The sequence below is a fragment of the Kordia periserrulae genome (genome assembly GCF_003054265.1).
Classification (GTDB): domain Bacteria; phylum Bacteroidota; class Bacteroidia; order Flavobacteriales; family Flavobacteriaceae; genus Kordia; species Kordia periserrulae.
On sequence record NZ_QBKT01000012.1, the window covers coordinates 1 to 57,671 of the forward strand.

A 57,671-nucleotide genomic window follows, 5' to 3' on the forward strand; every position below is an offset into this window, starting at 1 on the left:
GGGTGTTGGGTGTTGGGTGTTGGGTGTTGGGTGTTGGGTGTTGGGTGTTGGGTGTTGGGTGTTGGGTGTTGGTCGATTTGCTCATTGCTATTCGCTGTTCGCTCTTGGCTCAGTGAAATAGGTTTATGAGAAAAAATTCCATACTAATCCGAAGCGGATGATGAAGTCTCGGTAGGGTTGATTTGGCGCTGAGAAGAAATCATAACCAGTGAACGATGAGTTTACGTGTTCTAATTTGAAGTAAATGCGCGTTCTTCTTACTTTAGCGTTGATGAATACATCGAAGCGTGGAAAACCTCCGATTTTTTGCTGATTTTGACTGTAGAACTCGCCTAGCAATGGACTATATGCATTTCCAAAATACTCCGTGAAGTAGTTGAATGTAACACCTGTTTGGATGAATAATGCCTTCTTGAACCATTTATCTGTGTAATAGAGCGTGTTTCTAGTAACTAGCTCTGGCACATTGAACACATCACCTGTTTGCCCTACTTTTTGATACATGATGGTATTGTTGAGTGCAAATTTTCCGTAACGGAATTCGCGTCCTACTTTTACTTTTAAGTAGGTGATAGCATCTTCACTTTGTTGCGGCGCAACTTGCGCATCTGGCGTAAGACCAGAAAAGTATGTGAAATTGTCTAACGAAGTAAAACTTACATCAGCGTTGAGCCATTTTTTAGATTTTAGACTAAAGTTGAGACTTTGCGTACGCTCGTTTTTGAGATTGTTTCTCCAGTTGTAATCCATGTAATCACTTTGATTGACAATGAAGTTGAAGTTTGGCGCTTTGGAATTGATTACAATTGACGCTTCTACTTTTGCATCGTCGTTTAATTGATAGCGGGCGCGCCCTGTAAAGTAATTTCCGCCAAGTTCGCCAGAGATGTTTGCGAGTAAATCTGCTTTTAATTGAATTCCCGCAATGGTATGTCGCCATTCGCCACCGACTGCCAACACATCACCTTCTAGTCTATTGGGTACTACGCTATCATCTGCCAAGTAGAGAATTTTATCAAAAAAGTAATCCAATTTGGTATGATTGGCTTTGAATTTTACATCGCCGAAGGTTTTTGTGGTGTAGCTAAGGCTTGCTTCATTGAATAGTTTTCGCAGTTGCGAACGATCTCGAAGGTTTGTTGCCACAAAACTTTCTCCAAAAAGACTGTTTTCTCTATCTTGATTGTAGATGTAGTATTTTGTTTCGTAATTGAACGTGTGACCAATTCGCAAGTTGTTATCGCGAAGTGAATCTTTTTGCTTTACAATTTTATAGTCGTGTTCTAAATAGTAACGTTTTCCTACCAAAATACTTTCTGCATCTTGAAATTGTACTGCCAATCGCGAGCGATCTAAGAATTCTTCTACGCCATTGACGAAATCCGACACAGCTTCTGTGGTAAGACCACCATTTTCGTTATTCAATACATCTTGCGAATAAAAATGCGCTCGCAATCCGTAACGGTCATTTTTGGTGCGGTAGTTTGCCGTCAATTTAAAGTTCCCTGTACTGCTGAGTATGTTTTGATATTTTCCCAACGAACGCATTCCCTTGTATGCAATAGAGAAATTCATACGTTTAGAGGTATTCATTGTAATGAACGCTTCCAATAATTGTCCTTGCTCCATCGCTGTTTTAAAGAATAATTCTGTCGTTGGCGTTGGCACGTTGAAGTATTTTACATCTTCAATTTCGTCATAATTGAAGTGTTTTGCGCGCATTCCCATATTAGGAAGAGCTTGTGTTCTATCAAACGAATAGCCTAAATTGTTATAGGTTTGCCCTAAGTTGGAAAAAGGAATAAGTTCAAAATCGTCTCTTCGTAGGTAGTTGTATTTGTAATCTTTCTCAATGGTAAGTGTGGTATCAACAATCGTCGTATCACGGTCGTGAGAAATGATTTTATAGAGATTGATATCGTATTCTTTTCGTTTGCCAGTTTTGTCTTTTTCAGAGCTACGGTTTTCTCTATTTAACGGCTCTTCTCCTCGTTGGCTCATTTTCTGCTTTTTTTCTGGAACAGGCTTAAATTCTTGCGCTTGCACCGTAAAAACAGTCATACATATACATAAAACGAAAAAAATGTGCTTCACTTTCATACTTTTTTGAGCGTATTCTTCATCATACTATGAAATAATACGCTATCGACGCAACAAAAGTATACTTTTTGATTGAAATAAAAAGCCAAGTTTTGTTATTGAAATCATAAATTGTGGATTTTACTCGATAATCGAGATTTTAAAAGCTTTAATGCTTGTGCCAAAATGTTTTAATAGTGCCAACCGAAAACTTCGTAGACTCATCTTTATATAGTTGACAACGTATGGTTTTGTTTTTCTATTTTGATTTGACTGTGATAACTGATAGATTTGTCCGTAAAGATTTTACAGATGTTAGCATTGCAATTATTTGATGGACTCGAAGCTGGAACGGACGAAGCTGGACGCGGATGTTTGGCTGGACCTGTGACTGCTGCTGCGGTGATTTTACCCAAAAATTTTTCAAATGCTATCTTAAACGATTCCAAACAATTAAGCGAGCGAAAGCGCGAAATCTTACGTCCCGTTATTGAATTGGAAGCGATGACTTTTGGCGTGGCACATATTTTCCCGAAAGAAATTGATAGCATCAACATTTTAAATGCTTCTATTTTGGGAATGCACAAAGCGATTGACCAACTTTCAATAATACCTGAACATATTATTGTAGACGGAAATAAGTTTAAACCGTATAAAGAAATTCCGCACCAAACGATTATAAAAGGTGATGGAAAATATTTGAATATTGCCGCAGCTTCTGTATTGGCAAAAACCTATCGTGATGCGTATATGGAGAAGATTCATGAGGAATTCCCCATGTATAATTGGAAGAAAAATAAAGGCTATCCAACCGTAGAACATCGTGAAGCCATTAAAAAATATGGCACTACCAAATACCATCGCATGTCATTTCGGTTGCTTCCAGAGCAATATACGTTGGATTTGTAATCGCCTCATTTTAATACTTTTTAACCATGTGGAAAGAACGACTTGAAATTTTTGATGCTATTGTGGCAAAATGTCCGCGCTTTGAGCGAAAAGGAAAAAGCATGATTTATACGTCGGCAAACGGACACATGTTTGGTTTGTTGAACAAAGCGGGCGAAATTGGCTTTCGATATGACAAAGAAACGCAGGAAAAGTATATCCAAGAATTCAATTCTGAGTATTACAAATCGTATGGCGCTACTATGAAAGGCTATGTGTTGATTCCTGAAAACATGTTGGATGATTTAGACCGATTGGCAGAATTGCTCAACGAAAGTTATGACTATGTGATGTCGCTCGACCCAAAATGATGCGTTCTTGTTAATAACAACTGTAATTCTATTGTTGTCATACTATTTTCTGAATTTATAAGTTTTATATTTTTGTACACACATCATAAAAAGGGCAACAACATCACACGATGTTACAAAAAATCATTTCATGAAAAGAATCTGCATACTGCTGGGCATTCTTCTATTTTTTAGCTGCGAAACAGAAACGACTCCAAAAGAATATTCACTATTGGAATTTGCGCCGCAGGATGCTGCTGCTGTGATTCAGATTCAAGATTTGGAAAGTTTTCGTAGTGAATTGAAGAATAATCAGTTGTTAAAATCGTTTCGTCAGCCTGCTTTTAAGAAGGATTTTAATGCCTTTGTGGACTATTTACAATATGTACAACCCAATTCGAAATCACTCGTTAGCTTTCATGAATTAGGGAAAGATAGTTTTGAGTATCTGTTTGTGACTAAGTTTCACCCAAAACTAATTGTACTTGATTCCACCGTAAAACCAATCACAGAAAAAATCACCTATCAAAATAACACCATCACCAAAACAACGATTGGAAATCGTGCAAATTATACGTTTATCGCAGATAGTGTTTTTGTAAATTCTTCTTCAGAATTGTTGATTGAAAACTGCATTCGTTCCTACCAAAAAGCAACGATTCCAGAAACGCTCAAAAAAGTGTATGCCACGATTGACGAAACGAAATCGGCAACGATGTTCATCAATCCGAAATATGTTTCGCCTTTGTTGAAAAAGTTGTTTCCAAATGCAACTACCAACATCGTTTCTACAATTGGTCAGCAAGCTGCGCTGGATATAAGTATTTTGCCTGATGAAATTTCCTTTACGGGAATTGTCACCGCGAATGATTCTTTAGGTCACGCGTTGAGTTCGTTGAAAAATACGTCGCCAAGAGCATCGAAAATCGCAAAAGTGATCCCGCCGTTTTTTGACTATTTTACCTCTGTAACTTTTGATGCGTACGAGAAGTTTCACCCAAAAACGAAAAATTCACAGCTAGATGCCTTAGAAGAAGTGGCTACATTTCGTTTCAACAATACTACTTTTACAGGCTTGCGATTTATTTCTTCCAGTAATGAAGCCATTACCGAACTCGAAACCAAACCTGTTTTTAGCACCATTCGCAATACAAATATTTACGAGAATACCGACGAAACCCTTTTTAAAAATCATTTTACGCCGTTCATTAATTCGTTCGACAATAAAATTTTTACCATTTTGGACGAGTATATTATTTTTTCGGATGCAAAAGGCTTGCGCAGTTTGGCTATGCTGATTGGCATGTACAAAGATGAGCAAACGTTATCGCATCAGAAGAATTATCAAGAAACAATGAACGATTTGAGCGATGAATCGTCACTCTTGCTATTGGTAAATACGGAACAGTTCAAGAAAACATTCGCGGAAAGCACTTCAAAAAAATATCACAAAGAGATTCTCAGTATCAACTTTGAAGACTATCCATTTGCCGCATTGCAGTTTACTAACGAGCGTGGAAACGATTACGCACACGTACACGGAATGTTGAAGCGAAACACCGCCAAACCTTCTGAAAATACCATTTCGCAATTGTTGAATGTTGTGTTGGATCATCCTGCAGCAACGGCGCCTCAATTTGTGAAAAATCACATTACGAAACAAAAGGAAATTGTGGTGCAAGACAGCCAAAACATGTTGTACTTGATTGCAACTACAGGAAAAGTATTGTGGAAAAAGCAATTGGACGGCACGATTTTAGGCACGATTTCGCAAGTAGATTTGTATCGAAATGGACGTTTGCAGTTGGCTTTTACAACGCCGCAATCTTTTTATGTGTTGGATAGAAACGGAAACGATGTAAAGCCATATCCTACAAAAGCAAGCTCAACATATACGCAACCTGTCGCGATTTTTGATTATGACAATTCAAAAAATTATCGTTTTGTGTTTATCGAAGGAAATAATGTGATGATGCGCGATAAGAAAGGAAAGCAAGTCACAGGTTTTACATTTGCTGGCTCGGAAAACGATTTTATTCATCCGCCGCAGCATTTTAGAGTATTGACGAAAGATTATATTACGTTTCAAGAAAGCAACGGCAAATTGCATATTTTATCACGAACAGGAAAACCACGAATTACACCAAAGAAAAATGTACAGTTTTCAGACAATACGATGTACATTCACGACAATCTTTTTACAACTTCTGACAGGAACGGCAACTTGATTCAAATTGATCAAAAAGGAAATGTGCAAGCAACCAAACTGCCTGTAGAAAGCAATCATGCTGTGGTAATGACCAATAAAACTTTGGTGACTTTTTCTGAGAATAAACTACGTATTAAAGATAAAACGGTGGAACTCGATTTTGGCTCGTACAGCAAACCAAACATCTTCCTCATTCGCAATAAAATCTACGTAAGTATTACAGACAAAGACGCGCAAAAAGTGTATTTGTTTGATAGCAATGCGGAAACGATTCCTGGATTTCCTGCGTTTGGAACTTCCGCTGCCGATTTGGAGAATTTCGATAAAGACAACAAGTTAGAATTGGTTACCAAAGGAGAAAATAATACAATTTTGGTGTATAAGTTGAATTGAGGTGTTGGGTGTTGGGTTTTAGGTGTTGCATCTCAACTGCGCTCGATGTGACAGGTTTTGGGTTTTAAGTCTTGACTCTTAATTCTTGGTTCTTTGTTCGACTGCGCATGATGTGACAGATGTTAGTCTTGTTCTTTTCCGATGGTGTCAATTTCACCAATAACATCATCTTCTGTGCGTAATCGGCGAATGCGTTTTCTTAGAATAGAAGCTTCTAAAAAGCCTAAAAAGGCTGGAATTGCAAACAGAAAAAGAAAGAGAAAGTCTTTTGTATTGTATCCGTATTCAATAAATCGTATCATACTATATATTGCTGAACCTGTGATATATAAGAGAAATGCCGAAAAGCAAATGGTGCCAACCCAAAAGATTTTGCGTACGTTTTTGTGAATGTTTCGTTTTTCCTTGCTTCTGTAAAAACGAAAACTTTTAATGTGAAATAAAAATGCCAGAAAAGCAGATACAAATGCCAAACTCAAATAAATATAAAGTTCGGTTAGTGCAGGATTGTATTGTACTTTCGGAAGTTCAACAAAAACTACATACAATACAGCTCCCATCAGTATTAATGTCGCAACAATTAAAAGTATTTTTATTAAACGCATGCAATCAGTTTAGTTGAATTCGCCAATATCATCAATTTCCATTTTTATATCGCGCGTTTCTCTCAGTTTTTTAATGCGTTTTTGCAATTGTACTGTTTCTGTAAATTCTACAATACTAACAACGAATAATATAACAACCAGCACAAGTTCATCTGCACTGTACAAACCACTGGCAAAACGCGCGGAATTCCCATAAACAGAAAACGACAATAGTACAAATAGAAATATTGGAAAAGCAAAGCCAATAACCCAAAAAAGTTTGTGTAGCTTTTTGTCTAATCGCTGGTTTTCTTTGCGCCTATAAAAACGAAAACTTTTGATATGATATAAAATATTTAGCGCTGAAATTGAAATCAGCACTACAATAATTGTGTACATTATTGTATTAAAATTTCCTGGCACATTCATCATTGAGATTTGATGCATTGCTGATAAAAATACAATAATAATAAGCAATGAAACGATGATAAAAATTATTTTTAAAACGCGCATAAAAGAAAAAATTGGGGAGTACTCTTATAAAAAAGGGTTATATCTACACCTCAAATATAAGATTTTATGTCAATTATCGAATTCATATGACAGAATTATCACGATTCTTTGGTCGTTCCTTTGATATTTTCTATTTCTTCACGACGCTCCAAACGCTCTTTATGCGACACGATAAATTTATTTAAAACGTACATATCAAGCAACGTCCAAATTCCGAGAAGCATAACCACAATAGAAGGAATTATTTTGGAAAGTTCTTGCGTGCTTTGCAACCAAAAAACAGTGCTGTATATTCCTAATAGCAACAGTATCAATCCAAAAGAAATGTGCAATGCCCAGTATTTTTTAGAAAGTTCTTCCAAAGGCGCATTGAATTTTTTAAAAGGATAGAATTCTCTAGTTTTAAAGTGAAAATATACGCTAAACGCGCCTGTACAGCCCAAAAAGAAGATAGCTGGCGAGCGCATACCGTCAGCATTAAGAACTCGAAAATAAGTAATAACTCCCACAAATAATAAAACCATCGTAATGATAGCTGTAAAAATCAAAAGAAGGAGTTTTTGTGCTCTCATTTTACGGTTTCATAAGCGAGTTCAGCTTCAAATAAGGTTTCAAAATGACGCAATAATTTTTCTTTGACTTCTGCTTCGTCTATGTGCATTTTGCCCAACTCTACATTTAATGATGTCACTGCTTTTCCACGAATTCCACACGGAATGATATTGTCAAAATAGCCCAAATCGGCATTGACGTTCAGTGCAAAACCGTGCATGGTTACCCAACGACTCGCGCGAACGCCCATGGCACAAATTTTACGTGCAAATGGTGTTCCAACATCTAGCCAAACGCCTGTTTCTCCTTCGCTTCTGGTCGCTTTTAAACCGTATTCTGCCAACGTGAGAATAATCATTTCTTCCAGCAAACGTAGATATTTGTGGATATCTGTAAAGAAATTTTCCAAATCTAAAATCGGATAGCCTACAATTTGCCCAGGTCCGTGATAGGTAATATCGCCACCACGATTGATTTTATAAAACGTCGCACCTTTCGCTTTCAATTGCGTTTCATCCAACAACAAATTGGAAATATCGCCACTTTTTCCCAACGTATACACATGTGGATGTTCTACAAACAAAAAGTGATTTTTGGTTGCCAAACCTGCATTTTCACGTCGATTTTTAATCTTCGTATCTACGATTTCCTTAAATAACACTTCTTGAAAATCCCAGGTTTCTTTATAATCTTTCGTACCTAAATCTTGTACGTGTATTGTTTTGTTCAATGTTTCCATAATTTCGATACAAAAATACGATATTATCTAGGAAGAAACTCCTTTTTTAATCTTCTATTGAGTTAAGTCACTCCTAAATATACCAAAAGAGGAATTACAAACGTTTGTAATTCCTCTTTATAGTATATAATGTTTAAAATTTTACTTTTCCAGCTCTACTTCTACATTTAAAATTTCAGGATCATTCACAAAATCCAGCGCATTTACAGTGACCGTCACGCTTTTACCATCTTTTCCAATGACAGCATCTTCTAAGGAAACTGATTTTACCTTTTTTGGAAACTTGTAGTTCAACTTATACGTGGAAGAAGCTAATATCATTTGCATTTGTCCTAAATTAGTTCGCAACGAATCCATTAATTTAGTATCAACGATACGTATAAAACGGCGAAACTTGTTCTTTTTAAGGGAATATTCTGCAGTCAAAATATCGTCTGAATTTACATCTGACAACGAACTTATACTACCTTGCGTCATTCTATTTTGAGCTAATTTTCCAATAGAACTTAGTCCATCAAATGCATTTTGTACATCATTGATACTTGAAAAATTCATATACATATCTGTATTGAGCTTATCTTTATCTGAATCCAAGACCACATGAAAGTTCAATTTTGCAAGACCTTGAATCAATTCTTGATCTCTTTTTGGCAATTGATTGATGTACTTTTGTTGCCCTGCGAATACTTCTTTAAAAGAAATCAGTGAGTCCAAAGATTTCATTTCTGCTGGAATTTGACTTTTCATCATCGGCATCAACTCCGATGCGTCTAAATACATTGACATTTTTCCTGAACCATCTTCGTTGATATAAATAGTTTCCGAAAATTCACAACTGGTAAGCGTTGCTACTGCGACTAAAAGTCCTAAAAAGATTTTTTTCATTATGTTTATTCTTGTAAAATTAATTATTTATCTGTCGGGATTGTTAACAATAACTAACGCAGCAATGGTTCCCGGAACCCAACCGCAAAGCCACAAAATAAAGACAATTATTACAGAACCGCAACCTTTATCTAACACAGATAACGGCGGAAAAATAATTGCCAATAATACTCTCCATATACTCATGCTATTTTTTTGTTTGTTGATTGATGATACTTGTAAGACCTTAAAAAACAGCAAATGTTACAAGAACACTACTGTAGTAACGCAGTTTGTCTTCAAATATTTCCAAATCAATACATTGGCATACTAACGAAATTGTAAGTATCTTTGCAAACTTAAATTTACACATAATATTATGCAATTATCAGAGCAAGAAATCGTTCGTAGAGAAAAACTTTCAAAGTTACGCGAACTCGGCATTAACCCGTATCCAGCAAATTTGTATCCTGTAAATCATACTTCGAAACAGGTAAAGGAAACATTTGCAGAAGGTAAACAGGTGATAATTGCAGGAAGATTGATGTCGCGTCGCATTCAAGGTTCTGCCTCTTTTGCGGAATTGCAAGATTCAGAAGGAAGAATTCAAGTGTATTTTAACAGAGACGAAATTTGTCCTGGAGACGACAAATCACATTATAATGATGTCTACAAAAAGTTATTAGACATTGGCGATTTTATTGGAATTGAAGGCGAATTGTTCACAACGAAAGTTGGTGAAAAAACAGTCATGGTGAAAAACTTTACCGTTTTAAGTAAAGCCTTAAAACCCCTACCAATTGCAAAAACAGACGCAGAAGGAAAAGTATACGACAAATTTGACGATCCAGAACAACGTTATCGCCAGCGGTATGCGGATTTAGTGGTAAATCCGGAAGTAAAAGAAGTATTTGTAAAGCGTACAAAGTTATTTAACGCCATGCGTAACTTCTTTAACGAAGCTGGCTATTTTGAGGTAGAAACGCCAATTTTACAACCGATTCCAGGTGGTGCGGCGGCACGTCCGTTTGTGACGCATCACAACTCGTTGAATATTCCGTTGTATATGCGAATTGCCAATGAATTGTATTTAAAGCGATTGATTGTTGGCGGATTTGACGGCGTGTACGAATTCTCCAAAAACTTCCGAAACGAAGGAATGGACCGTACGCACAATCCAGAATTTACCGCGATGGAAATTTATGTAGCTTACAAAGACTACAATTGGATGATGGAATTCACCGAAAAGTTGTTAGAACACTGTGCAATTGCCGTAAATGGAACCACAAAAGCTACGTTTGGCGAACATCATATTGATTTTAAAGCACCATACAAGCGCGTAACCATGACGCAATCGATTATCGATTTTACAGGATTTGATATTACTGGAAAGTCGGAAGAAGAATTGCGCGAAGCTGCCAAAAATATGGGTATTGAGGTAGATGAAACAATGGGTAAAGGAAAACTGATTGATGAAATTTTCGGCGAAAAATGTGAAGGAAATTATATTGAACCAACATTTATTACCGATTATCCAAAAGAGATGAGTCCGTTGTGTAAAGAACACCGTGACAATCCAGAGTTGACAGAACGCTTTGAATTAATGGTATGTGGAAAAGAAATTGCCAATGCCTATTCGGAGTTGAACGATCCTATTGACCAACGCGAACGCTTTGAAGCACAGTTGAAACTTTCTGAAAAAGGTGACGACGAAGCCATGTTTATTGACAATGATTTTATCCGCGCGTTGGAATACGGAATGCCACCAACCTCTGGTTTGGGCATCGGAATGGATCGTTTGATTATGTTTTTAACAAACAATGCGTCTATTCAAGAAGTATTGTTCTTTCCACAGATGAAACCTGAGCGTAAGCAAGTCGCACTCACAGACGAAGCCAAAGCTGTGTTGGATTTGTTGAAAAAAGCTGAACGTATGTCATTGAACGATTTAAAAGCGCAAGCTGGATTGTCTAACAAAAAATGGGACAAGTCTATCAAAGAATTGACCAAAAATAACCTCGCGAAAGTAGAGAAAAACGACGATGGTCTTTTTGTGGAAATCGTTTAAAACGCTTCAATTCTACATAGTATTATTTCAAAAATATTTTCAAAAAGGTTGTTTGGTATTATTTTCCAAATAACCTTTTTTATACCAATTAAACTATAAAATGCGACTTTAGATACGAAGTTGCTTTGGTATCATAGAACGCAGTGGATATTTTGCATAGCCTTAGCTACGGAAAAAATTCACAAGGAACTAGGATGCCAAATGAACGAGTTTATATGTTGCATTTTATAGTTTAATTGGTATTAGTTCTTCTTTACAACCCAATCTTCAATATCCATCGGCACTTTTTTGTTGCGGTATAGTTTTAGAAACGCTAGCATGTTTTTCGCGATAAATTTGGGTTGCATCTGTGGTTGTATCAAAATAACTTGACCAACAAAACCTTCTTTTCCGGGTGAAAAATCCAATGCATATTTATATGAGTTGTCTGCGTAAAATAGTACCCAATGCGGACTTCTGCTCGCAGGCAGTAATCTTTTATCATCTACATTCGCGTTTATAGTAAGCTTTTCCATACCAGCAGTTTCATATTCTTTATTCATATTTTCCATACGCCCATGTAACGAACGCCAATTAAAAAACGGCCCGTTTCCATCATACAACTCCAACATAGCAAACATTTCATCTGGAACATTTCTTCCAGCTTCTAAGACAAACTGACATTCATACTCCACACGTTTTGAAAAGGATGCTTTTTTAAATCGATAGCCAAAACTGAATTCCTTAGTAACATCCATCAATGCTTTTTTCAACGCTGCGGTATCGATTGTTGATGATTCTGTTACCGTTTTCGTATTTTCCAGCATCATTTTCCGCTTTGCATCTCTGTCTTTAAAATTATAAACGCTACTATTTGCAAACCTGTCTTGACTGTAAAAACTATACATTGGCACAGAATATTTATATTCAGTACTGTATGATTGGTTTGGAGTGTGTACTATTTTTAATGTGCCATTTTCAAACAACGCTATATAATAGTCGAAATCTTTGTTTGGATAGGTTTCTATAATTTTATTTTTAAAATCATTAATCAACATACATGCTAAAGCATCTTTTGTGTTCTTCTTTTCTTGTATATCAATCAAAAGCAAAAGTCTGTTTGTAGATTGCTTTATTTTGGAAAACAAGGCAACGTTAGAAGCGTCTACATTATAGTTGGAGAATGGAAAATCTTGTTTCAACATGTATGAAATGGAGTCTGTTTCCATATTTGGTGTAATCGCCAAACTTTTTTTATCAGTTAGATACGCGTCTTTGTATGTCGCTAACTCAGCTTCTTTTCGTTCCTCTTCTTTTTCGTATGCTGCATCTTCTTTGGCATTTTCAAAATACATATAACCGTAAAAAAACACTAACGACAAAACTTTGTATGCAATGAACGCAGGAACAATAAAATGCCAAAAAGGTCGCCTAACAGGCTGTTCTTTCAATGCTCTTTTAATGTCTTCAGGAAAGTTTTTCTTACCATTATACGCCTGACCGCAATGCGTGCATTCTGCATAGAGTCGTTTAGCAAGCGGAATTACAGGAATCCAAAACAAGTGGAAATAACTGGCTTCTCCAGAAACTACAAAAGAACTTTTTCGTTGACAGTTGGAACAAGAGGTATTTGCGTTGAGACGTTTTTCTTTGAGTTTAGAATCGCGTACTCCTAAGATTAAAAAGTATGTCATAAATATGCAATGAGTAGATACCAAATCTACCTTTTTTTATTCTGAAATACAATCCACAGGCTTTGATACAGAAATTTTCAGCGAAACTATTTTCAATCTTACACTTTATATCTAAGATGATTTTTTTTTGTTAAATACTCAATTTTTACAGCCTGTTTCTATAAATTTTACTAGCATTGTAGCACAACTTTGATAAATAAATAGACTTCTATCTAAACTTTTTATGTAATTAATTTCAAAATGTATGAGTTTATTTAGCTTGCTATTTTTAAGCATTATCATTATTTGTTTTTCATATCTTGTTGACTATCTTGTTTCAATAAAAAAAGAAAAATAAAACGAACAAAATTTAATAAAAGGAACTGCATAGTTCCTTTTTTTGTACTTTTAAAATTGAGAAAAATCAGATAGCTTTTGAAACGCTCCCGACGCTCAGAATACGACAAAAAACGAAATCGCTCCAAGAAACACTCGGAGCGAAAGTTTCACTTTTCCACAAAAACGGACAAAACTGCATCGCGTTCAAAAGCAAAATCGACTTCAAGTTCAAGTTCAGGTTCAAACGCTATTGACCGACTTAAAGGTTTCGAAATCAACGAAAATCACGAAAAAAAATACAAAAACAGAACTGTCAAACCGAAAAAGAAAACAGACTTTTCAGGCTTGAAAGCGTTTGTCATTTTTGGAATTCTCGCATTTTCAATCATACGTCTTGTGGTTAATTTGACCAGTTCACAAACTCAGAGTACACCATCAATCACGCAAGATAAAGCACTAGAAAGAATTCTTCAAGAAACAAAAAAATTTCGCGAAAACATAAGTGTCAGAACCACCGATTTTATTGTTGGCAAGAACAAAAATATCCGAGAAGTTACGCAACTATACAGAGATTCTACACTTCCCGTTCTTGAACACGTTACTATACGATTGTTCGAAAAATTTCATATGTATGACACTTCGCCTTTTCCAAATACAGAAGTTTTAGCCAAGTTCAGCAAATATTACTTTTTTTATGATCGTGTTGAAAAATCGCCCAACATGTCTATGAGCAAGCAATGGGAACAACTACGAAATACCATCGCAAATAACGTTACCACATGTGTTGTCGTACTAGAAAAAGGGAAAAATCGCACCTACAAAAACATGGAGATTGAAGAAATTGATTTTAAAATTTTATACAATGGCGCCGAACTTCACGGCGTCGCAACGTTGATTGCGTTTGAAAACACACGCCACTTTTTCCAGTTCTTTTCCAGAGAAAAACAAGCAGCACATTTTAGACGAAATTATCTTAGAAAATACTTAGATTACTATTTGAAGATTCGTTGAGTTTTTCTTAGTAAAATGTATAGGTATATCGTATGGTCAATATACGCCTATCTTTAAAGAACATGTCTGTTTTATACGCTAAACCATTTGATTTATAAAATTTCTTAAATGTATAATGACCCTCCAAACTTAAACAAGGATCGGAATAATATTGATATTTTTCTTTAACTCTACCTTTTGCGTCATACATTATTTTTGTTGACAAGTATTCTATCGGTTGAAAATTAGCATACTCATCATTAAAAAAACGGATTCGGCTTTCGTCAAATTCTTTTTCTGCTACCAATCGCAATTGCGCATCGTATTCATAACAAATTAAGTTTGCCATTTCACCTTTTTCATAATGTGTTTCTTCTATTAAATTGTCATACACATCATACTCGAAGGTTTTATAAAAATTGGTCAAACTATCTTCATCAAGCATTACAGATTTTACAAGACGATTTTTTTCATCATAAAAGTTCCGAAATGCATCAGGATGGTTGTACGAGACATTACCGTGTTCATCATACTCTTTCTTTATCACATACACGTCTGTAGAATCTGATTTACTGGTTCGGATTGTAGCGATGCACCTATTTTTTTCATCATATTCATATTCAAAATAAGAGTCAATTCGCTCAAAATCCCATTTGATACAATTTCCTTTGTTGTCGTACGTTGTATGCGTAGTGGAGCAACTTTCCTTTTTATTGTTGTAATACATTTTTTCCGTAACAGACTTTACCTTGTTTTTTACCAAAACTTCAGTATACTCTGAAACTTGAGCGCTTAAAGAATACATAAAGAGAATTGTGACAGTAAGAAGAAAACGAATTTTCATGTGTTTTTGATTGCGTTAATTTTCCAACATTCGCAACACCGCTTTTTCATAAATTGCTTTTACACGACTGTATTCTTGCGGATTGCTGTTTAAAAAATGCTCAATCATCACGCCAGAGTTGATTTCTAGCACTAAAAATTCGCCAGAAGCAGTTTCAACAACATCTACAGAACAAAAGCGAATGTTGATGGCGTTTGCAGCTTTTACAGCCAATTGATTTATAGTTTTATTTTGAATAATTTCCGCCTGTGCGCCTTCTCCTAAATTGCTTTTCCAGTTCACGTTGATGATTTTCCCTTTCGGGAGAATATCACTCAGTTTGTGAGTTTTCGTATTGGAAAACGTAGCCAATACACTGTCTAAAACTTCGGCTGAAAAGGCTTCTTGTAACAATTCGAGAATGGTTTTTGAACCATCAGCTGTAACAAAAGGAATGTTTTTTTGGTATAACAATTCCACTTCACCATCTAAAATAACAGCGCGGTATTCTTTTTTTATATCATAAAACGGTGACAAACAAATACTACGATATTTTGAAAACAACTCGTGAATCGACTGTTCAAGTTGTGTGACGGTTTTTACTAAAAAAACATCATTTCCACCTGTTCCATCGACAGGTTTACAAACAATATGTTGGCTATTTTCAGTAAAGAAACTTCGTATTTTTTCCCAATTTCCAATGCTTCCCACATACTTTTCCATGGTAGGATTCAAAAATAAGGTATGGACAACTGTGGGAATATTGGCAGATTGCAATAAATCTGTAGTCGCCGTTTTATCGCCTGCAATCATCTTGGAAGTTGCAGAATTCAATTCAAAATTATAGCCAAACACATGTTTCTGAACATGGTTTTTGGTCAATTTTAAAATCCAATCGTATGAAAATGATTCAATAGCAATTCCGTGTTCGTTGGCAATATCATATACAATACGAACTAAATTTCGTTGGCTGTTGGTAATGGCTGTCATCTATCAATTTAATAAAGAATAAAAGTAACGCAAAGATTGCGAAGCACCATGAAATCAACCATAAAAATCAGTTGCATCAACGACCAAAGTGGTCAATTCAACGTCATGTCCGTCCAAATCTTTTGTATAAATGGAATGAAAATAATGATGATCTTGAAAAGAATAGTCAATTCCCAAACTTTCATAATGCTTGCGAGCTTTGGCAAACGCTTCATTACTCACATGAAATGCAAAATGGTCAATCTTAACATTCATAGATGACGAATCTAGTTTCGGGTCATTCGTATTCGCAGGAAATAAGGCAATTCCTGTTTTTCCCGACAGCATAAAAATTGGGAAATCGCCCCATTTGGGCAATTGATACCGTTGCAAACCCAATACTTTTTCGTACCAAGCTACAGAAGCATCGATGTCTTTCACACGAATTGCCACATGATCTAAAAAGTCTAACTTAAAATCTACCATTATTTCATCATATTAACGTTTAAAAATACATAAAACTAATGTAGTTTCGTTAGATAAAATCACAACACATCCAAATTCAACTGATTGGTTTGTTTTCCTTTAGACAAAGCTATATAACTCTGCACGCTTCCCAAATATGGAAGTAAGGTCAATTGGGTAATGATAAACTTTTCATACGCTTCTACATCTTCCACCACAAGTTTTAACAAATAGTCAAAATTGCCTGTTACGCGGTGACATTCCACTACTTCTGGGAATTCGTTAATCTGCTTTACAAACTTTTCCAAATAGCTACGCGTATGTCCTTGCAGCGTAATGCCAATAAAAACGGTTTGTTTCAATCCTAACTTTTTCGCGTTTAGTAGTGCCACATAGTTGTCAATATAGCCTTCTTTTTCAAGCTTTTTAATACGTTCAAAAACTGGCGTGGTTGACATTTGTAATTCCTCTGCCAAACTCTTGGTCGTACGATTGCTATTCTGTTGCAAGAGCTTTAAAATCTTCAAATCAATTTGGTCTAATTTCATAGGTTTTCAGATAAAAAATATAAAAAAGCCGCACCAAACAGCTTCTAAAAGAAAAAAATAAAATTAAAAGTCAAAAATAAAGAAAAAAATACTAGTTAAACTACTTCTAATAGTGTATTTGCATTGAATTACTTTAAATTCAGTATTTTTGTTCGCCTTTCTAGAAAAGAAATATTGAAAAACAAACGCTCATGCCTATTGTACCGTTGAAAATGCCCAAAATGGGTGAAAGTATCTCTGAAGCGACTGTCATCAGTTGGCTAAAAAATGTAGGAGATACCGTCGAAATAGAAGAAACTATCTTAGAAGTTGCTACTGATAAAGTAGATTCGGAAGTACCGTCGCCTTGTACAGGAACGATTACTGAAATTCGTTTTCAACCCAACGACATAGTGCCTGTTGGAGAAGTGATTGCATTGATTGATGCTTCCGAAGTTTCAGATGCCGAAGAAGATATCTCAAACAATACTACTAAAGAAGAAACTTCTGTAAAAACTCCTGCTAAAGAAGCGACTATTTCACAGCCAAATCACTCAGAACTAGCAACTCAAAACGCAGAATTTATACGAAATCCTGATGCTTTTCTTTCACCATTAGTCGTTAGTATTGCGAAAAAAGAAAACATGACGATTGAAGAAGTGCAAAGCATTCCAGGTACAGGAACGGACGGACGTATTCGCAAAAGCGATGTCTTTAACTATCTTAAAAATAGAGCCTATCCGCTGGCAAGTCGCCCGCAACCACAACCACAACAACCGAAAAGCAATTACAATCCGCCACCAATCAAATTTGTGGAAGGACACGACAATGTGATTGAAATGGATCGCATGCGAAAAATGATTGCGGATCACATGGTATATTCCAAACATACCTCGCCACACGTGACTGCATATATTGAAATTGACGTGACCAATATGGTGAATTGGCGAAATGCAAACAAAGTAGCTTTTCAAGAAAAGTATGGAGAGCGACTCACCTTTACACCATTATTTGTAGAAGCTGTTGCCAAAGCCATTATTGACTTTCCAGGCATCAACGCTTCGGTAACGGAAGACGGTAAAAAAATCATAGAACGCAAAGACATCAACATCGGAATGGCAACTGCTTTACCAAGTGGAAACTTGATTGTACCCGTAGTCAGAAATGCTGATGAGAAAAACTTAAAAGGTTTGGCTTCGGAAGTCAATCACTTAGCCAATGCTGCACGCGATAACAAACTTAAACCTGAAGAAATTCAAGGAAGTACATTTACAATCTCGAATGTAGGAACCTTTGGAAGCTTGATGGGAACGCCTATCATCAATCAACCCGAAGTTGCCATTCTCGCCTTAGGAATCATCAAAAAACGCCCTGAAGTTATCGAAACTGAAAACGGAGATGAAATTGCCATCAGAAGCATGATGTATCTCTCACTATCATTTGACCACAGAGTTGTAGATGGTTACCTTGGCGGGTCATTCCTAAGAAAAGTAGGTGATTATTTAGAACAATTTGATGCGAATAGAAGCATTTGAAACTGAACTTGAACTTGAAATCAAAACGTCACTTCGAGTGAATTTGCTGCTCATTGAGCCTGTCGAAATGCAGCAAATTAGTATCGAGAAGTACTATGAAACGAAAACAGACCTGAGATATTAATATTGAGTAGTGAGATTTCTTCGAATAAAAGCAAAGAGCAAATCAACAAAAAACGAAAAACAAACAACAAGCAATAAAAAACCCCACAAAATGATACAAACGCAACACATACACATCACACAAGCAAAAGAATCCAACGTATCAAAACTTGATTTTGACAACATTCCGTTGGGAAGAACTTTTACTGATCACATGTTTATCTGTTCGTATGAAGATGGCGCATGGCAAACGCCAAGAATTGAACCTTTGGGAATGATTCCAACACATCCCGCAGCGATGGCATTGCACTACGGACAAGCTATTTTTGAAGGAATGAAAGCAACGGTTGACGAAAATGGGGAGCCCTTATTATTTCGTCCAGAAGAAAATGCAAAGCGTTTAAACTTTAGCGCGCGTCGTATGGGAATGCCTGAATTTCCAGAGGAATTGTTTGTGGAAGGACTTAAAAAATTGGTAGATATGGAGCGCGGTTGGATTCCGCCACAAGAAGGAAGCGCCTTGTATTTACGTCCGTTTATGTATGCTACAGAGCCATTTATTGGCATGCGTGCCGCGACAAGTTATCACTTTATGATTATTGCGTCACCTGCAGGACCGTTCTTTACGAAGCGAATCAAACTATATGCAGAAACCAAATACATTCGTGCGGCAGAAGGCGGAACAGGAGAAGCAAAAGCGGCGGGAAACTACGCGGCTGCCATTCGTCCAACGGAAATTGCAAAAAGTAAAGGATTTGACCAAGTATTATGGTTAGATGCGCATGAATTTGAATACATTCAGGAAGTAGGAACCATGAATATATTCTTTAAAATCAACGGGAAATTCATCACGCCAAGTTTGGATGGTGCTATTCTAGACGGAATTACGCGAAAAAGTGTCATCACAATTCTAGAAGACAACGGTTACAAAGTAGAACAACGTCCTATCAAACTTTCAGAAATTATCGAAGCTTCTAACAACGGAACGCTTGAAGAAGCTTTCGGAACAGGAACAGCCGTTGGTATTGCGATGATTCAAGCTATTGGATACAAAGACGAAGAAATTCACGTATCTGACGAAAGTCCTGTCGGGCAACTAGTCATGGACACCATCAACGGAATTCGCTCAGGAAAACTAGCAGACACGCACAACTGGATGGTTGCAGTGAAGTAGTTTTGAGTATTGAGATTATTTTGAAATGTTGAATGCTGAATTTTGAATTGACACTTCGACAAACTCAATTAACTTCACAAATCCACAAAAAACAAACAATAAAGAACTAAAGCGAAGTGACCAAAAACATGAACAAAAAAACACTAGAAAAAGGATTTTCATTGCTCTGTACAGCAAAAGCAATGGCAACATTATACGAAGACAATTTTAAGCAAGTTTCTAAATACGTACATGCAACTTCACGCGGACACGAAGCGATTCAGTGTGCAGTGGGCATGCAATTGCTTCCGCAAGATTATGCCTTTCCCTACTATCGTGATGATGCCATGTTGCTTTCTATCGGAATGCGTCCGTATGACTTAATGTTGCAACTCTTAGCTAAAAAAGACGATCCGTTTTCTGGTGGACGTACCTATTACTCGCATCCAAGTTTAAAAGATGCAGACAAACCTAAAATTCCACACCAATCTTCGGCTACGGGAATGCAAACCATTCCTGCTACAGGTGTTGCGATGGGAATGAAATACAAAGAAATCCAAGGCATTGAAGACCAAGCGGCAAAAGATTCTCCGTTTGAAGATACGCGCGATTTGAATCCAATCACGGTGTGTTCATTGGGAGATGCTTCGGTGACCGAAGGAGAAATTGCAGAAGCGTTTCAAATGGCAGCCTTAAAACAATTGCCTATTCTCTATTTGGTACAAGACAATGGTTGGGATATTTCCGCAAATGAAGCGGAAACCAGAGCGCAAAATGCCGCAGAATATGCAGAAGGTTTCAAAGGATTGGAAGCAATTTCTATTGATGGTGCTAATTTTATAGAAAGCTATCAAACGCTGGAAAAAGTGATTAAAACTATTCGTGACGAACGTCGTCCTATCTTGGTTCATGCGAAAGTTCCATTGCTCAATCACCATACTTCAGGTGTGCGTATGGAATGGTACCGTGACGATTTGGAAGAAGCACGCTCGCGCGATCCGTATCCTGTGTTAAAACAGCAGTTAGTAGACAATGGTTTTTCTGCGGAAGCCATAAAAAAGATAGAAACAGACGCTATTGCCAAAGTAAAAGCTGATTTTGAAGAAGCGGTACAAGCAGAAGATCCAACACCAGCCGATTTATTTACACACGATTTTGCTCCAACACCTGTAACAGCTGAAGTTGGCGAACGCAGTCCAGCACGCGAAGAAAAAGTCGTGATGGTTGATTGTGCCTTATTTGCGGTTGAAGAACTCATGCGCGAACACAAAGAATGTCTGCTTTACGGACAAGATGTAGGCGGCCGTTTGGGTGGTGTTTTCCGTGAAGCGGCAACCTTAGCGCAAAAATTTGGAGACGACCGCGTGTTCAATACGCCTATTCAAGAAGCCTTTATTGTGGGTTCTACGGTGGGAATGAGTGCGGTTGGACTAAAACCCATCGTGGAAGTTCAGTTTGCCGATTATATTTGGCCAGGACTCAATCAGTTGTTTACGGAAGTGAGTCGTTCGTGTTACTTATCTAACGGAAAATGGCCTGTTTCTATGATTCTACGTGTGCCGATTGGGGCATATGGAAGTGGCGGACCGTATCATTCATCTTCGGTAGAATCTGTTTTAACGAATATTAGAGGTATCAAAATTGCCTATCCAAGCAACGGAGCCGATTTAAAAGGTTTGATGAAAGCAGCTTATCACGATCCAAATCCCGTAGTTATTTTAGAGCATAAAGGTTTGTATTGGTCAAAAGTACCAGGCACCAAAGGCGCAACTTCGATAGAGCCTTCAGAAGACTATATGTTGCCTTTCGGGAAAGCAAATGTGCTACAAGAAATATGGAAGCAAGACGAAAAAGAAACTTTAACAGTGATTACCTACGGAATGGGAACGCATTGGGCAATGAATGCTTCGGAAGGACGACGCGAAAATATTGAAATCATCGACTTGCGAACGTTGTTTCCATTAGATGAAGAAACAATTATCGAATCGGTTCAAAAAACAGGAAAGTGTTTGATCGTTACCGAAGAACCTGTCAACAACTCGTTTGCGCGCGCTATAGCGGGAATGATTCAAGAAAAATGCTTTAAATATTTGGATGCGCCAGTCATGGTAATTGGTTCGGAAAACATGCCTGCCATTCCACTCAACAGCACATTAGAACAAACTATGATTCCATCTACAGAAAAAGTAAAAGTGAAGATTGAAGAGTTGTTAATGTTTTAATTGTCAATTTGTTAATGTGTTAATTTGATGATTTGAAAATACCTAGCGTCTAGCAGCAAAGTGAAGTTTTCAAAATCAAAATAATAGATTCCTGCCTACGCAGGAATGACAGGTTGAAAAAAACGAAAAAACTTGAATTGAGCAAAGCGATAGAAAAAAAGTCTAAAAATCTAATAGCAAAGCGGTCTAGACTCTAGCAGCGAAGCGAATCTAATTCTTAATCGTAAATATATAAAATTACGCTAGATGCGAATTCTAATAGAAACTTAAAATATGCTAATTTAAAGCGTTTGCAACCATAAGATAAGAGCATTTTTAGTCCAAAAACATCAAAACTTTTATGGATTTACAGACGAAAATCAGTCATTTTAAAAAAGCTGCGGTACTTTTGAACAAAAGCAACGGAGGTTTTCGTAGAAAGATGCGGAGGTTGTACCTAAAAGTAGCGGAGAAAAAAATAAAAGCTGCGGTGCTTTTATAGCTGTTTTCATTAGAAAAAATAAAAAAAGCCTTGAAACTAAATGCTTCAAGGCTTTTCTCTATGTGATATTGTCTTTATTGCGATTCTGCCATTGGCGGATATTCCTTCATAATTTCCTTGACAAATTCTTGAATACGCGCTTCTTTCTTTTCAATATTGCTTGTATTTAATAAATTTCCTGCGCCTCTTCCCTGCCATACCAATTCTTTCTGTTTGGTATCAATCAAATCGATGTAAAGGACACCTTCAATGCGAGTTCGTACGGTTTGCATTCCGCCGCCCCAAATCCAAGGATTCCAGCCCCAGCCCCAACCGCCGAAGCCACCCCAACCCCAATTGTTGTTAAGGTCTACGCGCTTGTTCGCTTTGGTCATGATGTTTACCAATAAATCTGGATTCTCTGATTTTACAAAACCTTTGGCAATCATTTCATTTTCAATAGATCGAAGAATTCTTTTTTTGTCTAAGTCTGAAATCTCTGCTTGGTCAATTCCAGTTTTATAAAACGCGAAGGTTTTATAGGATTTAAAATCTGCTTCTTGGTCATAATCGGCAACCACTCTTACCGAAATACAAGAAGTGACGAGCAATAAGGCAACTATTGGAAATAGTAGTTTTAATTTTTTCATATCACTGCTTTTTTTGGGTTACTATATTATACGTAATCGAGGTTTCAACTTAATAACGCATCGTCTACCATGTTGGGAAGTGTTACTTTTAAATTTGGTTCGACTTCCATGGCACGCTTTATCGCAAAAATAGCTTCTTCATTTCGCGCCCAACTTCTTCTGGCAATTCCATTATTTACATCCCAAAATAACATGGATTGCAAACGTTTTGATGCTTCTTTACTACCATCAAGAACCATGCCGAAGCCACCATTAATTACTTCGCCCCAACCAACGCCACCACCGTTGTGAATGGATACCCAAGTAGCACCTCTAAAACTGTCACCAATAACATTGTGAATTGCCATATCTGCCGTAAATCGAGAACCATCATATATGTTTGAAGTTTCTCTGTAAGGCGAGTCGGTTCCAGAAACATCATGATGATCGCGACCGAGAATGACTGGTCCAATTTCACCACGTTCAATAGCATCGTTAAACGCTTGCGCAATTTTCACGCGCCCTTCTGCATCGGCATAAAGAATTCGCGCTTGCGAACCAACGACCAGTTTGTTTTCCTGCGCGCCTTGTATCCAACGAATATTGTCTGCCATTTGCTGCTGAATTTCCGCAGGAGATACTTTCATGATTTCTTCCAATACCTCACACGCAATTTGATCGGTTTTGGCTAAATCTTCTGGTTTTCCAGATGCACAAACCCAACGGAAAGGTCCAAATCCGTAATCGAAACACATTGGACCCATAATGTCTTGTACGTAACTTGGATATTTAAAATCGATATTGTTTTCTGCCATGATATCTGCGCCAGCGCGAGAAGCTTCCAACAAAAAGGCATTTCCATAGTCAAAGAAATACGTTCCTTTTGCCGCATGCTTGTTAACAGACGCTGCGTGTCTGCGCAAGGTTTCTTGTATTTTTTCTTTAAAAAGCGAAGGATTATTTGCCATCATCTCATTGGATTCCTCATAGGAAAGTCCGATAGGATAATATCCACCAGCCCACGGATTGTGCAACGAGGTTTGATCGCTTCCTAAATCGACAAACACATCTTCCACATCAAACTTTTCCCAAACATCCACCACATTTCCTTGATAGGCAATAGAAACGACTTCTTTATTCGCTTTTGCCGTACGAACTCTTGTGACCAATTCATCTAGATCATGAATAACTTCATCTACCCAACCTTGCGAGTGACGCGTTTGTGTTGCTTTCGGATTGACTTCCGCACAGACGGTTATACAACCTGCAATGTTTCCAGCTTTGGGTTGCGCGCCGCTCATACCTCCCAATCCAGCAGTGAGGAATAGTTTTCCTTCCAAACCTTCACCGTTTTTGGCAATTTTTCGTCCGCCGTTGAGTACCGTAATCGTTGTTCCGTGTACAATTCCTTGTGGTCCGATATACATATAACTTCCTGCGGTCATTTGTCCGTACTGCGTAACGCCTAATGCGTTGAACTTTTCCCAATCGTCAGGTTGTGAGTAGTTCGGAATCATCATTCCGTTAGTTACCACCACTCTTGGCGCATCTTTGTGCGATGGAAACAATCCTAGCGGATGCCCAGAATACATGACCAACGTTTGCTCGTCGTTCATTTCTGCCAAATACTGCATCACCAACAGATATTGCGCCCAATTTTGAAACACAGCTCCGTTTCCTCCATACGTAATTAATTCGTGCGGATGTTGCGCTACAGCATAATCTAAATTGTTTTGAATCATCAACATGATGGCTTTAGCCTGTGTTGATTTTCCAGGATATTCGTCTATTGGACGCGCATACATTTTATAATCTGGACGAAAACGATACATGTAGATTCTCCCATAAGTTTCCAATTCGTTTTTAAACTCTGGCAACAATACTTCATGATGTTTTTTGTCAAAATAGCGCAGCGCATTTCGCAATGCTAGTTTCTTTTCTTCTGCGGAGAGTATTTCTTTTCGCTTTGGTGCATGATTGATGTTGGTGTCGTAGGGTTTTGGTGTTGGTAATTCGTTTGGAATTCCTTGTAAAATATGTGCTTTAAACGTCATTTTTGTGTGTGATTAGATAAGTATTCGTATTTCTTAAAGTTTGCTAATAATAGCGTGTACTAAGGATACCGAATGTCCACACGATGAAAATGTGCCGTTGCTTTTTTGTATTTCATAAAAGTATGATCCATGAAATTACGTTCTTTTTTTGTTAAATCCGTACGGGCAATGTTTGCAACCGCTTTCGCAACAATAGCCTCTTTTTAGGTGAAATTGCTCCGTAAACACCTTATAACCTTCGGGCGAAAGATAAAAATCGCCTTCTTCGATGGGAATTAATTTCTTCATTTCTACAAAGGTACTTAAATTGGCTCAAATTTTGAACGGCAATAGTCATGGTTTTGATATGGAAATTTATGGTTCCTAAAGGTTTTCGGGGAATTACCTTGTTTCCTTTTATTTTTTTGCGTGATGCGAATGATAAAAGCAATGCTACGTTGATTCATCATGAAAAGATTCATTTGCGACAGCAGCTAGAATTGTTGATTGTTCCTTTTTATATCGTGTATTTTTTAGAGTGGTTGATTCGATTTTGCATTTACAGAAATAGTTATGTTGCCTACAAAACCTTGAGTTTTGAACAGGAAGCCTATCGAAACGAACACAATTTTGAGTATTTAAAAACACGAAAGTTATTTCAATTTTTACGGTATTTTTGAGCTTGAATGGAATTTGAAACAAAAAACATCCCGATTCAAGAAGTCAAGCTCGATTTTGAGGCTGATACGCGTTTGTTTGTCAAACGTGAAGATTTGATTCATCCGTTTGTTTCTGGTAATAAATTCAGGAAGCTGAAATACAATCTCGCGGAAGCGAAAACACAGCAACATACTACATTATTGACGTTTGGCGGCGCATTTTCTAATCATATTGCGGCAGTGGCAGCTGCGGGAAAACTAAACGGTTTTCAAACGATTGGCGTGATTCGAGGAGAAGAAGTACGCACAAAAATAGACAACAATCCAACACTCAAATTCGCACAGCAAAACGGGATGCGATTGCATTTTGTTTCGCGAGAAGCGTATCGCACCAAAACTTCAAAAGCATTTACTACACAATTAAATCGAACATTTGGACGTTTTTATACTATTCCAGAAGGTGGCACAAATAGTTTGGCGGTGAAAGGCTGTGCAGAAATCATCACGGAAAATGAACAGGATTTTGATATCATTTGTTGTGCCGTAGGAACTGGCGGAACAATTGCAGGAATTACCAATGGCGCATTTCCACATCAAAAAGTGCTCGGATTTCCAGCCTTGAAAGGTGATTTTTTACAGAAAGACATCGCGAAATTGACCAACAAAACCAATTGGGAATTGATGACCAAGTATCATTTTGGCGGATACGGAAAAGTGACAGACGAACTGATTGCATTTATCAATCAATTTAAACAACAAACAAGCATTCCGCTTGATCCCATTTATACAGGAAAAATGCTTTTTGGAATTATTGATTTGATGAAAAACGGGTATTTTGGCAAACAAAATCGTATTTTAGCAATTCATTCTGGCGGATTGCAAGGAATTGCAGGAATGAACCAAAAACTACAGCAAAAAGGACAACAAACGATTATATAAATAGATGAAGAAACAGCTTATTTATACACTTTTAGGATTATTGATACTATCAAGTTGCGGCACACAAAATCGGGTTTCTAAGTCAAAAAAGAAAACCAAAAAAACGACTACGGTTGTCAAAACAACGGTTCCTGAAAAGGAAGTAACGGATATAAAACCTTCCACAGATGTTACCATTAAAGTTCCTGAAGCCACCGCTACCAAAAGTTTAACCGAAGTGTATATTGAAACCTACAGCGACGTTGCCAAACGCGAAATGGAGTTGCACGGTATTCCTGCAAGCATTACACTCGCTCAGGGAATTTTAGAATCAGGTTCAGGAAAAGGCGAACTTACCTTACGTTCTAACAATCACTTTGGCATTAAATGTCACAAAGGTTGGAAAGGCGAACGCGTATACCACGATGATGATGAAGACCAAGAATGTTTCCGAAAGTATGCCAATCCGGCGTATTCGTTTACCGATCATTCCTTATTCTTAACAGGACGATCGCGCTATGCAGGTTTGTTCAAACTCCCAAAAGATGATTATAAAGGTTGGGCACGAGGCTTGAAAAAAGCAGGATACGCAACCGACAGAAAATATCCGAACAAATTAATTTCACTCATAGAGCGTTACGAATTGTATAAATACGATGCGGAAGTATTGGGCAAAAAACCAGAAGACGCTCAAAAAGTAACGACGCATAATGACCGCTACACCGTAAAAAAAGGCGATACGTTGTATAGTATTGCTAGAAAACACAAAATCACCGTTGCCAAATTGAAGTCCTTAAACGGATTGGAAACTAATGATATTTTTATTGGTCAGGTGTTATTTGTAAAACCACTTCCGAAAGATTTTTAATTTTAAAAAAAAGCATAAAAAAGATGGAATATAAACGAAGCAGCGCGCTGTTTGCTGAAGCACAGAAAGTGATTCCTGGCGGCGTAAATTCACCTGTTCGTGCGTTTAAAGCCGTTGGCGGCACGCCAATTTTTGTAAAAGAAGCCAAAGGTGCGTATATCACCGATGAAGATGGCAAACAGTATATAGAATATATCAATTCGTGGGGACCGATGATTTTAGGACACGCACATCCACCTGTGATTGATGCTGTTGTTGAAAAAGCTAAGAAAGGAACTTCTTTCGGAATGCCAACTGAGATTGAAACTAAAATTGCGGAACTTGCTGTGTCGATGGTACCTAATATTGACATGATTCGCTTTGTGAATAGTGGAACGGAAGCGTGCATGAGTGCCGTTCGTTTGGCGCGTGGGTATACTGGAAAAGATAAAATTATAAAGTTTGCGGGTTGTTATCACGGACATAGTGATGCTTTTTTGATTCAGGCAGGAAGTGGTGCGGTAACGTTTGGAAGTCCGAACAGTCCAGGTGTGACGCAAGGAACGGCAAAAGATACCTTACTTGCGCGTTATAACGATTTGCATCATGTACAAGAAATCATCGCACAAAATGAAGGTGAAATCGCTTGTATTATTATAGAACCTGTAGCTGGAAATATGGGTTGTATTCCGCCCGTAGAAGGCTTTTTGGAAGGATTGCGTGCTGTGTGTGACGAACACAATATTTTGTTAGTGTTTGACGAAGTTATGACGGGATTCCGATTGGCAAAAGGTGGCGTACAAGAATTGTTAGGTGTGAATGCAGATATTGTTTGTTTTGGAAAAGTGATTGGTGGCGGATTGCCCGTAGGTGCGTTTGCATCACGTAAAGAAATTATGAGTCATTTAGCGCCTTTAGGCCCTGTGTACCAAGCAGGAACTTTGAGTGGAAATCCACTGGCAATGGCTGCAGGCTTGGCAATGTTGCAAGAGTTGAACGAGCGCGAAGACGTATTTGCAAGTTTGATGAAAAAGACTATGTACTTACACGAAGGCATGGAAAAAGTATTGTCTGATGCTGGCGTTACCTATCAAATTAACCGAATTGGTTCTATGATTTCCGTACATTTTTGCGATGAACCTGTGATTGATTTTGCGTCTTCAGCTAAAGGAAATAACGATACGTTTAAGAAATTTTTTCACGGTTTATTGAAGCGAGGCATTTATATTGCGCCATCCGCTTTTGAAACTTGGTTTTTATCAGATGCGCTTTCGTATGAAGATTTGGATAAAACGATTGAAGCAGTAAAAGAAGTAGCGAAGGAATTGTAAGCTTCTGCTAAAATATACGCATAAAAAAACTCGGTTATAGCAACCGAGTTTTTTTATATGTTTTGGAATTTATTGGTCTCTTCCTCTTTCCATTTTTCGTTCTCTAGCAACTTCTTTTGAAAATGTTTTTGCAAATTTTTCTCGTTGACCTGGCAACAATAAATTTGTAATTTCTTTTCTAGCTCTCGCTAAAGTCATTCCTTCAATTCCTTGACTGTTATTCTCATACGCCAAGAAAATTTCATAGACTTGCTTTATTTGTACATCTGTAAGTTCTACTGTTTTTGCCAAATCTATAGTTTTAAGTTTGGCTTTAATTTCAGGAGTGTCCATTGCTGATGGCTCTACATCTTCTTGAGCCGCAGCTGTCTGCATTCCTAAAAATAACATACATACAAATGCGAATAGTGTAATGTATTTTTTCATAATTTGTTGGTTGTTGTTAGCTAAATTGATATTCCAATATTACTAAAATTGTGTAGAAATAACAAAAAAAGAGAAGCCTTTTCACTTCTCTTTTCTAATTTTAACTCGATAATCGAGGTTTTAATGACGATACAGTCTTGCAATTATTTTTTAGCCATTCGTTTTCCTCCTCGTTGTTTCTTTTGTTTTCCTTTGTGATGCTGCATTTTTTCCCAACGCTCATATTGTTCGTTAGTTAAGATTTTTTTCATGCTTTTTTTATAAGCAATTTGTGCATCTAAACGCTCGTTCATTAGTTGATAACGCTGTTCTTCAGTCGGTTTTTCACCTTTCTCTTTCATTGCTTTGTGCGCTTCCATTTTGGCTTTACGCTCTGTAGCTTGTTTTGTTTGTAAGCTCAGTACTTTTGCTTGTTGTTGCTCTGACAAATCTAGCGCCAATGTTAACTTCTTCGTTTGCAAGGTTGCGTGTTGTTCTGGAGTAAGGCTTTGTAAAAATTCTTTGTGTGCTTTCATTTTGCCTTTTCTTCCTTCGTGCTCTGGATGTTCTTGTGCTGCTACATTTAACGTGAATACTATAGCGAGTGCAAACAGGATGTTTTTCATAATTGTTGTTTTTTAAATTCTTGCTTTTAGGACTTTTTAATTGAGAAAAGGTTTAACAGTTTTTTTCTTTTAGCAAGAGTTTAACAATTACTTTTTACGAAAAGCTTTTTAGTACGCCTTCCATTTTGTTATGATAGCTTAGTCATATTACACATAACAGTTATTATTTTTTATGAATACTAAGAGTTCCCGAAATATTACTAAAACCATTAAATCCACTAATTGTAAGTTGCGCAGATTCTAACAATCCCGTTTTAGTATTTAGAACATAATCGCCTTGAAGATTTTTTGAAAAAGCCACTGTACTTCTTTTGCTATTATCTTCTTTGAAATCGCTAAAAACTTCAATGATAGCTACCGAATTTTCAGTTACTTTTTTTAAGGTATACCTGGTTTTAACTTTATCAAATACCATATCTTCAACAGGTCTTTCGATAGTCCACGAATCGCCAATTTTCAGATTCCCTTTTGGCAAAGCAATAAAGAAACTATTGATATCAAAAATCGCTTCTTCTCGACCGCTATTTTTGTATGAAAGATTTTCTAAAATGTCACCTTGCGTGTCAATAGCAAATTCAAAAGGAATGTTGATATAATTATTTTTATAGTATTCATTCGTTTCTTTTTCAAGTTCTCCGCCATCACCTTTCCATCTCATCGCTTGAATTTCAGCTTCTATTTTTAGTGTGTCATTGGTGGCTGCTATCAATTTAAAGTCAATTTCGTGTGTGATGGTTAGAATCTTTGATAATAAAGCGAAATTATATGTGTGTGTTTCATTTGGTGTAAAGCTGTATGAAAGCGTGATTTCTTGTTGCTTCATACAACCAGTAAGCATGACAACAAGCAAAAGAAAAGTGATTTTTTTCATAATATAAAAAATGTGTGATTGCGAATATACTATTTTTTCACTGCATCTTTGATGGAAATTCCATTCACAACAACATCCGTTAACACATGCGTTCCCTCTTGAATATGTACAACAGCATACACCTCTTGTGCTTCGCCTCGTCTGTTATTTTCTCGGTATAACAATTCGGCATCATAGGCTTTGCTTTCTTCCATGTAATACGTATCAAAAGGCAAATCGAAGTGAATTTTTCCATTGTAATGACTTCCCAATTCTACTAGTATATAATCGTTCGGATTGTTCGCTAACTTCGTTTTTGAAAGTGTATCTATATATGCATAACCGTTTGCATTTTTCCCAAGGTAGAGATAGGCTTTTTCACCATAATTCCAATCTTCGTCAGTAGTCGGAAATGAGTTTATGTCAAAATCTAACACAATATATTTTCCGCGAAACGGATCGCTTGGGTCAATGGGAGCAGTTGTAAATTTATACACGTTCCCTGAATTAATTACAGTTTCATGCTTGTAGACGATTTGCGCTGATGCTACAATTTGCGCAATGACCATCAAACCAAAAAGTAGGTATATATATGTTTTTTTCATCTGTTTATTTTTTGAGTTGTTTTTTGTACATGATGTAATTGGTGATAAAAAATCCAACACCAATACTTAAAAAGATCAATCCGCGAATGGCAAAGCTGATTTCAGTATCGTAAAAACGACAGATGATTAATGCGGTGATGATGACCATTCCATAATTCAACGTGCTAAATTGAATGTGATCTGCTCCCTTTTTAATCAGCACGATTCCTATGGCAAATAGTAATATGTTTATGAGAATGGTTGCTGTAGCCGTATCTACTAATCCAATCAAAAAGATAATTCCAAAGACCAGAAAAATAAGTTGAAACATGGATAGTTGCTGTAGCTTTTGAAATTTTGTATTTATGTAAAACACAAAACAAGCACCTAAAAATAACGTTATAACACTGATTACTTCTACCGTATCTACAACGCCGTAACGGAAATCATACTTCCAAGCATCGTGAAAACTCGTCAATAGCAATAAAATAATGGTTCCTATAGTTCCTAAACACAGATATCCATTTTGAAGCAAGGATTTATTTTTAAAATACGGAAACTGTCCGATGTTGATATAAATTCCAAACAAAAACATGTACAACAAATACGCAATTTGTGGACTTCGGTCATAACATACCGGCAACGATAGTAACAAGCTTGCAGGCAAAAGCCAGTGTAAAGCGTTTGCGATGGCTGACTCTTTTTCTTTCATAGAAGAAATATATCTCGGAATACACGCGCTGATTAATACAAAATAAAGCAACGGAGTTGTTTGCACATTGTATCCGTATCCTGTAATGAGCGCATAATAGGTACTAAAAATTAAGTGTAAAAAGATGGCCGATTTCGATTTGGTAACGTACAATAACGGAGTACATAAAACAGTCCACGCAAGTATAAACGATTCCAAATTTCCTGAAATATGATAAACTTGACTCACCAAAGCAATACACGCACCCACAGAAAAGTAGAGAAATACCGTGGCAGTTTCTTTCCAAAGCATGCTTTTATTTTTTGCAATGCTGTAGCCTAAAGCTACTTGTCCTAATATCATAGGAAAAAAGGCAGCGATAAGTTTGACAAATTTGGGCAACTCGTCCCAATTGTGCGCCATGATTAAGATAATCCCTAATCCGACGAGTGCTGCACCTAAAATTCCAAAAACGATAAATAGTTTATTCGAATTCGATACCTCTTTCGGCTTGTCGTAATATGCGATGATTTTTTGCGCCGTTTCTTCTGTAATGATGTTATTTTCCACCAATTCAGGTAACGCATTTGTGATTTTTAAACTCATGATATTTTATTTTTATAAAGTCAAAAAGTTAAACTCATCTAACTTTTACTATTTTTCATTCTATTTAATAAGTGTTCCATTGAAATCATACTCTTTTCGCTTCTCAACAATTTCCTCGCCTTCCTTATAAGTGTAGATAAAGGCAACATTTCCGTTATAGTGATACTCAATACTTGTTCCAGAAAATTTTTCACCATTAAAATATTGGTAACACACCGTTTTATTTTCGGGGCGCAAAAACAACCAGCTTTCATAATTAGGTTTACTTTCACATTTTTCCGTTAAAAATTCATGCTTTAAGTTACCATTTCCATCGCCTTTCTCACCATAATTTTCACAGGAAATTAAACTAATTAAAATAATCATTAGATAAAACTTTTTCATAATTATTGAAATGGATACGTTATAAAGGTAAGCAGTATCATAAGACTTATAAACAACAAAAAACTGGTGTTTTTACGACGAATACTACTGTCTTTACCTCTTGAAATTAAGTAATAAATTCCACTTAAAATAATACTAAGAACTATAAGTGCTGGAATCGTAATGAATACATACATGCTGTAAACTCTGTCCTTAACAGGAAAACACACAAAAAGTAGCAATTGCAAAAAACCACTCATTATAATTAAAAAGATTCTGAATTGATTACTCATGTTATTTATATTTGAAAACCTCGCAACAATATAAATATAATTGCTACGAGGTTAGGGTAAATCAACCACATTTAATTGTCTTGATTTGCAAATGCGCTGATATCTCTCGTATTTTTCTGAACGGCTACGGCGGCAAATAAACTCAAGGTAAACGACATGCCGTAAAACCCTTTTTCACTCAATTCCATCTCTGCGTTCCACAATCCGACCACTAATAATAAAATGGCGGCGATAGTTGTAAACCAGCTGATTCCATAATAAATTGCAGTTACAGGAATGTCTTCCATTTTGTCTCGTACTGCTTTTTGAACCGAAACCACGGAGAATAACCCGAAGAGTAAAATAGTGAAGTAATAGCCTTTTTCGTTGAGTTCCATGGTTGCGTTCCACAATCCTACACAATAGGCAATCATTCCGACACCTAATGCTGCCCACGCAGCAGAAATAAATGCAGGCGTTGGTTTGAATGGATTTTTTTCTGTAGTGTTTGTTGTTCTTTTAATTTTCTTTGTTTTTTCTTCTGAAGTTGAAAATGCTTGTTGTTCCATAATGGGTTGATTTTAAATGTAAATTGATTTATTTTTTTGTTTTGATTACGGAGCAAATATGCAATCGGAATTTTAGTTGTGAAACATAGTTTTTCATAAAAAAGGATTATATTTATATTGCTATTTTATATTTAACATATTAATAATCAATGTTTTTAATTATTTAAAAAGGATGATATAATGATTGCGATTGATGCTATTATTTCTCAATTTTCTACGGAAGAACAACAAGAATTCGTAAAATATTTAAAGTATAAGAACAAACGACACGATACTAAGAACGTGCAATTGTTTGAGTTGCTTCTCGCGAAATATCCCGCAAAGGAAATTCCTCAAAAGTTATATGGAAACGATAATAAAACAGCGTATCACGGATTGCGGAAACGTTTGTGGAGCGCATTGGTCGATTTTATGGCAACTCAAAGTTTGACACATGAAGTTTCTGCCGAATTGGACATCACCAAGCGAATTCTTGTCGCCCGCAATTTATTATTACAAAAACAATACAAAACCGCATTTAAAATTTTAGACAAAGCCGAAAAGAAAGCGCGTGATATTTTACATTTTTCACTACTCAACGAAGTGTATCACACACAAATACAATACGCACATAACATAAACTCTCCATCATTGTTAGAAGAATTGATTGGAAAATGCATCAGGAATCAACAAGATTTTTTACAAGAAGAAAAGCTAAATATGGCGTATGCAGTCATTCAAAAAAAATTGCAAAAAGTCATGTTCCAAGGAGAAGTGATTTCGCTACAAACATTAATTCAGGAAACCTACGAACGTTTTGGCGTTTCAAAGGAAATGGGTTTGTCCTACAAATCGTTGTATCAATTGGCGCAAATTATCAATTCAGTAGCTGCGGTGACCAAAGGATATTTTGCAGTTGAGCCGTTTCTAATTGAAAATTATCATGATATTTCCAACCGATTAAAACAAAGCGAAAAACATTTATTTTATCATATCAAAGTATTGTATTTGATTGCGAATATTTTCTTCCGAAAAAAAGAATTCACGCAAAGTGTACACTATTTAACACGCATGAAACAACAAATGGAACTACAAAAACAACGTTTTTATAAGGATGGATTGCTGTCGTATCAATGTTTGTTGGCGTTGAATTATAATTATTTAGGAGAAGCCGAAAAAGCTATTGCGCTATTGGAAGAAGTTGCGCAACTGAAAAAGTACGATTTAGAAACCATGCTCGATGTACATTTGAGCCTGATTGTATGTTATTTTCAGCAAAGGGAATTTAAAAAAGCGCAGCAGGTATTTTCTAAATTTTACCATACCGATAAATGGTACGAGGAAAAAGCAGGAATCGATTGGGTTTTAAAAAAGAACTTGATTGAGTTGTTATTGCACATTGAACTGGGCAATATTTCCTATGTCGATTCACGATTTGCAAGTTTTCAGCGCAAGTACTATCCGTTTTTGCGAAAATCGGGAGAAGTGCGTGTGATTACATTTTTAAAATTTGTAAAACAATACTACAACGCACCTGAAATAGTAACCTCAACAGCATTTCATAGGCAAGTAGAAGCTTCGTTTCAATGGAAAGCACGCGTCGAAGAAGATATTTTTGTGATGAGTTTTTATGCGTGGCTTAAAGCCAAAATGCACAAAACGGATTTGTATAAAACCACGCTAGAATTAGTGAATACAGACAATTAATCTGCGAAAAATCAAGTTATCATTTCTTCATAAAATCACGCAAGGTATCGTAAAAGGCTTCTTGCGTAGGACGATTTTTCGGGACTTTGCGCAGTGGCACTACTTCGCGTAAGGTGTCGTGACAATCTTTTGGCAATTGTTGATAAAGCTGTGTTCCTTTGGTTTTCCAAGCAATCATTTCGTCACTAACTTGCTTGATGATTTTTGCAGGATTTCCCACCACCAAACTACGACGTGGAATCACTGTTTGTGCTTTTACAAATGCCATCGCGCCAATAATGCTTTCATCGCCGATTTCTGCATCGTCCATGATAACTGTGTTCATTCCGACCAACACATTTTTGCCAATATTCGCGCCGTGAATAATGGCGCCATGCCCAATATGCGCACTTTCTTTCAATACAATCGACTTTCCTGGAAACATGTGTATGGTACAGTTTTCCTGCACATTCACACCATCTTCCAAAATAATTTCGCCCCAATCGCCACGAATTGCCGCGCCTGGACCGATGTAACAATCTTTTCCAATAATCACATTTCCCGTAACTGCCGCCAACGGATGCACAAAACTGCTTTCGTGTACGACGGGAATGTAGCCTTTAAAACTGTAAATCATTGTTTGATTCGATTTGAGATGTTAGTATTGAAATTTTTCATGGTGAGTACAAAGGTACATTATTTCCGATTCTTGACTTAGTTGTATTTTTAATTCAAAAAAAGCAGCAAAAATGTGTTAAAAACTACACTTTCGCTGCCATATTTATAGCTTTATGTATTTTAATTAGGGCATTACTATTTCACTTAAAAAAAGGATTAATAGGATTAGGAGAATGGTAATTAGTAAAAGAAAAATCTCTGAAGTTTTTTTCTCTTCATAATGATGTTTAAATGTGACAGAAATACTATTAATCCTCAAGTATAATAAATATCCCATTAAAGGCAATAAAGCAATTGTGACAAGACTCATATTGATATATTTAATCTTGCGATTCTGTCAATAAACAAAGACCGAATGAAACTACGGCAATCGCAACTCCGATAGGTCCTAAAAGCTTTTTGGCGGCAGTTTTAAATGCTTTTTTAATAGCTGCTTTCGACCAAGATGATGCATTAGAACCTCCTAATGCCCACAATATGTCAGCTCCAATAGCAATTAAAGCACAAGTACCAATTTCTTCCGCAGTAAGTTCATTTTCTTGAGTAGTTGATACTGTACCTGTATCACCTGTGCCGTCTACTGTATCTGATGGTGCTTGTGGAAGATTTTCTATTTCTTTCATCACCATTACAATAAGTACCAAGTCATATTCTGTACCACCAGCTTCTTCTATCATTAGATCAATTTCATCTTGCGTAAAGCCCTTCGTTTCTAAATATACTCTTGCTTCTGCAACCAAAGGTGTTAACATCGCTATGGCTTCTGCTTCATCCATCTCGTGAGCAGAGACAGGTTCTTCATCTGCGGTAGTAGTATTTACAGTAGTATCGCCATTTTTTGCAATAGTATTGTTTAATTGAGAAGCCGTTTTAATCTGCAACCCATACATATCTCTCGCCTCTATTAAGTCTTCAAGATTGTAAATTGAATTTGTAAAATCAGTATTTGGTAATTTTTGACCTTCATATTTTAACAAATACACTAGGTTGCTTCTTGCATCTTTTGCAGAAGGTAATCCATTTAATGTTGAAAGTCGGATATCATTTAATAATTGGTAACTAGTCATATCTAAGACTTCTGAAAAAGAATCGTCCGATACGTTAATTTCAGAGGTGTCTTCTGTTGTACATGCTTGGAAAGTGAAAACAACAAAAATTAGTACAAGATTCAATGCAAAAAAATCTACGAATCCTTTCGCAATTTTTGAGGTAATGTCGATGGTTTTTTCTTTTAATTTCATTTTTTTTTGGTTTTAAATGTTAATTTGGAATTGTCTATGCAAACAGTTCTAGCCGATTTCCGTGAACATTTTTTACGTTATGAAAATGAAATGTAAAGTGCGATTTAAAGTTGATTGCTGTAGAAATGATAAAGAAAAATCTTTATGTAGCAAGTAGCAATCTATAAATCAAACGCTTATTTAAGTATTTTATCAAAAAATATCTAAAAACAAAATTTAGGCGTTTATTTTAACGTAATTTTAACAAACAAAGTAGTTGTTGCTTATTCGATATTTCCTGTTAACTAAAGGAGAAATTTAATGTGATTTTAATTTTTAGATTACATCAAATTTTAAAAATGAGACTCTGAAAAGAAGGTAGAGTTTGTCTAAATGGAAATAAAAAAAATATCGAGAACAGTCTTGAAATTCATAACTATTCTCAATACTTTTTTCTTCATTTCATTACGAATATCGCTCGAAAATGACATTTTGAACAATCATATTTAGTAAAGAGAAAAAATCTCAATTCTCAATACTAAAATCTAATAAAACTATTTAAATCGCTTCAGTGTTTCCTTCGTAAAATCACTCAACACCAATCGTCCAGAAATCGCCGCGCGTTCTGCTAACAATTCGTCCCAATCTTCCGTTCCTTTCCAAAACGCTTTTTTCATTTCTGCCATCGCTTCTGGATTGTACGTGCATAAATGATTGGCAAATTTTGTCACTTCTTCATCCAATTCTTCATTCGAATCAAAAACTTGCATATACAAACCTTTGCTTCTTGCCCATTCTGCGTCGTAAAAACTGTTCGCGTCAATGGCAATTTGCGACATGCCACTTAATCCTAACTTACGTTCAACCGCAGGTCCAACCACAAACGGTCCAATCCCGACATTCAATTCACTCAATTTGATGGACGCATATTTAGAAGCCATACAATAATCTACCGCAGATGCCAAACCAACGCCGCCGCCAACGGTTTTCCCTTGCACACGACCAATGATGAATTTTGGACATTTTCGCATCGCGTTAATCACATTGGCAAATCCTGAAAAGAAGATTTTCCCTGTTTCCGCATCGTTGATATTAATCAATTCTTTAAAGCTCGCACCTGCACAAAACGTGCGGTCTTTTCCACTTTTTAGAACAATTACTTTGATCTCCTCATTCGTTCCTGCATCTGTAATGGTTTGTGCCAATTTCGCTAAAATATCGCCTGGCAACGAGTTGTGTGCTGGATGAAAAAATTCAATGGTAGCTACACCGTTTTCTATGTGTTGTTTTACGTAAGGTTCACTCATATTCTTAGATATTAGTAGTGAGTATTTAGACTCGCTACTCATGTTTATATTGTTATTTTTATTTATTCTGACCGTCAATTCGAGTGATTTTCGTAATAAAATGAAGAAAATTGTATCGAGAATAGCTTTGAAATTCTCAGTATTTCTCGATACATTTTTTATTTCCGCTTCGCTTTATAAAAAACACTCGAAATGACATTTATTTTCTCAATACTAGCACCTACAAAAGTCCAAACTGAGTAAAATGGTGGTTGAAGTGTTTCATATGCATCAAATCCCATTCAAATTTATCCAAATGTCCAAAGACTGCATTTTTGGTAGTCGCTTCTGGATGTTCTTTAAAGTATGCTTCAAATTCGTCGTACGCTTCTAGTAATTTTGTTTTGGCTTCCGCCAGATTTTCATAGCGTGTTTTTGAAAGTTCTTTTTGCAGTAACTTTGGCGCGTCGTAATTTTTGGGCATCGGATTGTGCGTATACAAACTCTCGTTTACTTTTTCAAGAATCTTCTCAGGAGTTTCTATCTCAAAATCTTGAATTTCCCCAGAAGCTACGCGCAACGAATACTCCAAATGCTCTACCATTTGTTGCGCATTCATACTTCCCCAAGCTGGTTTTGTATCTTCTGTTAATTTTGCTAAGTATTTTTGAACAGTATTTTTGTTAATAGTTACAAACGGATTTTTCTTTTGAACCATCGTTAAAATCGTCGCAATCGCTACCAATTCATCTTCTTGATCAAATACTTCTACAAACCACTTTACAATGCCGCTTGGCAATTCTTTTCCTCTCGAATCTCGGTCTACTTTCTCCTTACACGTCAATCGAACATAAATGGTGTCATTGTGATAAATTGGACGCAAGAAACGACATTCTTCCAATCCATAATTCGCCGCAACAGGCCCTTTATTCGGATAGACAAATAATCCCGCTGCAGCGGAAATGATAAAGTATCCGTGTGCCGTGCGTTTTTCAAAAATACTTCCATCTAGCGAAGTAATATCGGTATGTGCGTAGAAATGATCCCACGTCAAATTTCCGAAATTGATAATATCGGTATCGGTTACCGTGCGTTTGTGTGTTTTGATAGACATTCCTGCTTCAATATCCTCCCAATGATACGCAAATGGATGCTTCTCCGTTTCTTTGTATTCGGCATTCGCCTGATAGATTCCGGTAACTTCCGTCAACGTAGTCGGTGAACCTTGAATCGCACAACGTTGCATATAATGCTTGATACCGCGCATTCCACCCATTTCTTCGCCACCACCCGCACGTCCTGGACCTCCATGTACCAATAGTGGCAATGGCGAACCGTGCCCTGTACTTTGCTTTGCCATATCGCGATTTCCTACTAAAATTCTCCCGTGATGCGATGCTGCTCCTACCACATATGCTCTCGCAATGGTATCGTCATTCGTAAAAATAGATGATACTAACGAACCTTTTCCTAGTTGTGCTAATTCAATAGCTTCGTCCATGTTTTTGTAAGGCATGATGGTACTTACTGGACCGAATGCTTCAATTTCGTGTACGTCTGTATTTTTGAACGGATGGTTTTCTCTGAGTAAGATTGGACTTAAAAATGCCCCTTTTTCTCCGTCGGCTCCAACAGCTTCAATGGTATCTAAAGTTCCGTAAACAATATCTGCGGTTTTAGCCAATTTGGACACTTGATCTTTTACCGTTTGCACTTGCGTTTGATTAATCAACGCGCCCATGCGAACTTCTTTTAGTCTTGGATCACCAATCGTGACTTTACTCAGTTGCTTTCCTAAAGCGATTTGTACATCTTCCACTAAATTTTCTGGCACTACAATTCTACGGATAGCGGTACATTTTTGACCTGTTTTCACGGTCATTTCCTTACGAACTTCTTTGATAAACAAATCAAATTCTGGCGTTCCTGGCACGGCATCTTCTCCTAAAACCGAACAGTTTAACGAATCCGCTTCCATCGTAAATGGTACTGCTTCTTGCGTTAATCGCGGATGTGCTTTTAAGATGCGACCTGTATGTGCCGAACCTGTAAATGTAACGACATCTTGCGATTCTACCGTATCTAAAATCGATTTGGTCATTCCGCTTAACAACTGCAACGAACCTTCTGGTAGAATTCCAGAATCCACAATGACTCTTACAACTGCTTCGGTAAGATAGGCTGTTTGCGGCGCTGGCAATACTACTGCTGCCATTCCTGCCATCCAGTTTACGGCGCATTTTTCCAACATTCCCCACACTGGAAAGTTGAATGCGTTGATATGTACCGCTACTCCACGTTTTGGTACTAGAATATGATGCGCCATGAAGCGTCCACCACGCGATAAATCGATAGGATCTCCTTCTACGTGAAAGGGCTGGTTAGGAAAGAGTTTACGCAACGAAGCATTGGCAAAGAGATTTCCGAATCCACCTTCGATGTCTATCCAGCTATCTACACGCGTTGCGCCTGTTTTGTAACTGATGTCGTAGAATTGCTCTTTGCGTTTCGTTAAATACAAGGCAAGTTTTTTGAGCATGTTTCCACGTTCTTGGAAGGTCATTTTTCGAAGTTGTTCGCCTCCTTTGGTACGTCCGTATTGCAACGCAGCTGGAATGTCAAGTCCTTCCGTTGTGGCATATCCGATGGTTTCTCCTGTGACAGCATCAAACATTGGAGAACCTTCTCCTGTTCCTGCTATCCATTGTCCGTTGATGTAGCTTTGTAGTTTCATGTGTGTGGTTGTTCGTTTTTCGTTGATTCGTCGATTTGTTTACTATTCGTTAATTTGTTATCTATTGACTATAATTATTTTTTAACAAGACTATTCACTTTTAATATCTATTTTTTTCATCATAAAAATGTTCAAGATGATATTTTAGAAACTCTTTATTTATTTGATGTTTGTTATTAACTGTTAACTTACCGTATTCCCCAATTAAATCGTAATCATCAAGAATAGAAAATCCGCCATAATCAAACATTACATGATGATTAGGACATAAACACAATAAATTATCCAGACTATCAGGTCCATTATGAGGCTTTCCTAGTGGTTTAATATGAGCAGCTTCTGCATATAAACCTGATGAAGTTTCAATAGTAACATCACAAACTTGACATTTATACCTGTAAAGTTTCTTAACTTCTTGACTTAGTTTTGTGTCTCTAATGATCCTTTGTACAATCTCCTCTTTTCTTTTGGTCTTTTCATAATCCTCTGACTCTTCTTTTAAAATGTTTTCCTCAAATATTAAATTATCTTCTATTTTTTTAAGCTTATATCTCCATACATTAAAACCACTCACCCCTTTTTCTTTCCAATAAGATTCCACGCGAAATAATCCATCATACCTATATCCTTCTTCTGGTGAAAATTTAGATTTTTTATCTCTTCCTCGGATTACTCTAACAGGCAAACCATTTTTAACATTTTGTGCTAATGCGAGATTACCTCTTATTAATTCCTGATCAACAACTTGCTTGGTTGAGCCGTCTTTCCTACCTCCGTGACCTGTATAAATGATAAGGTTTCCATAATCCTCGTCATCTTCATAACCTCCTGAAATAACGATTGAATCTGAGCCCTCATTTTGACTTCCGCTTATCCCTGCCTGAATAGGCTTATGAACCCCACTAAAGGAAAGTTCCAACCTATTAGAAAAATACTGCCCTTCATCAACACCTTCTATATGTCCAAATATTCTATCTGACATTATTTCACATTTTCAATAATTGCTGCGTAGCCTTGTCCGACGCCAATACACATGGTGATGAGTGCGTAACGCTTGCCTGTTTCCTGCAATTGCAACGCCGCCGAATAGGCAATACGCGTTCCTGTAACGCCCAACGGATGTCCGATAGCAATAGCGCCACCGTTTGGATTGATGCGTTCGTCATCGTCTGCCAATCCCCATTCGCGAATGCAGGCTAAACTTTGTGCTGCAAAGGCTTCGTTGAGTTCTATGATGTCCATGTCGTCCATAGTTAATCCTGCTTTTTCAAGCGCTTTGTTAGACGCATTTACAGGACCGATACCCATAATACGAGGTTCCACACCAACAACTGCCGAACTTACAATACGCGCCATCGGTTTGAGATTGTATTTTTTGACTGCTGCTTCGGATGCGATAATGGTTGCCGCCGCGCCATCGTTGAGTCCCGAAGCGTTTCCTGCGGTGACACTTCCGCCTTCACTTTTAAACGCTGGACGTAGTTTTGCTAAGATTTCTGGTGTTGTGGTTGGTTTGATGAATTCATCTTGATTAAAGATAATTGGATCTTTTTTTCGTTGCGGAATTTCAACCGCCACAATTTCTTTTGCCAATCGCCCAGATGCTTGTGCTTGACTGGCTTTCATTTGACTTCTGTAGGCAAACGCATCTTGATCTTCGCGAGAGATGTTGTATTTTTCTACGAGATTTTCTGCCGTTTGTCCCATACCATCCGTTCCGTACATTTTTTCCATTTTCGGATTGATGAATCGCCATCCGAAACTGGTATCATACATTTTAGCATCAGTTCCAAAAGCACTGGATGGTTTTGCAATCGCGTACGGTCCGCGCGTCATATTTTCCACGCCACCCGCAATGAATACATCGCCATCGCCTGCTTTGATAGCGCGATTGGCGTGAATGATAGCAGATAATCCAGAGCTACACAATCTGTTAACTGTTTCGCCAGGTACGGTATGCGGTAATCCTGCCAGCAATAACGACATACGCGCTACGTTTCGATTGTCTTCTCCTGCTTGATTGGCACAACCGATGATGACATCGTCGTATGCGTCTTTTGGTATGTTTGGATTACGATCGGTTACTTCTTTGATGACCAATGCACCTAAGTCGTCTACGCGTTTGGTTGACAATGTTCCTTTAAAATTTCCTATGGGAGTTCTGACTCCGTCTATGATGTATGATTCCATTTCTTTTATATTTGAGATTTTTGATTGACGATTGTTGATTTTTGGAGTTCAATCTTAAATCAACAATCAAATATCGTAAATCGTACTTATTCTTCCCAGTCTTTTTGTGTTCGGTATACAACACCTTTGAATAATGCTATGAGTTCATCACCGCGTTTGACTTCGACAATGTTGAACCCGAGTTTGTTTTTTACTTTCTCAATGACCGATTCGGCGGTAATGAAATCGCCTTCCTCTAATGCTTCTATGTGGTTGATGGACGTTTCTATAGAAACTGCATATTTACCATGCGTATTAGCAGCAAAACCAAAAGCCGTATCTGCCAGCGAGTAACTAATTCCGCCATGTGCTTTTCCCATACTGTTGAGCATTTCTTTTCGCACCGTTAATCCAACCTTGCATCGCCCAATTTCACATTCTAGAATTTCAATTCCCAACCATGTACTGAATGGATCTTGGCTTAGCATTTTGGTTGGTATTTTTTCACCTTTTATTTTAGTCATTGAGTGTATTAGTTGTTGAGTATTTGAGTTATTTCTTAGTGTTCATTCGCTTTTTCAGATGATTTTTGTAAGCTGTTATCATTTTTGATATTTCAGTAATCATCTCTCTGTTTTTTTCATCTTGTTCTTGTGTAATAAATTTTCTCAGTTTTGCTTTTGTACTACAGACAACACATTCATGCGCACTATCCCATGCTAATTGTAAATATCTATTAAATTGTGCGTCTGAACTTGCTGAACCTTCTGCTATATTAAGAGCGATGGAATCTGCAGCTCTGATAAATTGAGAACTTAATCGGTATGTTTCTTCTTTTGGGAAAGAGCTTATTTGATTATTTACTTCTTCACCAAATAGAATTGCCTTTTGATAAATCTTTAATTCTTCAAATTTAAAATAATACTTACTTTTCATCGGTTACAAACTAAAAACACTCAACTACTCACACACTTAAAAATTATGTTAATACTTTATTTCTAATACAAGATTGCTAATCGAAAAATTTCTTCCCTTGACGATTCATTTTTCTTAGCAACGGCGAACAGCGATATCTGTCTTCATGATATTCGTCGTACAATTCATCTAGTTTTTGCACGCACCAATCAATGCCTTTTTCATCTGCCCAAGCGAGTAATCCTTTTGGATAGTTGACACCTTTGGTCATGGCATTGTCAATGTCTTCTGCGGAAGCGATATTGAGAAATAACGCATCTGCCGCTTCGTTGATGAGCATTACTAGGACGCGGTTGAAGATGGTTTGTTGCAAAGACTTCTCGACTGCGCTCGAAGTGACATTTTGCGTCTCGACTGCGCTCGAAGTGACACGTCCGTTTTCATCGTAATCGTAATACCCTTTTCCTGTTTTTCTTCCTAAGTATCCTGCTTCTGACAAGCGTTTTTGCGTGAATGACGGTTTGTATCTTGAATCGTAATAGAACGCTGTAAATACGGTTTCCGTTACGGTATAGTTGACGTCGTTTCCGATGAAATCCATCAATTCGAAAGGTCCCATGCGGAAATTCCCAAGTGTTTTTAAAGCATTGTCAATCGTAGCAAAATCCGCAATTCCTTCTTCGTAGATGCGCAACGATTCTCCATAGAAAGGTCGCGCCACTCTGTTTACGATAAATCCAGGTGTGTCTTTGGCAACGGCAACTACTTTTTTCCAATCGGAAATGGTTTTTGTAACAGTTTGCAACACTTCTTTCGAGGTCTGAATCGCAGGAATCACCTCAACTAATTTCATTAATGGTGCTGGATTGAAGAAGTGAATTCCGATACAACGCTCTGGTTTTTGTAATGCTGAAGCGATAGAAGCAATGGAAAGCGATGATGTGTTGGACGCAATAATTGCGGTATCACTAACATACGTTTCTAGCTCTGCAAATACTTTTTGCTTGATTTCGAGATTTTCAACAATCGCTTCGATTGTTAGGTCTGAATCGCCTAAATCTTTGAGTGCATCCACATACGAAATGTTTCCTTGAATGCGATTTTTTTCGGCTTCGTCAATGCGTCCTTTTTGCACTAATCGATTGAGTATTTTTTCCAAAGCAGCTTTGCTTTTGTCTAAAGCTTCTTGTTTGGTATCGTATAACTTAACCATGCATCCCGCAGTTGCCGCCACTTGTGCAATTCCGCTTCCCATGGTTCCTGAACCTATGATTCCTATATTCTTCATATTTGACGATTGTAGATTAACGATTTTTGATTTTTGAAGTAGCTGTTTTGATACTTGCGACGAAAATCGAGATTAGTTGATTATTCTCATCTATTAATCTATTTATTATTTCTTTATCTTTAATTAACTGTGCTTGTTTTAGAATTTTCATGTTTACTATAGACTCTCGCAACTCTTTTAAACATAATTTCATTTTATGGAGAAAGTCTCTAGATGATTCAGCACTTCTTGCTTCTCCGTAATTTAAAGCCACTGAATGAGCTGTTTTACTAAATGTTGTGACGCAAAAGAATCATCTGCTTTTTTACAACAATTAATCACATTTACAGAGAATTCAATGAGCCTGTCTTCTAATTGATTTGACTTCATAGTTAGTTCTTACATCAAAATTCAACAATCAGCAATCGTTGATCATTTTCCTTTAAAATTTGGCATGCGTTTTTCAACAAAGGCAGCTACGCCTTCACGATAGTCTTCCGATTCGCTGGCTTCTATTTGGTGTTTTGATTCTAATGCTAATTGCGCTTCCAAGTCGTTTGTTAACGATTGATTTAATACTCTTTTTGTCAAACCCAATGCTTTGGTTGGCATTTTTGCGAGTTTTTCTGCTAGCGCGATGATTTCTTGATTGAATGTTTCTAAAGGTAATACTTTGTATAGCATTCCCAAGCGTTCTCCTTCTTCGGCAGATATTTTGTCTCCCAACATCATTAACGCAGATGCTTTTTGAAATCCTATTAATCGCGGTAAAAAGAACGTACCTGCGCTGTCTGGAATGAGTCCAATTTTACTGAATGCCTGAATGAAACTTACTTTTTCGTGTGCTACTACAATATCACAAGCCAATGCAATGTTTGCTCCCGCACCAGCGGCAACGCCATTGACAGCACCGATGACAGGTTTTTCAATAGAACGAATTCGCTGAATGATAGGATTGTAATGCTCTTCAAGTATTTTTTTGAATCCTGGATTGAGTTCTGGGTGTGTGACTTCTTTTAAGTCTTGTCCCGCACAAAACGCTTTTCCTTCGCCTGTTAAAACGATAGCACGAACGTCTTCATTTTGTTCGCAATTATCTAAGGTTTCTTGAAGTAATAATGCCATTTCGCGATTGAAACTGTTGAATACTTCCGGGCGATTGAGCGTGATGTACGCTACTTGATTTTGAATGATGAGTTTAATTGATTGGTCGCTCATGTGTTGATTTTTATATCATAAAGATTCCCGCTTTTACTTCAACAAGCTCAGTATTTAACGGGAATTATCATTTTAAACATTTGAAATAATCAAAAGGTTCTAAACAGTCTTCGCATTTGAATAATGCTTTGCAGGCTGTAGAACCAAATTGACTTACGAGTTTTGTATTTGTGGAACCGCAATTGGTACATTTTACGATTCGTTTTTCACCTAACAACGCTTCTTTGTCTGCATCTGCTGTTAATGGCGGCGCAATTCCATATTCTTGAAGTGCTTTCCGACCACGTTCCGTAATCCAATCGGTAGTCCAAGCTGGTGATAGAATGAGTTTCACTTTTGATTCATAACCATGCTCTTTTAAAGCTTTAGATATATCCTCTCCAATAACATCCATCGCAGGGCAACCTGTATAGGTTGGTGTGATGCTCACTTCCACAATTCCATCAACCAATATTGCAGAACGTACCACTCCCATATCCATGATGGAAAGTACCGGAATTTCAGGATCGGATACTTTTTCCAAGATGGGAATTAAGTTTTCGTCTATGTGTTGTTTTGTGGAAAGCATTTCTTTTGGGTGTTGGGTTTTAGGTTTTTGGTGTTGGGTTTTTGGTGTTGGGTGTTGGGTGTTGGGTGTTAGTTTAAAATTATGCTTTTATATTCCTGCATTTCTTCGGTAAGCTCAGTACAGCTCGTAGGAATGACAAGCATTTGTTAGTTACCACTTCATATTTGGATAGGCTCTTTGCATGTATTGCATGTCAGCTAATAAATAGCCCATGTGTTCTGTGTGAATTCCTGATTTTCCTCCTTTTTGAAAGTATTTTGATTCAGGAACTGTCAATGTTGCTTCTTCTAGTAGAGCCGTTACTTTTTCGTAATAGGTTTCTTTTAGTGTAGCTACATCAACGCCGATTCCTTCCTCAGCCATCATTTTTGCATCTTCGGTTACTTCAAACAATTCGTTGGTGTATGTCCATAAATCATTGATGGCGTTTTGCATTTTTTCGTGACTTTCCTCTGTACCATCACCTAAACGCTTCACCCAATCGCCCGTAAAACGTACGTGATACGACGCTTCTTTGATAGATTTTTTAGCAATCGCACTTAACGTGATATCTTGACTGAATTGTAGCTTTTCTAGTAGTAACAAATGAAAAACATCATATAAGTACTGTCGCGCCATTGTATACGCAAAATCGTGATTTGGTTGCTCTACCAAGAGTACGTTTTTATATTCACGTTCATAACGTAAAAAGGCAATACTGTCTTCGGTAGCGCCTTCGCCTTTGATATCAGCAGCATATTGAAAATAACTGCGTGTTTGCCCAAACAAATCGAGTGAAATATTGGTACAGGCAATGTCTGTTTCTAAACTTGGTCCATGACCGCAAAGTTCGCCCAAACGCTGTCCTGCGATCAAGCAGTTATCACCAAGTTCGAGTATGTAGTTGTATAGGTTTGTTTTCATATGTATTGCCCACGAAAGTGGGTAACTTTATTTTTGAATTTCTGACTATATGTAGATTAGATTCAATATTAAATTTTCATATCGTATCAAATTGGATTCCTGCCTTCGCAGGAATGACAAAATGCTAGGTTAATGAGATTGATGCTTAACATAGAAATGACAAATTTCGTTTCATAGAGATTACCGCCTTACTTCGACAAGCTCAGCAAGCATCGGGAATAGCGCAAAGCGCTACATATGCTTCACATCATCTGGTAAATCGTAAAATGTTGGATGACGATAGATTTTGTCTTGGGCAGGCTCAAATAATTCGCCGTTATGTTCTGGATTTGACGCTGTAATGTGTTTGGACTCTACAACCCAAATGCTTACACCTTCGCTTCTGCGTGTGTACACGTCTCTTGCGTTTTCCAATGCCATTTCTGCATCAGCAGCGTGTAAACTTCCAAAGTGTCGGTGTTCCAATCCGTTTTTGCTTCGTACGAATATTTCCCAAAGAGGCCAGTTTTTGTTCATCTTTTTTAGTATTAAGTTTTGAGTATTTAGTATTGAGATGATTTCAATAATTTACCCTGCTTTTGCTTGATTTTCTTTTTTGTTTTGTTGCTTTTCAGCATACGCCATGGCTGCATCACGAACCCACGTTCCGCGTTCCCATGCGCCAACTCTGGCATTCATACGTTCTTTGTTGCATGGTCCGTGACCTTTGACAACTTGCCAAAATTCGTCCCAGTCAATTTCACCGAAGTCGTAATGTCCTGTTTCTTCATTCCATTTTAGGTCTGGATCTGGAATGGTTAACCCTAAGATATCTGCTTGTGGCACGGTTTGATCGATGAATTGCTGACGCAAATCATCGTTGGTTTTACGTTTGAGTTTCCATTTCATCGATTGTTCTGTGTGAATCGATTCAGCATCTGTTGGTCCTAACATCATTAGTGAAGGCCACCACCATCTGTTTAAAGCATCTTGCGCCATTTGCTTTTGCGCTTCAGTTCCGTTGCAAAGTGTTAACATGATTTCGAATCCTTGACGTTGGTGGAAACTTTCTTCTTTACATACACGAATCATCGCTCTTGCATACGGTCCGTATGAAGTATTACATAATGGCACCTGATTGATAATTGCGGCGCCATCAACCAACCAACCAATAGCTCCCATATCTGCCCAAGTGATGGTAGGATAGTTGAAAATACTCGAATATTTGGCTTTCCCAGAGTGTAATTGTTCGTACAATTCTTCACGTGAGATTCCTAGTGTTTCGCATGCGCTGTAGAGATATAGACCGTGTCCAGCTTCGTCTTGTACTTTTGCCAACAACGCTACTTTTCTACGCAACGAAGGCGCTCTGGTAATCCAGTTTCCTTCTGGCAACATTCCTATAATTTCAGAATGTGCGTGTTGCGATATTTGTCGGATGTGTGTTTTCCTGTATTTTTCAGGCATCCAATCTTTTGGCTCTATCTTTTCATCATTTGCAATGCGCTGCTCAAATATTTCTTCTAAACTTAAACTGCGCTCTGCTCCATTGTTATTTTGTTGTGCTTCACTCATTACAGTATGTTTTTTTGTTGTTTGTTGTTTGTTTTTTGTGTAATTCTTTGATTTATTGGAATTACTTTTTCTTTTTCATTTTTACTTCAAGACTGATATTTCGTACTTTGAAGGCATCTCGACTGCGCTCGATGTGACATTTTATTATTTTATTTTTTTGTTGTGTGATACTGAATCAAGTTCAGCATGACGTTTTGTTTTCCTTTTGTTTTTAAAAAATTCTCACTTTCGTGGGAATTTGCGTTAGGGATTGAGGTTTTGTTGAAGCTCTTTTTGAGATTCCTGCCTACACAGGAATGACAAAAAAGCGACTACCGAAAGCCCGACCCGTAGGGAAACGCCCTAATTATACTAAACATCAAAATCGACCACGACTTTTTCTGTGGTTGGAACGGCTTGGCACGACAATACCAATCCGCTCGCGAGTTCTTCTTCAACGAGTGCATAGTTGATTTTCATTTCTACAGCACCTTCTAGCACTCTACATTTACAGGTACTACACACGCCACCTTTACAGGCGAACGGCAAATCGGCTCCTGCTGCCAATGCGCCATCGAGGATGTTATCGTATGCGTCTTCCATGATGAAATGAAATTCTTTTCCGCCATCGACAATTGTTACATCGGTACCGTCGACTTTATGTTCTAACGCTTGTGCAATTTGCGCATCATTTGCTTTTTTATCGCCAGAGAAAAATAGTTCGTAATGAATGTTTTCTTTAGGCAATCCGGCAGCTTCCAATTCGTCTCTGATGAGGAAAATCATTTCTTCTGGTCCACAAATAAAACAATCTGCCGTATCATCCACGTCAATGAACATTTTGGTGAGTAATTGAATTTTTTCTGGAGTAAATCGCCCGTTTAAAAATTCGATATCACGTTGCTCTTTTGTCAAGAAATAGAAGATATTGAAACGCTCTAAGTATTTGTTTTTCAACTGTTCTATCGCTTCTTTAAAGATAATGGATTTTACGGTGCGATTCAAGTAAAATAACTTGAAAGTACTTTGTGGCTCTGCTTCTAAGTGTGTTTTTATGATGGAAAGCATCGGCGTTATTCCACTTCCTGCCGCAAATGCGATGTAATTTTTCTTTGCATTCGGATCAACTTCTACGAAAAAACGACCTGCTGGCACCATTAATTCGAGCGTATCGCCTGCTTTTAATTCGGTATTGGCATAGGTAGAAAATCTCCCGCCTGGAATTTGTTTTACAGCGACTTTCCATTCGCCATCAATTGGACTGGAGCATAACGAGTACGACCTGCGTACATCTTCGTCGTTGATGATTTTGCGCAAAGTCAGATATTGTCCTTGCTTGTATTGAAATTCTTTTTTGAGATTTTCGGGAATGTTGAGTGTGATTACCGTACAATCTGAAGTCTCTTTGTACACGTCTGCGACTTCAATTTCATGAAACTTTGCCATGCAATTTTTAGTTATTTTACACAAAACTAACAATTGTTAGTTTGACTTGCAACTAAATTTTTGTTAAATAGTACATATCAGTCATTTACATAAAAAAAAGAGCGCTTATATAAGCACTCTTTTCTCTGTTTTGTGATATTAAAAATTATTTAAACACAAGTTCTATCGCATGTATGTTCGCAAGTATTGCCTTCACAAGTAAGACAAGTTTGCTCTTCTACACATGAGTTACTTCCTGGCGGAGGAGGCGGTCCACCAGCAACAATAGCATTTAGTTTTGAGATACTACATTTTTTTAATCTCAAAACGTTCATAGGTTCTCTTTTCATTAAGTCTTTGGGTTTTTTAAATTAAATTCAATGCAAAGATACGTAAGATTAACCTTGTTAATCAATGGCTTTCCAATACATTTGTTAATCAAAAACTATAGAATCTTTACAGATTTCCCCTAGTTATGCCGTAACGCCTGTAAGCAATACGTGACTTAATTTTCCTAGCAAATCTTGCTTTATGATTTCATCTTTTTTAGGAATCCAAAGGTATAAGGAGCGTAGTGTGGAAAGAATGGAAAATAGAATCACTTCAGGGTTTACGTCTTTAATTTCTCCTTTTGCAATGCCTTTTATTAATATTTGACGAAAGCTTTCTTCATAGTTTCGCCGTAACTGCAAGTAGTAATCGAGTTTTTCTTCTAAGTGCATCCAATCGTTGTTCATGGTTGCCATTCGGGAAGGATTTTCCATCGTAATTTGCACATGCAGTTTGATGATTCGCTCCAATTTTTCAATACTTGTCGCTTCTTCCATCGCAACGATTTCTGCCATTCCTGCGGTAAATTGTTCACCAATTTTCATGATGATATCCGCCAAAATTTCCTGTTTGGATTGAATGTGATTGTACAAACTTGCCGCTTTAATTCCCATAGCTTGCGCAATGTCGCGCATGGTTACCGCGCTGTAACCTTTCTTTTTGAAAAGCAATTCCGCAGTTTGTACTATTTCTTCTTTCCGTGTTGTTGGTTTTTGCGCCATGGTAGCAACTTTTTTATGGTGAAGATACATATTTTATGAAATACGTTGAATTTCTACATTTTCTTGCGATGCTATTTAATGTTTTAATAGCTTTGTGAAAATTTGCCTCATGAACGAGAATATTGAAACCAATCCTTTATTAGACAGACTTCCGCCGCATTTACAACAGTATATTAAACCGCAAAATTATGAAGAATATACGCCAATTAATCAAGCTGTTTGGCGCTATGTAATGCGGAAAAGTGTTTCATATTTGAGTACCGTTGCGCATGATTCGTACTTGGAAGGTTTGCAAAAAACAGGAATTTCCATTGATGCTATTCCAAGCATGTACGGCATGAATCGTATTTTGAAAGAAATTGGTTGGGCAGCTGTTGCGGTTGATGGTTTTATTCCGCCAAATGCGTTTATGGAATTTCAAGCGTATAAAGTGTTGGTGATTGCCAGTGATATTCGTCAATTGGAACACATTTCGTACACGCCAGCACCTGATATTATTCATGAAGCTGCGGGACATGCGCCTATTATTGCCAATCCCGATTATGCAGAATATTTACGTCGTTTTGGAGAAATTGGCGCAAAAGCAATTTTGTCTTCACATGATAACGACATGTATGAAGCCGTACGAAAATTGTCTATTTTAAAAGAAGCACCAAGCTCTACGGAAGCAGAAATTGAAGCCGCTGAAAATCGCGTCAACGAATTGCAAGCTAAAAAGGTTGAATTATCAGAAATGGCTATGATTCGAAATTTGCATTGGTGGACGGTTGAATATGGTTTGATTGGCAATGTAGACAATCCGAAGATTTATGGCGCAGGTTTGTTGTCTTCTATCGGCGAAAGCAAATGGTGCATGACCGATGAAGTGAAAAAACTTCCGTATTCGGTTGATGCGGCATATCAAGAGTTTGACATTACCAAACCACAACCACAGTTGTACGTTACACCCGATTTTTCATATTTGATGCAGGTTTTGGAAGAATTTGCGCAAACTATGGCACTGCGAAAAGGTGGCTTTCGAGGCTTGCAAAAGTTGATAGATTCGAAAAAGATTGGAACCATTGAATTGAGTACAGGCTTGCAAGTTTCTGGAGTATTCACCGAAATGATTACGAATGAAGATAATGAAGTAGTATTTTTTAGAACGGAAGGTCCAACTGCCTTATCGAATCGGGAGAAGGAATTGATTGGTCATGGAATTGCGATGCATCCACACGGTTTTAGTTCGCCTTTAGGCAAATTGAAAGGCATCAATTTAGCCATTGAAGATATGAGTCCGCGCGACTTAAAAGCGTATAATTTTTATGATGGCGAACGCATTGCTTTTGAGTACGAAAGTGGCATCAAAGTTGAAGGGTTGAACGTTACTGGAATTCGAAATCTTAACGGAAAATTGATTTTAATTCAGTTTACGGATTGCACCGTGACGTATGGCGATCGTGTGTTGTTTAAGCCCGAATATGGTACGTTTGATTTAGCTTTAGGAAAAAACATTGTATCAGCATACGCTGGTGCGGCAGATTATAATTCGTTTGATAGTATCCATTTTAAATCGGAAACGTTGACCGTGAAAATTCCGAAATCGAAAGAAGATAAAGCATTGGAAAAATTGTATGCGCAAGTTTGCGACTATAGAACTGGGAAAAACAACGATGTTTCTTTACAGAAAATTTTTGACGAACTTACCGAAAATCATCCCAAAGATTGGCTGTTGTTGATTGAATTATTCGAATTGAGTTCAACGCAGTATGCATCACTCAGCAAACACATTTTACAACGTTTAGAAGCAATGCAAAAAGAACGCCCAAATATCGCACATTTAATTGCAGACGGTATTGAATTGGTTACTAACTAGTTTTAACTATTCAAGAAGTCTTGAAACTTTTTAGTAGAAAACAATTTCCATATTCCTAATAGTATTGCCAAACTTTCTGTGAGTGAACCTACTGTGAGCAATTCTCCGCCGTACGGCCAGTGTTGTATTTTAAACAAAGAGCCGACAATAGTAATCAAAATTCCCAAAAGAAATATGGCAATGATATGTTTTACTTTCATCCAATATAATTTTAAATGGTATTCTTGCAAGTATACTCATAATAAATCATTTTACAACTTTTTCACACTTCTTCTGCGCTCACTAATGAAGCTTACTTTGGTTTTCAGAAATAAAAAAACTACTTCAAAAGTTTTGAATTTAAAACTCTCGAAGCAGTATATAATTAACGTGAGTTCGACTTAAGAAATCACTATGTAATTCATAATTCGCTGAGAAATAACTAATTGTCAGTTCGAGCGCAGTCGAGAACAACTAAGAATTGATAATTCCAAAGGAATCTCGTGAGCTATGCTCGGTATCTACGATAATGCTCGATTTGACATTGAGTATAATCTATTAGTAATCAGTTATATAATAAAATAGTTATATCGAACTCACGTTAATTAACTTTTCAGTATTCTCTAATACGTTCCACAATTACAATAGGAGGCAAATGTTTGACAGCCTGTTGCATTCGTATTACAATCTGCACCTTCCGTATCTGGTTCTGGACAAATAATTCGGCTATCATAGGTATTTCCTCCTTTTACAGATAGATTTTCTAAAATTGAAATTGAACTTTTTCGTAGTTGTAAATTTTTTAAACTTTTCTTTTTCATAGTTTTCTTTTTAATTAATTCATAACAACTAAAAAAACAGTAAAACAAAATTAAATTCGCTTTACTGTTTCTTTATTTTATCTTTCTCTTGGACATGGAGGACAATCTGTTACAGTTACATTACACCAACACGAGCCAGCCAATCCTGTACACAATGCTGTGTTGTTTCCTCCTTTAATTCGTGCTGCTTCGTTTAAAACGGACACAGAATTTTTGTTTAAGTGTAAATTTTTGATTCCTTTCTTTTTCATAATTATTAAATTTTTAGTTTGATTTAAAATTACTCGAAAGAAAATATCAAAAAGTACGGTTTTCCCGTACTTAACTATAAATTAAGAAGTTACACGTAAATTTGTTAAAATTTTATAAAAGAAAACTCTTGCTGTAGTTTTTCAATTTTAGTGTGAAGATTGGCTAAAAACTTTTGATGCTGTTCCGAATTCGGATGGAACGGTTTGTGCGCGAGTCCTTTTTGAATACTTGCTACAACTTCCATTGTTTGTTCACTTTCGTGAGAAATCCACGCGTGTTGAAATTTTTCCCAAATGTAATTCACCGCCAAGGTATTTGGATGCAGCATATCGTCCGCATAAAAACGATAATCGCGCAGTTCGTCCATCATCAATTCATAGGAAGGAAAGTAATGAACGTTCTCTCGTTTGGAAATGTGTTGATGAATTCCCGCCAACAAATGCGCTTTGCTTTGCTGATTTTCCACAAAACCATCTTTTACATGTCGCACAGGCGAAACCGTATACAAAATGGTCAATTTTGGGTTAAAACTTTTTAACAACGCAATACAGTTTTCAACACTTGCCGCCACTTCATCGACTGACAATAATTCTTTTAAAAATTGCTTTTGTGGTACTTTGTGACAATTCGCGACAAGCGTATCTGTTTCAATAAAACGATAGGTCCACGCCGTGCCTAACGTAATGATGATATGCGAAGCTTCTTGTAAAGTTTGATGCGTTTGTGCAATTGCAGTATTCAATCGCTTTAAAACGGTTTCTTTGTCTTCGTGACTCAACTCAGAATGCGCTTCAAAACAATGCCAACGTTCGTTTTGATAAAAAACAGCAGCTTCCGTAAAAACTTCTTGATTGATAGCTTTTACAATCAGATTTTCAATGGCTTTGGGATGAAATAATATTCCAAACGGATTTTGAAATGTGTTGAATTTATAATACGCCAATTTGTCACCAATATGTTCCGAAAAACAAGAACCCAATAAGCAGATATTGGATTTGTAGCTTATTGGGTTGTACGGTTCTTTTACAAACGGAATGTTGGTTTGTAATTGCATCTTTACTGCTTTTCTTTGGCTTCTGCGGCTCTTTTAGCAATGTGATACATGAGGTTTAGCCTGTTTTTCATTCCTTGTGTAAATCCGACTAATTCTTTGCTTTCATACGTCACACCTTTGATTTTTTCCATTTTCAAAATAGCATCACTTGTAGCGCGATCTAGCTTTCCTTTTTCAACAATATCGTACGGATTTAACAACTCAAGATAGATAAGTTTGTCTTGAAAATCGGTCACAACTTTCGTTGTTGGTTTTTCCAATTTGTACCATTTCCCTTTTTTGTTGGGCATGATACACCAAACGTACACATCGTCGTTTTTTTCTTCTTTTTGAGTTTCTTCTTGTGCAAATATTGGCGCCGCAAACAACAGTGCCAATACAAGGATATACATTTTTTTCATTCGGCTATTCTATATTATTTTTCAGTTTTACGAGTATGCAATATAAGTTTCTTTCTAAAAAAAAATCCTTCAACATGTAAGAAAATGGTTGAACTTACATTTTTAATCGATTATTTCACATACTCTCTAACGCGCTCCATCACTTTCGGAATTCCTCCCGGGTTTTTTCCGCCAGCTGTTGCAAAAAACGGTTGTCCGCCGCCGCCGCCGTGAATCAGTTTTCCCAATTCGCGCACTACTTTTCCAGCATCATAGCCGCGTTCTGCAGCCAATTCTTTTGAAATATAGCAGGTCAACATGACCTTATTTTCGGTTGCGGTTGCAAAGAATAAGAATAGATTTTTGATTTCACCTCCAAGTTCAAACGCTAGATTTTTAATACCGTTTTGGTCTAAATCTACTTGTTTTGCTAAAAACTGAACACCGTTGATTTCTTCTAATTCATTCTTTAAATCGCCTTTTAGATTTTTTGCCTTTTCTTTGAGTAAATCTTCAATCTGTTTTTTCAGCTTCGCGTTTTCATCTTTTAAATCTGTTACTGCTTTGACCGCATCTTTCGGATTGTTTAAAGCGTCTTTGATTTCATAATACGCACGATTGTTCTCAAAGTAAAACTCTTTCGTAGCATCATACGTGATTGCTTCAATTCTTCGAATTCCCGCCGCAACAGCACCTTCCGATTTGATTTTGAAATGCCAAATATCCGCCGTATTTTCTACATGCGTTCCTCCACACAATTCAATCGATTGTCCAAAACGTACGGAACGAACTGTATCACCGTATTTTTCACCAAATAAAGCCATCGCGCCTTCTTCCA

General features: G+C 37.1%; 59 protein-coding genes (1 of these 59 running past the window's edge). 14 read left to right on the forward strand and 45 right to left on the reverse strand.

What is annotated here, in order from left to right; genetic code table 11:
* Positions 1-123 precede the first annotated feature (123 nt).
* The gene (locus C8N46_RS18380; protein ID WP_245896956.1) at positions 124-2,001 is read right to left on the reverse strand and encodes a putative porin; all 1,878 of its coding nucleotides are present in this window, start codon (positions 1,999-2,001) and stop codon (positions 124-126) included.
* Positions 2,002-2,391: 390 nt separating this feature from the next.
* On the opposite strand from C8N46_RS18380, the gene C8N46_RS18385 reads away from it, so the two are divergent.
* The 3 genes from C8N46_RS18385 (at position 2,392) to C8N46_RS18395 (ending at position 5,919) form a co-directional block, all read left to right on the forward strand.
* Positions 2,392-2,988 (forward strand): ribonuclease HII, encoded by a 597-nt coding sequence (locus tag C8N46_RS18385; RefSeq protein ID WP_108116578.1) that lies wholly within the window; start codon positions 2,392-2,394, stop codon positions 2,986-2,988.
* A 26-nt stretch (positions 2,989-3,014) separates the two neighbouring features.
* Positions 3,015-3,338 carry a TfoX/Sxy family protein gene (locus tag C8N46_RS18390; RefSeq protein ID WP_108116579.1) on the forward strand — a complete coding sequence of 108 codons (324 nt, stop codon included), beginning with the start codon at positions 3,015-3,017 and terminating at the stop codon, positions 3,336-3,338.
* Positions 3,339-3,468: 130 nt separating this feature from the next.
* Positions 3,469-5,919, forward strand: a complete 2,451-nt coding sequence (locus C8N46_RS18395) for a PQQ-binding-like beta-propeller repeat protein (RefSeq protein WP_108116580.1) — start codon at positions 3,469-3,471, stop codon at positions 5,917-5,919.
* A gap of 122 nt (positions 5,920-6,041) precedes the next feature.
* Here C8N46_RS18395 and C8N46_RS18400 read toward each other — a convergent pair whose 3' ends face one another.
* The 6 genes from C8N46_RS18400 to C8N46_RS18425 all read right to left on the reverse strand — a co-directional run bounded on the left by C8N46_RS18400 (position 6,042) and on the right by C8N46_RS18425 (position 9,378).
* Positions 6,042-6,524, reverse strand: a complete 483-nt coding sequence (locus tag C8N46_RS18400; protein WP_146169881.1) for a hypothetical protein — start codon at positions 6,522-6,524, stop codon at positions 6,042-6,044.
* Between the two features lie 9 nt (positions 6,525-6,533).
* Entirely contained in the window at positions 6,534-7,016 is a 483-nt protein-coding gene (locus C8N46_RS18405) for a hypothetical protein (RefSeq protein WP_108116582.1), read from the reverse strand.
* 98 nt (positions 7,017-7,114) lie between these two features.
* Positions 7,115-7,588 (reverse strand): hypothetical protein, encoded by a 474-nt coding sequence (locus C8N46_RS18410; RefSeq protein WP_108116583.1) that lies wholly within the window; start codon positions 7,586-7,588, stop codon positions 7,115-7,117.
* A complete protein-coding gene (gene lipB, locus C8N46_RS18415; RefSeq protein ID WP_108116695.1) occupies positions 7,585-8,298 on the reverse strand; it encodes a lipoyl(octanoyl) transferase LipB in 714 nt (237 codons plus the stop codon). The genes C8N46_RS18410 and lipB overlap by 4 nt, the downstream gene beginning before the upstream one ends.
* 150 nt (positions 8,299-8,448) lie before the next feature.
* On the reverse strand, positions 8,449-9,192 hold the full coding sequence (locus C8N46_RS18420; protein ID WP_108116584.1) for a hypothetical protein: 744 nt from the start codon (positions 9,190-9,192) through the stop codon (positions 8,449-8,451).
* A gap of 27 nt (positions 9,193-9,219) precedes the next feature.
* The gene (locus C8N46_RS18425; protein ID WP_108116585.1) at positions 9,220-9,378 is read right to left on the reverse strand and encodes a YqaE/Pmp3 family membrane protein; all 159 of its coding nucleotides are present in this window, start codon (positions 9,376-9,378) and stop codon (positions 9,220-9,222) included.
* Between the two features lie 172 nt (positions 9,379-9,550).
* Here C8N46_RS18425 and lysS point away from each other — a divergent pair, with 172 nt between their 5' ends.
* On the forward strand, positions 9,551-11,239 hold the full coding sequence (gene lysS / locus C8N46_RS18430) for a lysine--tRNA ligase (RefSeq protein ID WP_108116586.1): 1,689 nt from the start codon (positions 9,551-9,553) through the stop codon (positions 11,237-11,239).
* Between the two features lie 242 nt (positions 11,240-11,481).
* On the opposite strand, the gene C8N46_RS18435 is transcribed toward lysS, so the two are convergent.
* Positions 11,482-12,912: a zinc-ribbon domain-containing protein gene (locus C8N46_RS18435; RefSeq protein WP_108116587.1), complete on the reverse strand. Its 1,431-nt coding sequence runs from the start codon at positions 12,910-12,912 to the stop codon at positions 11,482-11,484.
* Positions 12,913-13,326: 414 nt separating this feature from the next.
* On the opposite strand from C8N46_RS18435, the gene C8N46_RS18440 reads away from it, so the two are divergent.
* The gene (locus C8N46_RS18440) at positions 13,327-14,241 is read left to right on the forward strand and encodes a hypothetical protein (protein ID WP_108116588.1); all 915 of its coding nucleotides are present in this window, start codon (positions 13,327-13,329) and stop codon (positions 14,239-14,241) included.
* Between the two features lie 7 nt (positions 14,242-14,248).
* On the opposite strand, the gene C8N46_RS18445 is transcribed toward C8N46_RS18440, so the two are convergent.
* Genes C8N46_RS18445 through C8N46_RS18460 form a run of 4 tightly spaced genes read right to left on the reverse strand, consistent with a single transcriptional unit; the run spans position 14,249 to position 17,025 of the window.
* Complete coding sequence (locus C8N46_RS18445) at positions 14,249-15,064, reverse strand: RHS repeat domain-containing protein (RefSeq protein WP_211314514.1); 816 nt, start codon at positions 15,062-15,064, stop codon at positions 14,249-14,251.
* A 15-nt stretch (positions 15,065-15,079) separates the two neighbouring features.
* Positions 15,080-16,033: an ATP-grasp domain-containing protein gene (locus C8N46_RS18450; protein WP_108116590.1), complete on the reverse strand. Its 954-nt coding sequence runs from the start codon at positions 16,031-16,033 to the stop codon at positions 15,080-15,082.
* Between the two features lie 54 nt (positions 16,034-16,087).
* Positions 16,088-16,498, reverse strand: coding sequence for a VOC family protein (locus tag C8N46_RS18455; RefSeq protein WP_108116591.1), 411 nt, complete (start codon positions 16,496-16,498; stop codon positions 16,088-16,090).
* Positions 16,499-16,557: 59 nt separating this feature from the next.
* The gene (locus C8N46_RS18460) at positions 16,558-17,025 is read right to left on the reverse strand and encodes an Lrp/AsnC family transcriptional regulator (protein WP_108116592.1); all 468 of its coding nucleotides are present in this window, start codon (positions 17,023-17,025) and stop codon (positions 16,558-16,560) included.
* 191 nt (positions 17,026-17,216) lie between these two features.
* On the opposite strand from C8N46_RS18460, the gene C8N46_RS18465 reads away from it, so the two are divergent.
* From C8N46_RS18465 to C8N46_RS18475, 3 genes are all read left to right on the forward strand, one after another.
* Positions 17,217-18,539 carry a dihydrolipoamide acetyltransferase family protein gene (locus C8N46_RS18465; RefSeq protein WP_108116593.1) on the forward strand — a complete coding sequence of 441 codons (1,323 nt, stop codon included), beginning with the start codon at positions 17,217-17,219 and terminating at the stop codon, positions 18,537-18,539.
* Positions 18,540-18,753: 214 nt separating this feature from the next.
* The gene (locus C8N46_RS18470; protein ID WP_108116696.1) at positions 18,754-19,815 is read left to right on the forward strand and encodes a branched-chain amino acid aminotransferase; all 1,062 of its coding nucleotides are present in this window, start codon (positions 18,754-18,756) and stop codon (positions 19,813-19,815) included.
* Between the two features lie 128 nt (positions 19,816-19,943).
* Entirely contained in the window at positions 19,944-22,016 is a 2,073-nt protein-coding gene (locus C8N46_RS18475; RefSeq protein ID WP_108116594.1) for an alpha-ketoacid dehydrogenase subunit alpha/beta, read from the forward strand.
* A gap of 555 nt (positions 22,017-22,571) precedes the next feature.
* On the opposite strand, the gene C8N46_RS18480 is transcribed toward C8N46_RS18475, so the two are convergent.
* The 3 genes from C8N46_RS18480 to C8N46_RS20680 form a co-directional block, all read right to left on the reverse strand.
* On the reverse strand, positions 22,572-23,126 hold the full coding sequence (locus C8N46_RS18480; RefSeq protein WP_108116595.1) for a DUF4136 domain-containing protein: 555 nt from the start codon (positions 23,124-23,126) through the stop codon (positions 22,572-22,574).
* A gap of 44 nt (positions 23,127-23,170) precedes the next feature.
* Positions 23,171-25,159: a urocanate hydratase gene (locus C8N46_RS18485; RefSeq protein ID WP_108116596.1), complete on the reverse strand. Its 1,989-nt coding sequence runs from the start codon at positions 25,157-25,159 to the stop codon at positions 23,171-23,173.
* A gap of 135 nt (positions 25,160-25,294) precedes the next feature.
* Complete coding sequence (locus C8N46_RS20680) at positions 25,295-25,447, reverse strand: DUF5522 domain-containing protein (RefSeq protein WP_158269205.1); 153 nt, start codon at positions 25,445-25,447, stop codon at positions 25,295-25,297.
* Between the two features lie 68 nt (positions 25,448-25,515).
* Here C8N46_RS20680 and C8N46_RS18490 point away from each other — a divergent pair, with 68 nt between their 5' ends.
* The 4 genes from C8N46_RS18490 to hemL are packed head-to-tail and all read left to right on the forward strand — an operon-like array spanning position 25,516 to position 28,893.
* Positions 25,516-25,818, forward strand: coding sequence for a hypothetical protein (locus tag C8N46_RS18490; RefSeq protein ID WP_245896958.1), 303 nt, complete (start codon positions 25,516-25,518; stop codon positions 25,816-25,818).
* 6 nt (positions 25,819-25,824) lie between these two features.
* A complete protein-coding gene (locus C8N46_RS18495; protein ID WP_108116598.1) occupies positions 25,825-26,736 on the forward strand; it encodes a 1-aminocyclopropane-1-carboxylate deaminase/D-cysteine desulfhydrase in 912 nt (303 codons plus the stop codon).
* Between the two features lie 4 nt (positions 26,737-26,740).
* Positions 26,741-27,583, forward strand: coding sequence for a glucosaminidase domain-containing protein (locus tag C8N46_RS18500; RefSeq protein WP_108116599.1), 843 nt, complete (start codon positions 26,741-26,743; stop codon positions 27,581-27,583).
* A 23-nt stretch (positions 27,584-27,606) separates the two neighbouring features.
* Complete coding sequence (gene hemL, locus C8N46_RS18505) at positions 27,607-28,893, forward strand: glutamate-1-semialdehyde 2,1-aminomutase (protein WP_108116600.1); 1,287 nt, start codon at positions 27,607-27,609, stop codon at positions 28,891-28,893.
* Positions 28,894-28,962: 69 nt separating this feature from the next.
* Here hemL and C8N46_RS18510 read toward each other — a convergent pair whose 3' ends face one another.
* The 7 genes from C8N46_RS18510 to yiaA all read right to left on the reverse strand — a co-directional run bounded on the left by C8N46_RS18510 (position 28,963) and on the right by yiaA (position 33,859).
* On the reverse strand, positions 28,963-29,319 hold the full coding sequence (locus tag C8N46_RS18510) for a hypothetical protein (RefSeq protein WP_146169882.1): 357 nt from the start codon (positions 29,317-29,319) through the stop codon (positions 28,963-28,965).
* Positions 29,320-29,462: 143 nt separating this feature from the next.
* Positions 29,463-29,924, reverse strand: a complete 462-nt coding sequence (locus C8N46_RS18515; RefSeq protein WP_108116602.1) for a hypothetical protein — start codon at positions 29,922-29,924, stop codon at positions 29,463-29,465.
* A 163-nt stretch (positions 29,925-30,087) separates the two neighbouring features.
* Positions 30,088-30,795 (reverse strand): DUF6263 family protein, encoded by a 708-nt coding sequence (locus C8N46_RS18520; protein ID WP_108116603.1) that lies wholly within the window; start codon positions 30,793-30,795, stop codon positions 30,088-30,090.
* A 29-nt stretch (positions 30,796-30,824) separates the two neighbouring features.
* Positions 30,825-31,379, reverse strand: coding sequence for a GDYXXLXY domain-containing protein (locus C8N46_RS18525; RefSeq protein WP_146169883.1), 555 nt, complete (start codon positions 31,377-31,379; stop codon positions 30,825-30,827).
* Positions 31,380-31,383: 4 nt separating this feature from the next.
* Positions 31,384-32,655, reverse strand: coding sequence for a DUF2157 domain-containing protein (locus C8N46_RS18530; protein WP_108116605.1), 1,272 nt, complete (start codon positions 32,653-32,655; stop codon positions 31,384-31,386).
* A gap of 60 nt (positions 32,656-32,715) precedes the next feature.
* Positions 32,716-33,021 carry a hypothetical protein gene (locus C8N46_RS18535; protein WP_108116606.1) on the reverse strand — a complete coding sequence of 102 codons (306 nt, stop codon included), beginning with the start codon at positions 33,019-33,021 and terminating at the stop codon, positions 32,716-32,718.
* A gap of 361 nt (positions 33,022-33,382) precedes the next feature.
* Entirely contained in the window at positions 33,383-33,859 is a 477-nt protein-coding gene (yiaA, locus tag C8N46_RS18540; protein WP_108116607.1) for an inner membrane protein YiaA, read from the reverse strand.
* A gap of 180 nt (positions 33,860-34,039) precedes the next feature.
* Between yiaA and C8N46_RS18545 the strand changes: the two genes are divergently transcribed.
* Positions 34,040-35,545 carry a tetratricopeptide repeat protein gene (locus C8N46_RS18545; RefSeq protein WP_108116608.1) on the forward strand — a complete coding sequence of 502 codons (1,506 nt, stop codon included), beginning with the start codon at positions 34,040-34,042 and terminating at the stop codon, positions 35,543-35,545.
* A gap of 19 nt (positions 35,546-35,564) precedes the next feature.
* On the opposite strand, the gene C8N46_RS18550 is transcribed toward C8N46_RS18545, so the two are convergent.
* The 17 genes from C8N46_RS18550 to C8N46_RS18635 form a co-directional block, all read right to left on the reverse strand.
* Positions 35,565-36,161 (reverse strand): acyltransferase, encoded by a 597-nt coding sequence (locus tag C8N46_RS18550; protein ID WP_108116609.1) that lies wholly within the window; start codon positions 36,159-36,161, stop codon positions 35,565-35,567.
* 361 nt (positions 36,162-36,522) lie between these two features.
* Positions 36,523-37,443 carry a hypothetical protein gene (locus tag C8N46_RS18555; protein ID WP_108116610.1) on the reverse strand — a complete coding sequence of 307 codons (921 nt, stop codon included), beginning with the start codon at positions 37,441-37,443 and terminating at the stop codon, positions 36,523-36,525.
* Positions 37,444-37,976: 533 nt separating this feature from the next.
* Positions 37,977-38,729: an enoyl-CoA hydratase/isomerase family protein gene (locus C8N46_RS18560; RefSeq protein ID WP_108116611.1), complete on the reverse strand. Its 753-nt coding sequence runs from the start codon at positions 38,727-38,729 to the stop codon at positions 37,977-37,979.
* 220 nt (positions 38,730-38,949) lie between these two features.
* A complete protein-coding gene (gene paaZ, locus C8N46_RS18565; RefSeq protein WP_108116612.1) occupies positions 38,950-41,442 on the reverse strand; it encodes a phenylacetic acid degradation bifunctional protein PaaZ in 2,493 nt (830 codons plus the stop codon).
* Positions 41,443-41,542: 100 nt separating this feature from the next.
* A complete protein-coding gene (locus C8N46_RS18570) occupies positions 41,543-42,424 on the reverse strand; it encodes a YDG/SRA domain-containing protein (RefSeq protein ID WP_108116613.1) in 882 nt (293 codons plus the stop codon).
* Positions 42,424-43,632 (reverse strand): 3-oxoadipyl-CoA thiolase, encoded by a 1,209-nt coding sequence (pcaF, locus tag C8N46_RS18575; protein WP_108116614.1) that lies wholly within the window; start codon positions 43,630-43,632, stop codon positions 42,424-42,426. Before pcaF ends, C8N46_RS18570 begins: the two co-directional genes overlap by 1 nt.
* An 86-nt stretch (positions 43,633-43,718) precedes the next feature.
* Positions 43,719-44,135: a PaaI family thioesterase gene (locus C8N46_RS18580; protein WP_211314515.1), complete on the reverse strand. Its 417-nt coding sequence runs from the start codon at positions 44,133-44,135 to the stop codon at positions 43,719-43,721.
* A gap of 28 nt (positions 44,136-44,163) precedes the next feature.
* On the reverse strand, positions 44,164-44,547 hold the full coding sequence (locus tag C8N46_RS18585; RefSeq protein WP_108116615.1) for a four helix bundle protein: 384 nt from the start codon (positions 44,545-44,547) through the stop codon (positions 44,164-44,166).
* 76 nt (positions 44,548-44,623) lie between these two features.
* Positions 44,624-45,814, reverse strand: coding sequence for a 3-hydroxyacyl-CoA dehydrogenase NAD-binding domain-containing protein (locus C8N46_RS18590; protein ID WP_108116616.1), 1,191 nt, complete (start codon positions 45,812-45,814; stop codon positions 44,624-44,626).
* A gap of 16 nt (positions 45,815-45,830) precedes the next feature.
* Entirely contained in the window at positions 45,831-46,067 is a 237-nt protein-coding gene (locus tag C8N46_RS18595) for a four helix bundle protein (protein WP_245896960.1), read from the reverse strand.
* A gap of 158 nt (positions 46,068-46,225) precedes the next feature.
* Positions 46,226-47,011 carry an enoyl-CoA hydratase-related protein gene (locus C8N46_RS18600; protein WP_108116617.1) on the reverse strand — a complete coding sequence of 262 codons (786 nt, stop codon included), beginning with the start codon at positions 47,009-47,011 and terminating at the stop codon, positions 46,226-46,228.
* 67 nt (positions 47,012-47,078) lie between these two features.
* A complete protein-coding gene (gene paaD / locus C8N46_RS18605) occupies positions 47,079-47,579 on the reverse strand; it encodes a 1,2-phenylacetyl-CoA epoxidase subunit PaaD (RefSeq protein ID WP_108116618.1) in 501 nt (166 codons plus the stop codon).
* Between the two features lie 150 nt (positions 47,580-47,729).
* Positions 47,730-48,482: a 1,2-phenylacetyl-CoA epoxidase subunit PaaC gene (gene paaC / locus C8N46_RS18615; protein ID WP_108116619.1), complete on the reverse strand. Its 753-nt coding sequence runs from the start codon at positions 48,480-48,482 to the stop codon at positions 47,730-47,732.
* Between the two features lie 231 nt (positions 48,483-48,713).
* On the reverse strand, positions 48,714-48,998 hold the full coding sequence (gene paaB / locus C8N46_RS18620) for a 1,2-phenylacetyl-CoA epoxidase subunit PaaB (protein WP_108116620.1): 285 nt from the start codon (positions 48,996-48,998) through the stop codon (positions 48,714-48,716).
* Between the two features lie 51 nt (positions 48,999-49,049).
* Entirely contained in the window at positions 49,050-50,036 is a 987-nt protein-coding gene (paaA, locus tag C8N46_RS18625) for a 1,2-phenylacetyl-CoA epoxidase subunit PaaA (protein WP_108116621.1), read from the reverse strand.
* 351 nt (positions 50,037-50,387) lie between these two features.
* Entirely contained in the window at positions 50,388-51,461 is a 1,074-nt protein-coding gene (gene paaE / locus C8N46_RS18630; protein ID WP_108116622.1) for a 1,2-phenylacetyl-CoA epoxidase subunit PaaE, read from the reverse strand.
* A 452-nt stretch (positions 51,462-51,913) separates the two neighbouring features.
* Positions 51,914-52,492 (reverse strand): TetR/AcrR family transcriptional regulator, encoded by a 579-nt coding sequence (locus tag C8N46_RS18635; RefSeq protein ID WP_108116699.1) that lies wholly within the window; start codon positions 52,490-52,492, stop codon positions 51,914-51,916.
* Positions 52,493-52,601: 109 nt separating this feature from the next.
* Between C8N46_RS18635 and C8N46_RS18640 the strand changes: the two genes are divergently transcribed.
* On the forward strand, positions 52,602-54,347 hold the full coding sequence (locus C8N46_RS18640; RefSeq protein ID WP_108116623.1) for an aromatic amino acid hydroxylase: 1,746 nt from the start codon (positions 52,602-52,604) through the stop codon (positions 54,345-54,347).
* Between the two features lie 2 nt (positions 54,348-54,349).
* On the opposite strand, the gene C8N46_RS18645 is transcribed toward C8N46_RS18640, so the two are convergent.
* The 6 genes from C8N46_RS18645 to alaS all read right to left on the reverse strand — a co-directional run.
* Entirely contained in the window at positions 54,350-54,547 is a 198-nt protein-coding gene (locus C8N46_RS18645; RefSeq protein ID WP_108116624.1) for a GldL-related protein, read from the reverse strand.
* Between the two features lie 402 nt (positions 54,548-54,949).
* Positions 54,950-55,147: a hypothetical protein gene (locus tag C8N46_RS18650; protein ID WP_108116625.1), complete on the reverse strand. Its 198-nt coding sequence runs from the start codon at positions 55,145-55,147 to the stop codon at positions 54,950-54,952.
* 77 nt (positions 55,148-55,224) lie between these two features.
* A complete protein-coding gene (locus C8N46_RS20685) occupies positions 55,225-55,398 on the reverse strand; it encodes a hypothetical protein (protein WP_158269206.1) in 174 nt (57 codons plus the stop codon).
* Between the two features lie 104 nt (positions 55,399-55,502).
* The gene (locus C8N46_RS18655) at positions 55,503-56,453 is read right to left on the reverse strand and encodes a GSCFA domain-containing protein (RefSeq protein WP_108116626.1); all 951 of its coding nucleotides are present in this window, start codon (positions 56,451-56,453) and stop codon (positions 55,503-55,505) included.
* A 2-nt stretch (positions 56,454-56,455) separates the two neighbouring features.
* Positions 56,456-56,854, reverse strand: a complete 399-nt coding sequence (locus tag C8N46_RS18660) for a hypothetical protein (RefSeq protein WP_108116627.1) — start codon at positions 56,852-56,854, stop codon at positions 56,456-56,458.
* A 110-nt stretch (positions 56,855-56,964) separates the two neighbouring features.
* On the reverse strand, positions 56,965-57,671 hold the final stretch of the coding sequence (gene alaS / locus C8N46_RS18665; RefSeq protein ID WP_108116628.1) for an alanine--tRNA ligase. It continues 1,906 nt past the right edge of the window; the window shows 707 of its 2,613 coding nt (coding positions 1,907-2,613); the start codon falls outside the window, past its right edge — the gene reads right to left on this strand; the stop codon is at positions 56,965-56,967.

Bases quoted from the DNA above. Each gene is read 5' to 3' on its own strand.
- C8N46_RS18380 (WP_245896956.1), bottom strand. From the start codon at position 2,001: ATGAGCCAACGAGGAGAAGAGCCGTTAAATAGAGAAAACCGTAGCTCT.
- C8N46_RS18385 (WP_108116578.1), top strand. From the start codon at position 2,392: ATGTTAGCATTGCAATTATTTGATGGACTCGAAGCTGGAACGGACGAA.
- C8N46_RS18390 (WP_108116579.1), top strand. From the start codon at position 3,015: ATGTGGAAAGAACGACTTGAAATTTTTGATGCTATTGTGGCAAAATGT.
- C8N46_RS18395 (WP_108116580.1), top strand. From the start codon at position 3,469: ATGAAAAGAATCTGCATACTGCTGGGCATTCTTCTATTTTTTAGCTGC.
- C8N46_RS18400 (WP_146169881.1), bottom strand. From the start codon at position 6,524: ATGCGTTTAATAAAAATACTTTTAATTGTTGCGACATTAATACTGATG.
- C8N46_RS18405 (WP_108116582.1), bottom strand. From the start codon at position 7,016: ATGCGCGTTTTAAAAATAATTTTTATCATCGTTTCATTGCTTATTATT.
- C8N46_RS18410 (WP_108116583.1), bottom strand. From the start codon at position 7,588: ATGAGAGCACAAAAACTCCTTCTTTTGATTTTTACAGCTATCATTACG.
- C8N46_RS18420 (WP_108116584.1), bottom strand. From the start codon at position 9,192: ATGAAAAAAATCTTTTTAGGACTTTTAGTCGCAGTAGCAACGCTTACC.
- C8N46_RS18425 (WP_108116585.1), bottom strand. From the start codon at position 9,378: ATGAGTATATGGAGAGTATTATTGGCAATTATTTTTCCGCCGTTATCT.
- lysS (WP_108116586.1), top strand. From the start codon at position 9,551: ATGCAATTATCAGAGCAAGAAATCGTTCGTAGAGAAAAACTTTCAAAG.
- C8N46_RS18435 (WP_108116587.1), bottom strand. From the start codon at position 12,912: ATGACATACTTTTTAATCTTAGGAGTACGCGATTCTAAACTCAAAGAA.
- C8N46_RS18445 (WP_211314514.1), bottom strand. From the start codon at position 15,064: ATGAAAATTCGTTTTCTTCTTACTGTCACAATTCTCTTTATGTATTCT.
- C8N46_RS18450 (WP_108116590.1), bottom strand. From the start codon at position 16,033: ATGACAGCCATTACCAACAGCCAACGAAATTTAGTTCGTATTGTATAT.
- C8N46_RS18455 (WP_108116591.1), bottom strand. From the start codon at position 16,498: ATGGTAGATTTTAAGTTAGACTTTTTAGATCATGTGGCAATTCGTGTG.
- C8N46_RS18460 (WP_108116592.1), bottom strand. From the start codon at position 17,025: ATGAAATTAGACCAAATTGATTTGAAGATTTTAAAGCTCTTGCAACAG.
- C8N46_RS18465 (WP_108116593.1), top strand. From the start codon at position 17,217: ATGCCTATTGTACCGTTGAAAATGCCCAAAATGGGTGAAAGTATCTCT.
- C8N46_RS18470 (WP_108116696.1), top strand. From the start codon at position 18,754: ATGATACAAACGCAACACATACACATCACACAAGCAAAAGAATCCAAC.
- C8N46_RS18475 (WP_108116594.1), top strand. From the start codon at position 19,944: ATGAACAAAAAAACACTAGAAAAAGGATTTTCATTGCTCTGTACAGCA.
- C8N46_RS18480 (WP_108116595.1), bottom strand. From the start codon at position 23,126: ATGAAAAAATTAAAACTACTATTTCCAATAGTTGCCTTATTGCTCGTC.
- C8N46_RS18485 (WP_108116596.1), bottom strand. From the start codon at position 25,159: ATGACGTTTAAAGCACATATTTTACAAGGAATTCCAAACGAATTACCA.
- C8N46_RS20680 (WP_158269205.1), bottom strand. From the start codon at position 25,447: ATGAAGAAATTAATTCCCATCGAAGAAGGCGATTTTTATCTTTCGCCC.
- C8N46_RS18490 (WP_245896958.1), top strand. From the start codon at position 25,516: ATGGTTCCTAAAGGTTTTCGGGGAATTACCTTGTTTCCTTTTATTTTT.
- C8N46_RS18495 (WP_108116598.1), top strand. From the start codon at position 25,825: ATGGAATTTGAAACAAAAAACATCCCGATTCAAGAAGTCAAGCTCGAT.
- C8N46_RS18500 (WP_108116599.1), top strand. From the start codon at position 26,741: ATGAAGAAACAGCTTATTTATACACTTTTAGGATTATTGATACTATCA.
- hemL (WP_108116600.1), top strand. From the start codon at position 27,607: ATGGAATATAAACGAAGCAGCGCGCTGTTTGCTGAAGCACAGAAAGTG.
- C8N46_RS18510 (WP_146169882.1), bottom strand. From the start codon at position 29,319: ATGAAAAAATACATTACACTATTCGCATTTGTATGTATGTTATTTTTA.
- C8N46_RS18515 (WP_108116602.1), bottom strand. From the start codon at position 29,924: ATGAAAAACATCCTGTTTGCACTCGCTATAGTATTCACGTTAAATGTA.
- C8N46_RS18520 (WP_108116603.1), bottom strand. From the start codon at position 30,795: ATGAAAAAAATCACTTTTCTTTTGCTTGTTGTCATGCTTACTGGTTGT.
- C8N46_RS18525 (WP_146169883.1), bottom strand. From the start codon at position 31,379: ATGAAAAAAACATATATATACCTACTTTTTGGTTTGATGGTCATTGCG.
- C8N46_RS18530 (WP_108116605.1), bottom strand. From the start codon at position 32,655: ATGAGTTTAAAAATCACAAATGCGTTACCTGAATTGGTGGAAAATAAC.
- C8N46_RS18535 (WP_108116606.1), bottom strand. From the start codon at position 33,021: ATGATTATTTTAATTAGTTTAATTTCCTGTGAAAATTATGGTGAGAAA.
- yiaA (WP_108116607.1), bottom strand. From the start codon at position 33,859: ATGGAACAACAAGCATTTTCAACTTCAGAAGAAAAAACAAAGAAAATT.
- C8N46_RS18545 (WP_108116608.1), top strand. From the start codon at position 34,040: ATGATTGCGATTGATGCTATTATTTCTCAATTTTCTACGGAAGAACAA.
- C8N46_RS18550 (WP_108116609.1), bottom strand. From the start codon at position 36,161: ATGATTTACAGTTTTAAAGGCTACATTCCCGTCGTACACGAAAGCAGT.
- C8N46_RS18555 (WP_108116610.1), bottom strand. From the start codon at position 37,443: ATGAAATTAAAAGAAAAAACCATCGACATTACCTCAAAAATTGCGAAA.
- C8N46_RS18560 (WP_108116611.1), bottom strand. From the start codon at position 38,729: ATGAGTGAACCTTACGTAAAACAACACATAGAAAACGGTGTAGCTACC.
- paaZ (WP_108116612.1), bottom strand. From the start codon at position 41,442: ATGAAACTACAAAGCTACATCAACGGACAATGGATAGCAGGAACAGGA.
- C8N46_RS18570 (WP_108116613.1), bottom strand. From the start codon at position 42,424: ATGTCAGATAGAATATTTGGACATATAGAAGGTGTTGATGAAGGGCAG.
- pcaF (WP_108116614.1), bottom strand. From the start codon at position 43,632: ATGGAATCATACATCATAGACGGAGTCAGAACTCCCATAGGAAATTTT.
- C8N46_RS18580 (WP_211314515.1), bottom strand. From the start codon at position 44,135: ATGACTAAAATAAAAGGTGAAAAAATACCAACCAAAATGCTAAGCCAA.
- C8N46_RS18585 (WP_108116615.1), bottom strand. From the start codon at position 44,547: ATGAAAAGTAAGTATTATTTTAAATTTGAAGAATTAAAGATTTATCAA.
- C8N46_RS18590 (WP_108116616.1), bottom strand. From the start codon at position 45,814: ATGAAGAATATAGGAATCATAGGTTCAGGAACCATGGGAAGCGGAATT.
- C8N46_RS18600 (WP_108116617.1), bottom strand. From the start codon at position 47,011: ATGAGCGACCAATCAATTAAACTCATCATTCAAAATCAAGTAGCGTAC.
- paaD (WP_108116618.1), bottom strand. From the start codon at position 47,579: ATGCTTTCCACAAAACAACACATAGACGAAAACTTAATTCCCATCTTG.
- paaC (WP_108116619.1), bottom strand. From the start codon at position 48,482: ATGAAAACAAACCTATACAACTACATACTCGAACTTGGTGATAACTGC.
- paaB (WP_108116620.1), bottom strand. From the start codon at position 48,998: ATGAACAAAAACTGGCCTCTTTGGGAAATATTCGTACGAAGCAAAAAC.
- paaA (WP_108116621.1), bottom strand. From the start codon at position 50,036: ATGAGTGAAGCACAACAAAATAACAATGGAGCAGAGCGCAGTTTAAGT.
- paaE (WP_108116622.1), bottom strand. From the start codon at position 51,461: ATGGCAAAGTTTCATGAAATTGAAGTCGCAGACGTGTACAAAGAGACT.
- C8N46_RS18635 (WP_108116699.1), bottom strand. From the start codon at position 52,492: ATGGCGCAAAAACCAACAACACGGAAAGAAGAAATAGTACAAACTGCG.
- C8N46_RS18640 (WP_108116623.1), top strand. From the start codon at position 52,602: ATGAACGAGAATATTGAAACCAATCCTTTATTAGACAGACTTCCGCCG.
- C8N46_RS18645 (WP_108116624.1), bottom strand. From the start codon at position 54,547: ATGAAAGTAAAACATATCATTGCCATATTTCTTTTGGGAATTTTGATT.
- C8N46_RS18650 (WP_108116625.1), bottom strand. From the start codon at position 55,147: ATGAAAAAGAAAAGTTTAAAAAATTTACAACTACGAAAAAGTTCAATT.
- C8N46_RS20685 (WP_158269206.1), bottom strand. From the start codon at position 55,398: ATGAAAAAGAAAGGAATCAAAAATTTACACTTAAACAAAAATTCTGTG.
- C8N46_RS18655 (WP_108116626.1), bottom strand. From the start codon at position 56,453: ATGCAATTACAAACCAACATTCCGTTTGTAAAAGAACCGTACAACCCA.
- C8N46_RS18660 (WP_108116627.1), bottom strand. From the start codon at position 56,854: ATGAAAAAAATGTATATCCTTGTATTGGCACTGTTGTTTGCGGCGCCA.